Origin of the sequence: Thermococcus sp. (genome assembly GCF_027011145.1) — an archaeon.
Lineage (GTDB): Archaea > Methanobacteriota_B > Thermococci > Thermococcales > Thermococcaceae > Thermococcus.
Genome location: NZ_JALVAO010000015.1, coordinates 53,792 through 104,411, shown reverse-complemented (window position 1 = coordinate 104,411; position 50,620 = coordinate 53,792). Strand labels below are relative to the sequence as shown.

Sequence of the window (50,620 nt, the reverse complement as noted above, 5' to 3'; positions counted from 1 at the left end):
CCCGGTTCAGGTGCTCTTCCCGATTGGCCTTGCCGGAGGCCCAAGCAGGGACATAAAGAAGGCCGCGGAAGAGGGCAAAACGGCCAAAGTGGAGATAGCCTTCTTTAAGTGTCCTAACTGTGGCCATATCGGCCCGGAGCACCTCTGCCCCGTCTGTGGGGCGAGAAAGGAACTCCTCTGGCACTGTCCAAAGTGCAACGCCGACTATCCTGAGGGGGAAGCCAAGGAATTCAACTTCCGCTGTCCGCGTTGTGACGTTGAGCTGAGGCCTTATGCGGAGAGGAAGATAAAGCCCTCCGAACTGCTCAGACGTGCCATGGACAACGTGAAGGTTTACGGAATAGACAGGCTCAAGGGCGTCAAGGGAATGACTTCGGGCTATAAAATGGCGGAACCCCTTGAAAAGGGTCTTTTGAGGGTTAAGAACGACGTTTACGTCTTTAAAGATGGTACTATTCGTTTTGACGCCACGGATGCGCCCATAACCCACTTCAAGCCCAAAGAGATTGGCGTGAGCGTTGAGAAGTTGAGGGAGCTCGGCTATACCCACGACTTCGAGGGTAAGCCACTCGAGAGAGACGACCAGATAGTTGAACTTAAGGTTCAGGACGTTATACTCTCCTATGAAGCGGGAAAATACCTCCTGAAGGTCGCGCGCTTCATCGACGATCTCCTAGAGAAGTTCTACGGTTTACCGAGGTTCTACAACGCCGAGAAGATGGAGGATTTGATAGGGCACCTTGTCATAGGCCTCGCCCCCCACACATCGGCCGGAATCATTGGAAGAATTATAGGCTTCTCCGACGTTCTCGTCGGTTACGCTCATCCGTATTACCACGCCGCGAAGAGGAGGAACTGCGACGGCGACGAAGACGCTGTAATGCTCCTTCTTGATGCCCTGCTGAACTTCAGCAAGTATTACCTCCCGGAGAAGCGCGGTGGAAAGATGGACGCGCCACTGGTAGTTACGACCCGTCTAGACCCGAGGGAAGTGGACAGCGAGGTCCACAACATGGACGTGGTTAGGTACTACCCGCTGGAATTCTACAGGGCTACCTATGAGATGAAATCTCCTAAGGAAATCAAGTTCATCGAGCGCGTCGAGGATAGACTCGGCAAACCTGAGATGTACGAGGGCATAAAGTTCACCCACGACACCGACGATATTGGCCTTGGCCCGAAGATGAGCCTCTACAAACAGCTCGGCGACATGGTGGAGAAGGTTGAAAGACAGCTGGCTTTGGCCGAGAGGATTCGCGCGGTTGATGAACACCACGTCGCTGAGACAATACTTAACTCCCACCTGATTCCGGACTTGAGGGGCAACCTCAGGAGCTTCACCAGACAGGAGTTCCGCTGTGTGAAGTGCAACACCAAATACAGGAGGCCACCGCTGACAGGAAAGTGCCCCAAGTGTGGCGGGAAGATAGTCCTGACGGTAAGCAAAGGCGCGGTCGAGAAGTATTTGCCAACGGCGAAGATGCTGGTTACCAGATATAAGGTCAAAGACTACACGAGGCAGAGGATTTGCCTGACCGAGAAGGACATAAAGACGCTCTTCGAGAACGTTCTACCGGAAAAGCAGAGGACTTTACTCGGTTTTTCAGCGGATGTATGTGAAAAGATGATTAAGGAAAGAACCGGCCATTCAAACGGAAAGAACGGCTACCTGGAAAGCTTCAACGGAAATGGAAAGCGGGACAAAGGGAAACCCGTTGAGAAGAAGTCCAAAGTGGTCGAAAAATCGAAGGAACTTAAGGAGGAGGTCAAGAAGGAGAAACGCGCTAAGGCCAAGAAAAGGAAGAGCATAAGCCTCGACGAGTTCTTCGGGAGTTAGCTATTTATACTTTGACCGTCAATTTTCTTTGATGAACCAGTTCAAGCTCGTTCCCAGCGTTGCCTACCTGCGCGTCCAGAGGCAGGCCTTCATCGGCTACTCCATGCCCTTAGCTGGATGGTTAGGGGAGTATCTAATTGGCTATCAAAAGCTTCCCAGGCCAGGTTTTATAGCCCGGGCAATGAGGAAGCTCGGTTTTTCCTTTGCCGGGGAGGAGAGCGGTGACCAGTACGTTACGCAGTTCTTCACGAAGGGAGGCGTTTCACTAAGCGCGAGCTGGGACGTTGAGCGGGAGAGCCTGTTTCTCCAGCTGTTCCCCCTCCGTTCGAGGCTCTCGAGAGGATTAACAATCAGAGCTGAGAACATAGAGTTCTACAACCAGTACGTTGTTGCGATAGAACCGGCGGAGAGCCTTCCTCCCGGCGTTAGAGGAATCGGGATTAAGGCGCTTATCCTTGAAGACTTCTATCCAGTTGAGACACCTTACTGGGGGCTTCTCCACGAGGACTGGGAGAACGACTTAAACGTCCTCGTCATGAGGGACGATGTTTACGATTCCCTGAGGCGGGATGAATACCGCTGTCCGGTCTGTTTTGCTCCCCTTAGTGAGGAGAACGGCGTTTTGAAGTGCACCCGCTGTGGGTTTATCTACACCCCTGAGAGTGACTTTGACAGGGTTATGGACAGCTTTAGCGTCGAGGAGTTTGCGTTTTAGCAAACTTTGCTGAGCAAAGTTTGACCAAAGAATAAACTTCCATCAAAATTGCTTGGAATGAGTTTGCATGTCCTCTCAAAAATTGCAAGTTCGAGGCGGATTTAACTCAAAAATCTCGATGTTAAGGCCCGTTTTCCCTTCTTTTGACGTCCTTCGGGCGTTATTCTCGCAGTGAAACACCGCAAAACCTACGGGTGAAGGGGCAAATCCCCTTAAAACTGGGAATTTCCAAAAGCGACATGCGAATTTTGCTGAAACTTTTGCTTGGAAAAAGTTTCTATGGTAGCCCCGCCGGGATTCGAACCCGGGTCGCGGGATCCAAAGTCCCGCATGCTTGGCCGCTACACCACGGGGCTACCCGATAAAAATGCAAAAGATTGAACTTTATAAATCTTAAGCTCTCCTGGATGGACGAAGTTAAGCGGATTTAGATAATCAACGAGACCAAATCCCTTATGGCCTTCTCCGGGTCCTTGGCTTTGGTAACTCCGCTCGCGAGGAGAACGCCGACGCTTCCCAGCTCGAGGGCCTTCTTGACGTCTTCGCCCGTGCTTATGCCCGCCCCTGTAAGGACCTTGACCTCGGGGTTCACCTTCCTGACCAGTTCGACGGTGCTGGTTATGACCTCGGGCTTGGCCTTGCTGACAGGAATGCCAGTTCCTATGAGTTCTGGTGGCTCAACGGCCACGTAGTCCGGATTGAGGGCCGCAACTGCCGCCGAAACTGCCGGGTTGTTGGAGCAGACCATCGTCATCAGCCCAACTTCTTCTGCCCTCCTAATGCTCGCCTCGAGGTCCGCTAAGACCATTCTCCTCTCGGAGTGGTTGAGGAGCGTTCCGACTGCACCTGCCTCCTTAACTGCCTCGGGAAGAACGTGGCCCGTATGACTTCCCGGCTTTATCGGGTCTATGTGCTGGGCAAAGACCGGGATTTCAACGCTCTCCGCTATCATCCTGAGGTCCGCGAGCTGTGGTGCAACGACTATTGTTATTCCCGTCTCCTTCCAGACCTTCTCCGCGGCCTTGGCTATCTCCAGGGCCCTCTTCCCGGTTGCCTCTATGTAGGTCTTGAAGTTTATCGCTATAATCGGCTCCTTCAGCTTCGCCATAGGTATCACCGTTGGTGTTACGCTTTTCTCCCTTAAACGTCTTTCGGGGAGTTCCGTTTCCACTGGAGGGGTCTCCCAAACGGGTCAATTAGCCCGGCCCTTATGAGGGAGGAGCTTATTTTGGGCCCAACCTGGCTTTTTATTATCGGGATGACCACTATCTCGAGGGGTTTGAGGCCCCTCTCGGCTCTGGCTTTGTTGACCACGAGCGCCCCCTTGTAGGTTTCCTCGCTGACAACTATGGCCTCAAGGCTCTTCATCTCCCCGGCGAAGCCTATGGCGTTGTGGATTTTGATTATCCTGTAGTTGGAGTATCCGTTAACGTCGAGGAACTTGAGCAGATCTCTGAGCCTAACCTCGTAGGGGAGGATTTTCTCGGCGTAGGGCTTGTTTCTAATCATCTCGTCCGAGGTTAGGCCTATGTAGACATATTTGCCGACCTCAAAGGCCTTCCTCAGTAAGGCTTTGTGGCCGAGGTGGAGCCTGTCGAAGGTCCCGCCCACTACGACTTTCATGAACTTCTTTTCCATGCTGGGAACTTAGAAGGACAGACCAATAAGCTTTTTTATCGCCCCTTCTGAGTCCACTTGGGTGGTGGCATGAGGAAGCTTTCCGCTCTGCTCGCCGTCATGATTATCCTTTCTGCCGTTCCCGCGTGGGTTTCGGCTGAAGATACGAAGTCCATCAACCTATTTGATATCAACGTGTTCCTCAGGGTTTCCCAGATGAACGTTAACGGCTCACTGGTCTGGGCCGGCTCCTTCACGATTGAGGCAACCCTCGTCAACAGGACGTTCATCGACTACTACAATTCTCTAGCAAAGGAGAACGAAACAAACGCCACCAAGGAGTTTGCGAACCTCGTTTATGGCGTTGTTTATGGGAGCTTCAAGGACTTCATAAACGACAAGCTTCAGGGCTCCAACCTGAGTGCTGTCATATACGTTCCCCCCGGGGGGCCGGTTCAGGTCACCGGAAAGTGGCGTGCTGTCGTTCGCTTCACTCTGGCGCCGTTTCTTGTGAACGAAAATGGGAAATACCTGTCCTGTCCCTACTACGGCTCGATGACAATGAAATTTCTGGGGGTTGTCTATCCTTTCCAGTGGAAACGGTTCACGGTGGTTCTGCCGAGAAACTACGACATCTACACTCTCGTTCCCGCCCCCAAGGAGCTCGTTGATAACGTTGCCGTCTGGGAGGACGGGGACTACTTCCCCATGATAAAGCTATACAACCCGGTTTACAGGCTCGTTCAGTTCCTTAACTCTACAAAGAGATATCTCAACGTCTCTTTCGACCCGACGGAGGGGCTAGTTTACTTCAACGCGACATTCATCGGTGCCAACGCGACTCCCTCGGTCGAGAGCACCCTCCTTGAGTCGTTCAGGCAGACCATGCATCCATTGAGCATCTCGGCCTCGAAGATACCCAACGGCCTCAAGGTGATTGGGGTTGTCAAGCCCCAGGTTTCTGTAAAGAAGAGCTGGCGTTACACAAAATGGCTCGTTGTTCTCAAACTGCCCGGGAGGTTCGATAACATAACGGTAATCGGCGGAAGGTACCAGCTCGGTCCTGACAATACTCTCATCATGGAGTTCGAGGAGGAGAAAAACACCTACCTCTACGCCCTCGCTGGCCTTGGAGTGGTGCTCATCGCGGTTCTTGTATTCTTCCTCAGAAGGAGGTCCCGGGCTTCCGGTTCCGGAGAAAGTGATACCGGACTTAAAGAAACTGGAGGGGAAACCGAACCCTCCTCGGAGAGAGCAGACGAAATCCCTCAGGAGGGTGGCGAGAATGAACCTTGACTTCTTTTTCTATCCCCAAAGCGTAGCCGTTTTCGGGTCCTTCAAGAGGGGCGCGATAGCCTACGAAATCCTCAGGAACATCGTTGAGGGTGGCTTCGAGGGTAAGATAATCCCAGTAAATCCTAAGGGCGGAACCGTTGAAGTTACCGGGAGAACCTTCCAGATACGGGAGAAACTCGACGAGCCGGTGGACACGGCAATAATCGCTGTTCCCGCAAAAATCGTTCCGTCTTTGATAGATGAGATAGGCCCTCTCATCAAGGGTGCCGTCGTCATCTCGGCGGGCTTTTCAGAGGTCGGGAACGATGAACTGGAGAGAAAACTCGTCGAGAGGGCTAAAAAGCACGGCGTTAGAATCATAGGCCCCAACTGCGCCGGCATCTTCGGGGTCCACGGGAAGTTCTTCGGTTCCTTCGAGGTTCGCGTAAGACCCGGGGGTCTGGCTCTAATCAGCCAGAGCGGTGCCTTCGGTGGCGCGGCTTTAGCTATGGGGAATGAAGAGGGGATAGGATTTTCCGCTTTCGTTTCCTATGGAAATGCCGCTGACCTGAACGAGAGCGACTTTTTAGAATACTTCGCCGACGATGAAAATACAAAGGCCATAGCCCTCTACATCGAGGGAGTGAGAGACGGCAGGCGCTTCCTGAAGGCGCTCCGCTACGCGAGCGAGAAAAAGCCCGTGGTAATCCTCAAGGCCGGAAAGAGCGCGAGCGGTGCGAAAGCGGCCGCTTCCCACACGGGTTCTCTCGCGGGAAGCTATGAAATCTACCGCGCGGCCTTTAAACAGGCCGGGGCCATAGAGGTCGAGGAAATGGAGGAGCTCTTCGACGCAGCTAAAGCCTTCGAGATGTACTCCAAAGCAGGAAAGCGCGTGGCCGTAATCACGAACTCAGGTGGGCCGGGTGTTCTGGCAACGGATAAGCTCGAAAAACTGGGCCTTGAGATTGCAAAGCTGAGCGATGAAACAACTCAAAAACTCCGTTCCTTCCTTCCATCTCAATGCTCGGTGAAAAATCCAATAGACCTCATAGCCGACGCCGACTACGAGCGCTATAAGAGAACCATCGAGACGGTCTGCAGGGATGAGAACGTCGATTCTCTCTTAATCATCTGCGTTCCCCCGATATTCATCCCGAGCGAGGAGATAGCAAGAGCAATCATCGAGGCCGACTGCGACAAGCCGATTGTAGTCAACTTCATGGCCGGTGAGCTCGTTAAGGACGGCGTTAGACTTCTGGAAAAGGCTGGAATAAAGAACTTCCCCACCCCGGAGCGGGCGGCGAGGGCTTTGAAATGGCTCTCGGAAAGATTGTAGTGATTTTTCTCTCTTCCCTGCAATTCGGGTAACCTTTTTAATACCTCCACCAACAGTGGTGACGATGATAGCTTTAGGTATAGAGGGAACCGCACACACCCTTGGCATTGGAATCGTCACCGAGAAGGAAGTTCTGGCCAACGTATTTGATACTCTAACAACCGAGAAGGGCGGAATCCACCCCAAGGAAGCCGCCGAACACCATGCGAGGCTCCTCAAACCCCTTCTCAGGAAGGCCCTCCATGATGCAGGAATAACGATTGAGGACGTTGACATTATAGCGTTCTCCCAGGGGCCCGGCCTCGGGCCGGCCCTTCGCGTCGTTGCCACGGCCGCGCGGGCGCTGGCGATACGCTATGGAAAGCCGATAGTGGGGGTGAACCACTGCATAGCCCACGTGGAAATCACCAAAATGTTCGGCGTTAAGGACCCGGTCGGTCTGTACGTCAGCGGTGGCAACACGCAGGTTCTCGCCTTAGAGGGCGGTCGCTACCGTGTTTTCGGAGAGACCCTTGACATAGGCATAGGCAACGCCATAGACACCTTTGCTAGGGAGCTTGGCATAGGCTTTCCCGGAGGCCCGAAGATAGAGAGGCTCGCTCTGAAGGGGGAGAGATACATAGAGCTTCCCTACGCCGTAAAGGGCATGGATTTGAGTTTCTCCGGCGTTCTCACCGAGGCGGTCAGGAAATACCGTACTGGAAAGTACCGCGTTGAGGACCTGGCCTATTCCTTCCAGGAGACGGCCTTTTCAGCGCTGGTTGAGGTCACCGAGAGGGCTATAGCGCACACGGGCAAAGACGAGGTTGTGCTAGTTGGGGGCGTTGCCGCGAACAACAGGCTCCGGGAGATGCTCAGGATTATGGCCGAGGACAGGGGCGTTGAGTTCTTCGTCCCGCCCTACGACCTCTGCAGGGACAACGGCGCGATGATAGCTTACACAGGTCTGAGGATGTTCAAAGCGGGAATCAGGTTTTCCCTTGAGGAAACCGTCGTCAAGCAGAGGTTCAGAACCGACGAGGTCGAGGTGACATGGGACTGATTGTTCCGGTTTACGTGTTTGTGATTGACGTTATACTGCTTCTTGCAATAGGTTACGCCTTTGTTTTCATGCTCAGGAGAATGAACAAGTATGACCCGGATTTGAACACGATGGTGAAGTATTCGGTCATCTTTCTCGGACTGGCCGAACTCGGGAGGATTTTTGACCTCGTTGATGACTTCTGCTGTACCAACATTGCCACCAAGGCTGAAGTCGTTCTGTACTTTGTGTCAATCGTTGGCGTTGTTTATACGGTCGTTTACTACATCAAGCTCGTTGAGAACAAGTACATCCCATCTCCCCCAAAGGGTGTAAAAAAATCCCCCCTTGGTGCTCACGTTGTCTTCTCCAAGAACAGGTTTTTGGACGTTATAGAGCTCCTCAAGAATGCTGACTTTCCTGTTCTGGCCGTTACCCGGTCCCCATCGATGTATCAGGGTTTTGAAAACGTTTCAACGGTGTGGGTAACGCAGGTTGAGGGTGGGATAAAGCCAACCGCCCTCCACGTCCTCCACGACGTAATTCTCAGGTTCGTTAGAGACAGGCCCGGCTCGGTCGTTTTGATAGACTGCGTGGAGTATCTCCTCCTATACAACGACTTCAGAACGGTTTTCAAGTTCCTCGCGAACCTAAAGGACCACGTTGTACTTCAGAGTGGGTCCGGCCTCGTAATATTCATCGACGACTCGGTTCTAAGCGAGCAGGAGAAGGCCCTCCTCCTCAAGGAGTTCGAGCCACTCTAAAATCTTTTCTTGAGTTTCATCGTGTATTTTGGGTATATCTCCCTCGTGAAGCGGACAAACTTGGCCTTTCTCGGTGATTTCTCTATCCTTATTTCCGTTTCGGGGGGAAGATAGGTGTAGAACTGCCCGTCTATCGCCAGAACAATCTCCCTGGTCAGGGCCATGTTCCTCACGTCTATCCTGCTTTCAGCCGGAACCACCATCGGCCTGGAGCTCAGAGCTATCGGTGCCAGGGGGGCTATCACAGTAACGCTAAGCCTTGGGTCAACGAAGGGCCCGCCTGCGCTCATGGCGTAGCCGGTGGAACCGGTGGGAGTTGAAATTATCAGCCCGTCCGCGCGGATTTCATCTGCGAGTCCGCCGTCTATGTAATAGCGGAGGTGGATTATCTTGCCCGGTATTCCGGTCAGGATTGCAACCTCGTTGAGTGCATCGGGGACTTTCTCTTCTCCGTTCAGGTAGGCCCTCAGCTTTATGCGCTCGTCTATGTAGTATTCTCCTTCGATGAGCTTGCTTATCGCAAAAAACGTCTCGTGGGGTTCTACCTCGGTGAGAAAGCCAAGTGTCCCCATGTTAACTCCCAGGATAGGAATGTCCTTCTTCGTCTTGTGCTCCACCCTGAGAATGGTCCCGTCGCCACCTATGACGATGATGAAATCAACGTCGAACTCCTCCAGCGGGAGAACATCGCCTTCCTCGAACTCCTTCAGATACCTGTAGGTGTCCTCGTCAACAACAACATCGTACCCGCTAACCTTCAGGAAGTCGTACACCCTGTAGGCCAGCTTTAACGCCTCTGCCCTGTCCCTTCGCGCGACGACGCCGAACTTCATGGTAACCCATTGTTTACCTTTTTCCAATTAAACTTTTTCTTCTGAGCTTTGCACCGAAGTGGGTAGTTACAACCGCCCCAATTGCAGTCGGAGCCCAGTAGGAGATTAGCCTATCAAGGAGAGTCGCCGTTACGGCTATTTCTTTGTTTATTCCGAGGATAACGTAGATGCCTGAGTTGACCGTCTCTATTATCCCAGCACCGCCGGGAATTACGCTTATCATACCAATTACTATGCCCACCATCTGAACGACCATGACGTCTACCAGAGAAATCGGAAAGTTTATCGCCCTAAAAACGAAGTATGTCCTCAGCACGGTGAAAATCCAGGACGCCGTTGAATACACCAGCGCGAGCGCAAACGTGCCCTTGTGTTTGATGAGGAATCTAAAATCGTTCTGGAACCTTGGGACGTCTTCTTCAACAATTCTCTTGAACCTTTCCCGGTATTTGTCCGCCCTTCTGGGGGTAATCCTTTCAAACAGCCTGAAAAACCACCAGAGAGCGCCCTTGGTTTTTCTCTCGCTGAGCAGTATTCCTAGGGTGAAGAGTATAAGCCCAGCGAAGGCCATGTCAAGGAGAACGAGGATTAGGGTTAGCGAAAGCGAGCCGAGTTTGTAAACGTAGGCCGTTGAGATACCGAGCATAACTATAACCGGAACCAAATCAAGTATTCTGTCCATCATCACCGTTGCGAAGACCTGACCGTAGGGCTTCTCGGTCTCTTTCGCCAGAAAGTACATCCTTACTGGCTCTCCCCCGCCCCTCGCCCCAGGGGTTATGTTGTTCACGAAGATTCCCGCGAGTAGGGCCAGGAGTATCTTTGTGAAGCTGGCATCGACGTGGAGGGCCTTGAGCAGAACCCTCCAGCGCAGGCCCCACGTCACTAGACTCATGGAGTACATAATGACTGCGAGGATTAGATACTCTCCCCTTGCCTTCTTCAGTATCTCGGCTACCTCCCCTATCCCCGCCCACCAGAGCAGGAGCGCGATTATCGCTATTCCAAGGGCGAGGAGGGAATATTTTTTCTTCATGGTCACACCTTCCTGAGCTTGGCTATGAAGAAACCCTGTGTTAGATGCCTGTTAGGATAAAACCTCTGGACTTTTTCAAGCCCTATTCCGTTTGAACCTATGAAGAGACCCTGTTCCTCAAGTTTCAGGCCCTTCTCCAGCATGAACTTCACGTTGGCCTCGTTTTCTTCCAGCGAGATTGTGCACGTCGAGTAAACCAGAACCCCATCTTTCCTCAGGGACTTTATGGCCGCCCATATGAAGGCCCTCTGATACCTGGCCGTTGCCACTATATCCTTTGGGGTTCTGCTCTCCCATAGTTTTGGCCTTATCCCAAGCGCGGTGCAGGGGGCATCGAGGAGTATCTTGTCGGCCTTTATCCCGAGCTCCGGCAGTTTTCGGGAGTCCATTCTTATCATCTTCACGTTCTTTACGCCAAGCCTTTTTAGCTCTTCCTCCATCTTCCTCAGCCTGTTGCGCGATTTGTCAATCGCTATAATCTCGCCCCTGTTCTGCATGAGTTGGGCTATGTGAGAGGTTTTTCCGCCCGGAGCGGCCGCCATGTCGATTATTAAATCTTCCTCGCTCGGCTCAAGGACCCTCGCGGTTACCATGGAGGGAAGGCTCTGGGCGTAGAAAAGGCCCTCCTTAAAGCTCTCAAGTTCGCTCAGACTGGGAAGTTTGAACTTGGGCAACGTTACCTCAACGGCCAGGCCCCTCGTCGAGACGACCATCTCCTTCTCGCTCATTCTAGCAATGCCTATTCCAACGAGAAGCCCCCAGGGGTCCCTAATCTCCACCTCGTCGCCCGGCTTTATCCCCTTATCCGCCTGGAGGACGCCCGGGGCATAGAGGTTGGCACCCTGATAGACGCTCTCGCTCGCGAACTTGTTGGCTCTCACCACGGGTAAACCCGGCTCGTAATCATCTGGGAAGTTCGGCCCCTCCCTTTCGAAGTATATCCCCTCCTTGAGGTACGGGCTCCTCCGGGGCTTCAAACCTTCCCTCCTGAGGATTCGCATCAGCTTCTCCCTGCTGGTCTTCAGGGTGTTAACACGGATGTAGTATTTCTCCACAGGAGTCCTCAGGGAGGTCATTATCTCCTCCGCTTCCCCCCCGAAGAGTCTCCTGTAGTAGTCCCTCAGCTCCGCCGGAAAGGCCTCAAAGGTCGAAGATTTCCCACTCCCGTCCAAGGTCAATCAGCCTCGCAAGGCCTTTTTTAAGCGCTTCAACGCTTCCGAAGTTGGCCTCAAACTGGAGGACCTTCTCATCGCTTTCTTCAATCCTTTCAATGACTTCCCTCGGCGAAACCCTTCCGTCCCTTCTCCAGTTGTAGAAATCGCTCAGGAAGTTCTCGGAACCGTAGATGAAGCTCCTCGGAAAGAGCTCCAGAAAGAGGCCCAGAAAGCCCTCGCTCAGCCGTTCCTTTGGAATTGCAACGACGAAATAGTAGTTCTCCGGCGTTGCGCCGACCTCAATCTGGGGCTTTACCTCGAAGGCAGGATGTGGATAGTTCATGACCTCCCAGCTTCCGTCTATGAAGACGTAGGCCCCGAAGACCTCCTCGACGTCTTCAACCTTAAACCCCCTCTCGGGAAGCTCGCGCTTTAGCTCCTCGTTGAGCGTGAATATATCCCCCCACATCCTGTTCAGAAACTCGTGGATTTCTTTAACCTTCATCTCGCCCACCGTAGGAGAAAAGGAAAGGGACTTAAAAAGTTCATCTTCTCGTGATGTTCTCCAGTGCTTTGTTGATGTCCTCCATGATGTGGGTCTGCACCTCCACGCTCTCCGTTTTCAGTGGTATCTCTATGCTCCTTCCGGCGAGGTTCGCTGACAGCATTATCTCGACGTCAACTTTGCTCCTCTCTCCGTTCCTGACGTGGATTGCCCAGACCTTGGGCAGTTGGTTCTCGTCTATCACCACGATGGCGTCGAGCTTCGCATAACCGTTCGCCGGGATAATCTTGCCCTCTTTGAGGTAGCCGGTTCCTATTTTGATTCCGTTCGCGTAGAGGTTGAAGGTCAGGTTTGTTACCGGAATCGGGAACGAGTTCGGGTTGTATAGGAGCATCTCAACGTCCAGACGGCCTTTGTTCTTTTCTTCGCCGAGCCACCTAACCTTCGTTCCAAGGAGTGCTGGTGTTTCAGCCAGTCCGCCGAGGACCGGTTTGCTCTCGGCCGTGAAGTTTAGCTTGTCGAGGATGTCCATTGTGAAGTTTTCCTTCACCTTGAAGTTGAATGGTATAACGCTCAGGGCCTTTCCGGCTATGTCTATCTCAAAGTATCCCTTCTGTCCCCCGTTTAGATAATTGGCGAAGGCCCTAATCAGGTTTGGGTTGCTGAGGGCAATAACGAGGGTTACGTTTGTTTTAGTCGGGTTGTAGTCGAACTTCTCCAGCTCCGCTACCTTGACGCCGGTGAAGTACATCGTCAGGTTGTCAACCTTTGCCGGAACCAGAAGGGGCCTCTGAAACTTCCCTGTGATTACTATTTCCGTCTTTTCCTCGGTGACCTGACCCCAGCGGGCCTTGAAGACGGGCGGTGAAGTCGTAACTGAGTAGGCAACGTATACTCCCCAGAGGATTATAATCAGGATTATTATCCCGATGAGTTTCTTTATCATGGCAACCACCCTTTTCATAAAATAGCGCCCCAACCCTTATAAAAGGTTCCCGACTTCTCACTTTGGTGGTATAATGGGGCTGGAGTCGTTGTTCTGGGCCTTCTGGTACATCCTTCCCGCTTACTTTGCAAACGCTTCACCGGTTCTAGTTGGTGGTGGAAGGCCGATAGACGGCGGGAGAAAGTGGAGGGACGGAAGGAGGCTCCTCGGCGATGGAAAGACATGGAGGGGCTTTATAGGGGGCGTTACCATAGGGACCCTCGTTGGGGTAATCCAGTACTTCATAACGCCGGGCTTTTATGGGAGCCTCTCGACGGCGGTGAAGCTCGCTTTCCTGCTCTCCTTTGGAGCCCTCTTCGGTGACTTAGTTGGTAGTTTCTTCAAGAGGCGCGCTAACCTGCCGAGGGGTGCTCCGGCCATAGGCCTCGACCAGCTCGGCTTCTTGATAAGTGCACTTGCCTTCGCCTATCCGGTAAAAACCCTTTCCAGCGGTCAGATTATATTCCTACTCGTTGTCTCGCCCTTTATCCACTGGGGAGCTAACTACTTCGCCTACAAGATGGGCTGGAAGAGCGTCCCCTGGTGATTTACTTTTCGTCAGTTTTCCAATGTTGTTTTGTGATTTTGTACGAGTAATCAAAATTGCAAAAGAAAACTTTTTTAGTGCATTCTTTTTCCAATGCTCGGTGGTCATATGAGACGATGGTTTGGAGTGTTAATAATAGGAATGATGGTGGGTGCTCTGGTCTATGGGGCACTAATGTTGACACCGCTGGTTCTGGCAACCGAGGTTAGTGACAACAAAGTGTACGATGATTTCTGGAGAATCCTCAACAATGAGGCCTACCTTGTCGTTTCCTTCAACGAGAGCCTCTCCAGCGGAAATCCCAACGCAACCCTTGCCAGAAGGCTGATAGACAACTCCAGAGAGGGCGAGCTCAACTCCGCCAACATTTCCGCCCAAATCTGGCTTGCTCTGGAGGAGCTGAAGAAATCCGGTGTAAAACTCTACTACTCTGCCGATGAGCTGAGAAGGATGGCAGAGAACATCAGCAAAAATGGCCTTCCTGAGGAGACCGTAAACGAGTTGAAGGCCCAGGGTTGGACCGACGAGGAGATTAAGGCCCTTGAGGAGTACATAGCCAAAAACGCCGACAACATAACCGGCGGTTTCGACATGGGGAGTTTTCTCACGAACTTCTCCCGGGCATTTGTGCTCGTAGGTTTTAAATACGCTGACTACGAAACGTGGGCACTTGAAAAGTGGAAGTGGTCAAACCCCGGGAAGTCGGAATCCGACGCAATGAATACCTACAAGAACGCCAAAAAACAAGTCGTTCCTGACCTTGCAAACCAGTGGTCGAAGTTCTACCATGCCTACCTCTCCGGTGATGTGAACGGAATGTCCTTCTATCTTGATTCCCTTGTGAAGGGTATGGATTCCCTGCTCCTTGGTTCTCCCCTGACGACCGTGAGCGGTGGAGGCATTATTGTCCGTGATGTTGCCGAAAACGGAATCGTGAACAACCAACTTGCCCTCTACACAAAGGACTACTACTGGCCTAATGCTCTCGAAGCTTACAAGCAAGTCCGCAGGGTTTATGTCCTAGTTAATGCAATTAAACTTGGAAACAACAATCCAGAGGTCAAGGCGATGCTCAACAGGGAAGTTGCGGAGCTTAAGGATGCACTCGTTACCTATGTTAAGCAGAGTGCCTTCCCACAACCTTCTCCTTCACCGTCTCCTATACTTCCATGCCTTCCTGGTAAGTGTGACGTTGCCCTCTCCACTTCCGGGGAGACGCTTCCCTCACTCCAGTCCAGTACTTCCCAGCCGACTGATATGGCCCTAAATGTTAACAGCAACTACGGGTACATCGACGGCGTTCAAGTAACCCTTGAGAAGAGTCTCCGTCCGGACGGCCACGTGGAGTACAAGGTAAGAGTCGAGTTCTCGGTTGAGAGGAACCAGATTTCGGATGTGAGCATTGCTCTCACAACTCCGGATGGAACAGATTCTATCCACTACTCAACCCTAGCTACCGGCCAGCACCAGTGGGAGTCAAAAACTTTCATCAGTTCGGACACCATAACGGCCCCTGGGGACAGTGTTGTGATTAATGGAAACATTAAGATAACCTACGTTTCTACGGATTCTCCAACCCCTAACTCAGCTCCTGTTTCGCCCTCCTCAGCTTCAACTTCTCCAGTTCCAGCCTCCGGACCCAGAGAACAGGAGCTTTCAAAATCCTTCTACTTCAGGGTCACCTACGATGACTTCCTCCAAGCAAGCAACGTTCATGTCTATTTAACTCCTCAACCTTCCTCCGTTTCGGCTGGTGGTCATGTTACGTTTAAGCTCTCGGTTGAGAATAGTAATAATGTTGCCATTAGGGGTTACTGGAAGGCACACCTTGACCTCCCCGACGAGAACGGCGTGGTTTCAACGATGCACTACTCGGGCAATCTCACAGTTGGAGCTTCATCATCTTCAACGACCACTATAGCGACTGTTTCGTATCCTAAAGCTGGTGACTACAGGTATTCAGTGACTTTTTACTTTGGAAATAACTCTAAAACCGTTAGTGGAACAGTTCACGTAAGCGCAAGTTCTGGAAGTTCAAACGATTATAGGCTCTGGATAATCAACGCGACTCCCGAGAAGGATTATCCAAAGGAAGGGGATACGGTGGGCTTTAATGTCAAAATAGGCAACAGGTATCCAAGCACTCAGAGGGCTTTGGTTAAGCTTTATATCGATGGTAAGCTTAGGGATTCGAAGCCGGTTAACGTTAGCACTTCCGGTGCTTCCGTGACTCTTTACTGGGTTGCTCAGGCGGGAGAACACAATTACACTGTTAAGCTCTACAGGCTTGTGAATGGGCAGGAGCTATGGGAGGACTCGTGGAGTGGCAGTTTGAAAGTTGCTAGGGACCCTGATGGGTTGTATGCCTGGCTTGATGTTGCTCCCAATCCTGTTAATGTTGATGGGGCGGTGAGCGTGAAAATAAGGGTTGAGAACCATAATTCTAATGAGTGCTTTTATCAGGGAACTATCAAGGTAGTTGATGACCGTGGTCTAATCCTGTGGCCTAAAAAGGATTATTCTGTAGCAGGACCAATTACATATCCTTGCGAAATTTTTGAGCCTGACTATACTATTAATGGTAGAGTACTCACTATCGGGCACGACAGAACTATGGTTCAGAACTTTACCCTAGAGCACGTTTCAAAGAATATGACTCTACATCTTATAATTGGTGGTGTAGAGATGGCTAGTGCAAAGGTTAATGTTGTTCAGTCCGGGCCTGTTATCGTCACAATGGACTGTCCGGATACTGTGGCCATTGATGATGAAGCCCATTGTACTGTTCACTTGACCTTAGTAAAGCAAAAGAATATAACTCTACATCTGAAGGAGATTGACTTTGGGGGTAAGAAAGTGTGGCCGGTAAATCTAAGTAGTGTCTGGGTAGAGCAGGAGGAAATAAAGTTGATCCCCCACTATACTCACAGCTTGTCATTCTCAATAAAAATCGATGATGCTCTGGCAAACTACTACTTTGGAGAGAGACCGTGGGACCCAATCGACAGATGGGTTTTCAAGGAGAGCTTTAAGGACAGGTTTGCTGGGTACTACTATCTCGTAACCGTTAAGTTTGATAATGGAATATCGATTAGTGACACGTTTGAAATTGTTACGCCCTCAGATCTTAAAGAGCTAGCTAAAACTGCAAAGAGGGGCAAGGCTGTAGTCTCTGAGTTAATAAGAGGTAAAAAAGTCCCTAATGATATAAGAGATGTACTTGCTCTCCTCAAAACTCCAACAAAAATTACAACTAAAACAGGTGCAAAAACTCTTGGGAAAGCAATATGGGGTCCAATAAATCTCATTCTGGGCATTGCAGATTTTCATGATTGGTTCTTTGGGCCGAGACCGTCCGACAGTGATAGCAATAACATTATAGGGGGATGAGTTATGGAGATACCTAACAAACTACTTACCTTGGTTTCCTTCTTTGTTTCTCTTTATTTTTTCACCCGCGGGCTTAAATATGGCTCAAGGAATCTTCAAACACTTCTGTATATTTTTCCCGCATATTTCTGGGTGGCCTATTACTGGATATTCAAGAGAGAACTCATAAATAAGGCCCTTGCAAAAGAATTTGGGGAAGAGGAAATTGTGAGTTTGCATGTGTGGTTCGTCCTGTTGCTGTTCTCGGTGGGATACGCTATGCTCGCCGTTTCAACGTGGAAGGATTTGATTTTTGCCGTAGCCATGATTATTTTCTCGTTTTTCATTTATAGGCCTGTTTCGTGGACATACACTTTCCTCTCGAAAAGTAAGTTGCTGGGATATTTGATTGGATTCGGGCTGGGCGTTCTCGTGTTGGGGTTGCTTGGGCCGTCTTTGGGTCTTAACTATCTATTGCTTATGATGGGAATTTGGTCTGAAATGCGAGATTACCTGAAGGTAAGTTAGGTTTGAAAACACGGGACTTTTTGACGTGCTTTGGTTGGGAAAAGTTTATATTACTATGTTCAGTTGCATCGGTGGAAATGATATACACCGGGGAGAGGACGGATGAAAGATTTCACGTGGGATAACTTTATGTTCACCATCCTCCTTTTACTTCCGCTAGCGCTGTTGTTGTTTGAGGCTCTTTTAAACGCCTACTGCTGGAGCTATTGCGGGATTCTTAAGCCCTCCATATTCATCCAGGTCTCCCTGGCTCTGCTCTGGGGTGTGGAGGTTTGGTGGGTTCTTAGTACAAAGAAACTACCCACTCCTGTGCTGGTAAGTGGCTTTGTTGTATTTTATCTAGCATATGTCGTTGATAATCCTCCCAAGCTTAGCACTTATCTGAGTAATATTCTGTGGGCGGTGCTCTACGCTTACGTGCTCAAAAGAGAATACACACGTCTCGTGTTACGTGAATCTCAGTAATGTTCTGGAAAGATTGGGCCCTCTTTATTCTCTGTAGATTTACCGGGGAGTTAATGGCAATTGGAGGTTCCTTTCGCGCTTTCATCATCTTCCAACGCTTTGCTGAATGTAGCAAGAAAGAACTTTAAAAGCCAGGTTTAAATCCCCTCAATACAATTTGTTAGGGCATTGGAAGGGTCTAGAGGAAGGTGATTCACATGGTCTGGGAGTACCTGCTTTATATCCTTCTTTTCATTTCACTGGTCAATCTGAAGATAAGCAAGTCAATCCACAGGACGCTGACCCATCTTAATCTTTGGTGAGATATTTGTTTCTCTTTTGGCGGGATTCTCCCGTAATGGTGCCAGTCCCCTTTTGAGTGCCTTTGTGGTGGCCGTTTTCACGTCCATAACTGTGGTGTTCTTTGACGCCGATTATACCGGTTTGCGGGAGCGAAGCATTAAATCTCAGAGCGTTATGTTGCCACTGTTGGTCACATTAATGGCCATTGCATTGTTTTATAGGGTCGGGATAATAGTGTCAGTCCTGATTGGATATTTTGGTGTTTATCTGGCGTTTCTTTTTTATTTTGAGTCAAAGAAAATACCCGATGCGAAGTGCCGAAGATATTATTATCTACTTAAACTTCCCTACCCGTTGCTTGCGCCCTTGGCTCTGGTGGAGCAGTTTGGTTTTTTAGTATCTCTGGTGCCTCTCATAACCTTGCACTACATCCTAACGTTCCTCTGGCTAAAAATCGAACTGCCTCGGAAAGTACTCTCTCAGAGAATAACGTGAGCTCAAACTACTAACTTACCGCCAAACCCTTTTTAACTTCCCCTCCAACTTTTCCCGGTGGTTGGCATGAAAGTCACCGTCCGCTACTTCGCGCGCTACCGCTCCCTGGTTGGCAAAAGCGAGGAGGAACTTGAGGTTCCAGACGGGATAACTGTTAGGGAACTCATCGAGATTCTCAAGGAGAGGCATCCGGTTCTGAAAAACGAGGTCTTCGCCGAGGAGGACGATTTGGCCGACGTAAACGTCTCCAGAAACGGCCGTTACGTTCGCTTTGACGAGGTTCTCCGCGATGGTGACATTGTTGCAATATTCCCACCGGTGAGCGGTGGTTGAGATGCTGAGCGATAGGGAACTGGAAAGGTACGACAGGCAGATAATGGTCTTTGGGGTTGAGGGTCAGGAGAAGCTTAAACAAGCCAGGGTGGCCGTCGTCGGCGTCGGCGGTCTCGGTAGTCCCGTTGCCTATTACCTCGCCGCCGCTGGGGTGGGCACGCTCCTTTTGATAGACGAGCAGGAACCTGAACTCAGCAACCTGAACAGGCAGATACTCCACTGGGAGGAGGACGTAGGCAGGAATCCAAAGCCCCTCTCCGCCAAATGGAAGCTGGAGCGTTTCAACTCCGACATAAAAATAGAGACCTTCGTGGGAAGACTAACACGCGACAACATCGGGGAGGTTCTCAATGGCGTTGACGTCATAGTTGACTGCCTCGACAACTTTGAAACGCGCTTTCTCCTGGATGAATACTCCCAGAAAAAGGGAATCCCGCTCGTTCACGGTGCCGTCGAGGGGACTTTTGGTCAGGTTACGACAATCCTCCCCGGAAAAACCAAGAGCCTCCGCGAGATTTTCCCGAGTGTCAGGGAAAAGAAGGGGAAGTTCCCCATAATCGGCGCGACGGCCGGGGTTGTAGGTTCAATTCAGGCGATGGAGGTAATAAAGCTCCTGACGGGCCTTGGGGAGCCCCTGCTCAACAAGCTCCTCCTGGTTGATTTGGCCTACAACACCTTTGATGTAGTGGAGCTCAGGTAGACGGCGCCTTGACTTCCTTCTTTTCGTTTACGGAGGTTATTTCGATTTTGCCCCTCCACAGGCCCTTTTCCCTGACGCTGATTTCTCCTCCAAGGCCGGCCGTTGTGGTCGTTGCAACAATCTCATAGGTTAGCTTCATTCCGGTAAAGCCCTTTTCGGTGAAGTACAGCTCCGCGGTGGCGTCTGTAACCGTTGTGTTCATGTCCGGCGTCGTGAAGTAGAGCTCCGCGAGGGGGATTATCAGTTCTCCGGGGACGGAATACGTGAGAACCAGCGTGCCGTTCTCGGTGTAGTTGCCCACGGGTTTGAGCCTGAGGAGTTCCCTCGCCAGTGAAACCGGGTTAATTTTCCAGAATGAAGTGTCGTTCTCGACGGTGACGTTCCCGAAGTTCTCCACGTAGACCTTTTGGCCTATGATTACCCAGGTCGTGTTGAGGGTCACGTTGTCTGGCAGGGTCGTTGTTCTCGTCTCTATCCGGGCCCTTTTGTCCTCGAGATCCACGTATCCCCTTTCGTATACAACGAGACTTACGTTAGTCCTCTGGGTGATGTTCCCGGTTTTCATCTCTATGTTTAGCTCGGCCGTCGCGTTTTCCTCGTAGGTGTACTGTTTTATCGCCTCAAGGGCTTTAAGGGGATTTATTGAGGATTCCTTCTTTGGACTGGTAGTTGAAACCTGTGTTGAGCTGGTTTTCACTGGAGTTGTATTCCCGCCCACGGTCGTTGCGTTATTTGAGCCCCCGCCTATGCATCCGGCTGAGAGCACGACCAAAACTAAGAGCAGGGTTAAGAGCTTTCTCATCTTCCCACCCTTTTCCGCTCGGGGGATGAAAACTTTAAACCTTCCGGGTGATGTTTAGGTGGTGGTTTCGGTGAAGGTCAGACTTACTAAGGAAGCCTTCAGCGTTGATGAGGCCATAAAATTTCTCCGTGTCCCCGAGAGTGGCGCCTATGTGGTTTTCCTCGGCCAGGTCAGGAACGAGAGCCACGGAAAAAGGGTTCAAAAGCTCATCTACGAGGCCTATCCCGAGATGGCTGAAAAGGAGATGGAGCGCATCAGGGAAGAGGCCCTTAAGCGGTTTTCAATCCTCGACATGCTCATATGGCACCGCTACGGCGAGTTACCCGTTGGTGAGGACACTATTCTCATAGTTGCCAGCGCGAAGCACAGAAAGGAGGCCTTCGAGGCATGCTCGTGGGCTTTGGATGAGGTAAAGAAGAGGGTTCCGGTCTGGAAAAAGGAAGTTACCACCGAGGGGACCTTCTGGATAGAGGGTGACAAGCAGGTTCCGGTCTGAATTTTTCGTTTTTTGCATACTAAATACAGTGGTTAGCAAAATCCGAATAGAAAAAGTATAAATATGGCTTTTACGACCATTTCTACGGTGGGCAATGATGGAGAAGGCAGTTCACGTTGTTCCAACTCCCCAGGCCTTTCCGGGAAGGACGGTTGTAAGCGTTTCAAAACCGCCGTGGTCGGTAAAAATACACAACGGTAAACTTGAGCGCCTTATATTTCAGATTGGAAGTGGCAGGGGAAAGTTCTCGGAGGTCGAAGGAATACCCCGTTCGATAGGTTGCATCGGCAACAACAGGTTCATTCTCCGAAGGGAGCCGATGAGCATTGAGAGAATGAAGGAGGTAATCCTCGAGTTCAGGAAGCTCGGGGGTAAAGAACTCTGGCTGACAAACTACGACAACGTTGAGACACTCCTTGCACTCGCTGTGTTTGCGAGCGAGCTTGATTTTCCTGAGGTTTATGCGGTTGTTCTTATCGATGACCTCGATAAGATTACTCCTGTTGAGGGGGTCAAGTTCATAGCGGAGCTCAGCTATCCGGAGCACACTTTGGATGAACTCTCGGCCTATCCCTGGCTCCACGGTGCACTTCTAACGGTCAGGCATGAAGAGATGAACGAAGCCCTCCTCGGCAACTTTAACGGGGAAGTTTACGTTGATGTTCTCTTCCCTGGCTCTGTCAGAAAGCTGGACTTCAACGTCATTGAACTCCGCAGGATTTACAACCCGAGCACAGAGCGTTACCATGACTGTCTCTCCGGAACGGTTGCCGTTACGGTTGAGGGCTACGTCCTGCCATGTCCCCTCCTGAGGAACTACGTCGTTGGCGACCTCACCAAAATGACCCTTAAGGAGGCCATCAGAAAGAAACGGTTGAGGGCCTTCTGGAAGATGACAAAAGACAAGATACCGGCCTGTTCCACGTGCCCCTTCAAGTACATCTGCCACGACTGCAGGGCGCTTGAGTATCAGGCAACGGGCGAAATAGACGGAATGGAATACTGTCCTATGCTACCTTAGAACTCAAGGATTGAGCGGTATCCACTTCCATCTTTCTTTACCATCCTCTGAAAGGCCGTCCTCTTGTTTTTGTCGTTTAACTCCTTGAAAGTCGGCTCAAAGTACTCGATGAGCAGTTTCTCAACGTAGGCGCTGAACTCGAGAACCTTTTCTCCCATATCCTCTTTAGAGGAGAAAAACCATTCGAGGAGATACCCCCTGCCCGGAAGATAACCGGCGGAGATTTCGTGTTCCCTGAACTTCTCAAGGACTTCCTCTCTTAGCTCGCTCGTTATACCGATAACCCCTCTGTCGTGGATGTTCATATCAACGAGGGGGAAGAAGCCGACAAGGATTTTCTTTTCCCGGAGTCTGTTTATCATGTACCGTATCGTTGGTCTGGTTTTTCCCAAGCTCTCCGCTATCTTTTTCATCGGCGTTCTCGCGTCCCACTTGAGAATGTCCATAAGAATCGCGTAGTCGTAACTCAGTTCCCAGGAACCCCACTTCTTCGGCTTCTCAGGGGGCGGATATGCCCAGACCTCGTAGTATTCGAAGTCGTCGGAATATTTGGAGAGCATTTCGTCTATATCCTTCACCTGCTCCTTGGGGACGTAGAATATTATGGACAGGCCATTTTTAAAGCCAAAGGCCGGATTAACGTAACCGATGAAGGGGTTTTTTGTCATCCTGCTTGCAACCTCAAGGAGTCTATCCGCCGGAACGCTCAGGAAACCAACGAAGCTCTTCAGGCCGAGAAGCCTTACGTTGTAGGTTGCGCTCACCACGAGATACTTGCCATAATACTTGTCGTAAATTCTTTTCAACCTGTAATAATCCAACCCCTCAGCTGACGCTATCTTTCTGAGGCTTTCGAGGGGATACTTGCTTAGAATTTCAACGAGGAACTCAATTTCATCCTCCTTCACACCGCCCATTATCGGCACCACCGGAGCGGAAAAAGTTATATCGCTGGAGTATTAAAATTCTTCCGGTGATGGCAATGGTGAAGATTGAGGTAGTTGACATCGAAAAACCCGAGGGGGTTGAAGTCATAATCGGACAGGGTAACTTCTCGATATTCACGGTTGATGACCTGGCGAGGGCCCTTCTCACGGCTGTTCCGGGAATAAAGTTCGGTATAGCGATGAACGAGGCGAAACCCCAGCTGACCCGCTTTACGGGCAACGACAAGGAGCTTGAAGAGCTCGCGGCAAAGAACGCGGTTAAGATTGGTGCCGGTCACGTCTTCGTAATCCTCATGAAGAACGCCTTCCCGATTAACGTCCTCAACACCGTTAAGAACCACCCGGCCGTGGCGATGGTCTACGGCGCCAGCGAGAACCCATTCCAGGTCATAGTGGCCGAGACCGACCTCGGCAGGAGCGTCCTTGGAATCGTTGATGGTAAAGCTGCCAACAAGATTGAGACCGAGGAGCAGAGGAAAGAGAGGAGGGAGCTCGTCGAGAAAATCGGCTACACCATTGACTAAACTTTTAACCTTTCTTTTCCCCTCTTCTCAGGTGGTTGTATGAGGCTGGCGTTTGTGACTTCTAACCCGGGCAAGGTCGAAGAGGCCAGGAAGTATCTCGAACCCCTCGGGATTGAGGTCTACCAGCTCCGCTTTGAGTATCCAGAGATACAGGCGGATACGCTTGAGGAAGTTGCGGAATACGGAGTGATGTGGCTGGCGGAGAGAATTAAGGAGCCTTTCTTTCTCGACGATTCAGGCCTGTTCGTTGAGCCCCTTAACGGTTTCCCCGGTGTCTACTCGGCTTACGTCTACAGGACACTGGGTTATCAGGGGATTCTCAAGCTCCTTGAGGGAGAAACAAACAGAAGAGCCCACTTCAAGAGCGTCATAGCCTACTGGGATGGCGAACTACACCTCTTCACCGGAAGGGTTGAAGGGGAAATAACGACCGAGCCGAGGGGGAAGTTTGGTTTCGGCTTCGACCCAGTGTTCAAGCCTCATGGATTCGATAAGACCTTTGCCGAAATGACAACCGAGGAGAAGAACAGAATCTCCCACCGCGGAAGGGCCCTTGAGGCTTTTGCCCAATGGTTAAGGGAAAACCTTTAAATAAGCAATCCAATCAACCATATGCAAATACAGTTGAATAGATGACGAAGGGGGTCGCGATGGCGGGTAACCTCGATGCAATTGACATGAAGCTCTTGAAAGAGCTGAAGGAAAACGCGAGGGAGAACATAGCGAGCCTCAGCAAGAAGCTCGGCATTCCGAGGACGACTGTCCACTACAGGATTAAGCGTCTTCTCGAGGAAGGGATAATCGAGAAGTTCACGGTTAAGCCGAACTACAAGAAGCTTAACCTCGGAACGACGGCCTTCATACTGGCCAGATACGACCCTGATGCGGGGCTGAGCCAGAGAGAAGTTGCGGAAAGGATAGCGTCTCTCGAGGGTGTCTACGAGGTTCACATAATAGCCGGTGAGTGGGATTTGCTGATAAAAGTCCGCGCCCCCAGTTCAGAGGAAGTCGGTAAAATAGTCGTTGACAAGCTCAGGGAAATAAAGGGCATAGGACAGACGGTTACCATGGTGTCCTTCGTTACGGTCAAGGAGGAACTCTGAGGGCGATGATTGGCGTTCTCCTTTCTGATTTTATGATGACGCGAGGATGGATGAGCCCCTACATCACACAGCACTCGTAAATTATCTCAACGTCCCTGATTTTCTTTGCCCATTCTATAACTCTTCTCGGCGGGTTCGTCAGCCTGTCAACGCCCGTCAGAACAGCTCCCCTGTCGAATTCCAACCGCCACCTTCCGAGCGGGCGCATGCAACCTATGCTCAGCTCCCCGTCAAAGCGCCCGCGCGCGTATTCGACAACCTTCAGGCTTTCCTCCACTGAAGGTTTTAGAACGTTCTCCATCTCGGTTCCTTTCGTTGGAATAAGAACGTCCAGAACGAGGACGTCTATGGGGTATTCAACGAGCATGTCTATGGCTTTGTACTCCCAGTGGATTCTCCCGAAGTCGAGGCCTATCGTTATGTGTGGCGCTACCCTGATACCGTTTTCAGTGAGCATGTCGAGGATTTTGAGGTAATCCTCCACCGTCTTGTCTATCTTGTAAACGCGCCTTATCACTTCGTTATCGCCAACGAAGTCGAGGGAAACCACGTCAACCCACCTGAGCCACTCCAAATCGTTCTCGTCAATAAAACCAACGTGAGCGTTGAGCTTCAGATTTGTTCTCTCCTTTATCTCCTTTATCTCATCGGCATAGAAGTCGAGGGGCACCTTTAGGCGAGCGTCCATTCCCCCGCTCAGCAGACAGCCCACTCCTCCAGAGCGCTCAAGGTCGAGGCAGAAGTCAACGAGCCCCCCCTTTCTGGGCTTCCTCATGCCTTCCAGGTAATGCCTCCCGCAGTGGGCGCAGTTCAGGGCGCAGACGTTGCCCGTAGCTGAGATTGAGGGGAATTTTATGCCTGGGATGTAGATTTTGAGCTTTTTCATCCCTTCACCCGCTGGAAATTAGAAAAAGGGAATTAAAAACCCAACTGGACGGATTTGGAGAATCAGAGGAAGGGGTTGCGGAACTTCTTGCCCGGGTAGTGGGCGATTCCCTCAAGCTCCTCCTCAATCCTTATAAGCTGGTTGTACTTCGCGTTCCTGTCCATCCTGGCGGGAGCGCCGGTCTTTATCTGGCCCGTGTTGAGCGCAACGGCAAGGTCCGCTATGAAGGTGTCGTCGGTCTCTCCAGAGCGGTGGGAAACCACAACTCCATAGCCGGCCCTGAAGGCGGTGTAGGCGGCATCTATGGCCTCACTCAGCGTTCCAATCTGGTTGACCTTGAGCAGGAGAGCGTTGGCCGCTCCGAGCTCTATGCCCTTCCTTATCCTCTTCGGGTTCGTGACGAATATGTCATCGCCGACTATCTGTATTTTCTTTCCGAGCTCCCTGGTTATCTCGACGAAGCCCTCCCAGTCCTCTTCGTGGAACGGGTCTTCAATGGAAACTATCGGGTAGTTCGATACAAGCTCCCTGTAGAGCTCGAGGAGCTCTCCCCTGTCGTATTCTCTACCCGCAACAACGTACTTGCCGAGCTTTTCGTCAAAGAACTCGCTGGAAGCCGGGTCAAGGGCAAAGGCAATCTCGTCGCCGACCTTGTAGCCGGTCTCCTCTATGGCCTCCGTGAGCAAATCCAGAGCTTCGCTTGGCTCTTTGAGCGGTGGGGCAAAGCCACCCTCGTCGCCAACGTTGACGGCGTTCTTTCCGTATTTCTCAGCTATAACCTTCTTGAGGGTGTGGTAGGTCTCGCTCACCCACCTTATGCCCTCGCGGAAGCTCTTGGCTCCGACGGGCATTATCATGAATTCCTGGAAGTCGAGCTCGTTGCCCGCGTGAACACCACCGTTGATGACGTTGCTCATCGGAACCGGCATGATGTAGGCGTTGGTCCCTCCGATGTACTGGTAGAGTGGTAAACCCAAAGCGTTCGCTGCTGCCCTTGCGACCGCTAAGGAAACGCCTAGGATAGCGTTTGCTCCGAGGTTGCTCTTGTTCTCGGTTCCGTCGAGCTCTATCATGAGGGTATCAATGTCCCTCTGCCACGTGACGTCCATGCCTATAATCTCGGGGGCAATAATCTTGTTGACGTTTTCCACTGCCCTTCTAACGCCCTTTCCGTGGTAGCGCTTTCCACCGTCGCGGAGCTCCACCGCTTCGTGGGTTCCAGTTGAAGCTCCACTCGGAACCGCTGCTCGCCCCATGCTAACCGGCGTGTAGACCTCAACCTCAACGGTGGGGTTTCCCCTGCTGTCGAGGATTTCCCTAGCTATAACGGCTGTAATCTCGAACGGGTTCTCCATGCTAATCACCTCGGGTGATATTCTTTTTCCTCAAATATAAACTTGGCGATGGGCTTTTAAACTGCCAAGGGAAGGCCCTTCCATGGACTGGAAAAGGAAGCTCCGCGAGGAGGGTTACATCGAGCTGGACGGCCTGAGAATCGAACTGAGTCTCGACAACACGTTCCTTGACATAGACTACATCCCGAGGGTTCTCGTTTACGCGGAGGAAACCGGCAGGTGGCACGTGCTGAGGAATCCGATTCCGAAGGGGAAAACACTTGAAGAGGGCTGGGATAACGCGGTTGAGGTTCTTGACGCCATAGCGCGGGGAGAAGTTAAGCCCGATTTGGGCGAGCCTAGTGTTGAGATGCGTCTTGTGAACGTTCTTAGAAAGTTGAATGGGCGTCCTTGAGAGTTCTTCCCGTTCTCTGCTTCTTCTGGGGGAGAAAACGCTAAATATCTCTTCTTATCTATCTAGCGTTAGGTGGTTGTGATGAACGCCCGAGAGATTGCGCGCTACATTGATCACACAAACCTGAAGCCCTACGCCACAAAGGAGGACATAATCAAGCTCTGCGATGAGGCGATAAAGTATAACTTCTATGCCGTCTGTGTAAATCCCTATCGCGTCAAGCTCGCCAAAGACTACCTGCGCGAGAAAAAGGCCGACGTTAAGGTCGCCAGCGTCATAGGTTTCCCCCTTGGGGCAACGCCAACGGAAGTTAAAGTCTTTGAAGCCAAGAGGGCCCTTGAGGACGGTGCCGATGAACTCGACATGGTCATCAACATAGGTGCCCTTAAGGATAGGGACTATGACTACGTTAAGAGGGACATAGCGGAGGTTGTAAAGGTCGCCCACGAGAAGGGAGCGAAGGTCAAGGTTATCATCGAGACCTGCTATTTGACCGAGGAGGAGAAGGTCAAGGCCTGCGAGCTGGCTAAAGAAGCTGGAGCCGACTTCGTAAAGACATCAACTGGCTTCGGCACCGGCGGTGCAACTGTGGAGGACGTCAGGCTGATGAGGAAGGTCGTCGGTGAGGAGATGGGCGTCAAAGCCGCCGGGGGAATAAGGACCTATGAGCAGGCTCTGGCCATGATTGAGGCCGGTGCAACCAGGATTGGGACTTCCAGCGGTGTAAAGATTGTGGAAGGTGCCCCCAAATGAAAGAGGTTAGGGAGGTAATTCTCAGGGCCATAGAGGAGTTAAAGGGAGATGGAATGAACCCCGACATAATGCTCGCCGGCCCGGGGTTCATAGAGCATGCGAGAGACTTTATAGCCCAGCTCGGGCTTAAGATTTACCGCATTGAGGAACTTGGCTACGATGCTGTCATAGCGGATTCGACCTATCTGGGTCAGATGAAAAAGGCCTCCCGCAGAATCTCAGTAGAGCCCTTCCTCGAGGAAAAGAGTGTCTGGGAAGAAATAGAGAAATTGGAAATCTAGATGAGGTTTTCTATTCCTGGATACATCTTCTTTATGAGCTTCGCTAGTCCCGTTCCCACTATTATCCCCGTGACGGCCTGAACGAGGTTTCCCGGGAGTTCTGCATAGGCGTTCGTGAAACCGAAGGCGTAGTATTCAAAGAAGAAGTAGCCTGAGACCATTAAGATTCCACCTATGGTTCCGGCAACCACGAGACCCGGTGTTCCTTCGAGCCTTTTGGCGAGATAGCCGACGGTCAATCCTTCAATTCCCTTGACCACAAGGGTTATCGGCGCCCAGCTGGGGTGCCCGGAGATTACGTCTCCTAAGGCTGAACCTATCCCACCTGCAAACGCCCCAACGACTGGCCCGAAGAGCATAGAGACAAACATTACCATCGTATCGCCCAAGTTAAGATATCCACCCGTTGACGGAACGGGTGTTGTTATCGCTACTGTTGCTACTGCGACAAGGGCAGTTGAAATTCCAGTTACTGCAATAACATCGAGGATTCTGAGTTTTTTTCTGTTCTTCCAGAGATATGCCACAAAAATGATCAATGCAATCGCGATAGTATGAGGTACAAACCTTGAAAGTTCCGCGAGCATCGGTTTCATTCAACCACCGGAGTAAAAATGGGAGAAGGGGTTAAAAACCTCACTTGAGGGAAGCCTTGAGGGCCTCTTCGAATATCTCCATAGCGACGTCTATCTCTTCTTTCGTCACGATGAGTGGCGGTATAAAGCGTATACTGTTGTCTCCACATCCGAGGAGAACCAATCCGCGCTTGGCTGACTCCTTGATAATTCTATCCCTCAGTTCTGGATACTTCTCCTTGGTTTCCTTGCTCTTGACGATTTCAACGGCCTGGGCAAGTCCCAATCCGCGGGCATCGCCGATGACCTCGTACTTCTCCTTAAGCTCCTCAAGGTACTTGTGGAGGTAGTCCCCAACCTCTTGGACGTGCGGGAGGAGTTCCTTGACTATCTCGACGACCTCGATTCCAGCGGCTATGGCAACTGGGTTACCTCCGAAGGTCGTGGCGTGCCTTCCGGGCTTGTCGAAGGTTATGTCTTTCCTGTGGATAACTCCAGCCAAAGGAAGTCCACCGCCTATGGCCTTACCGAACTGTATGAGGTCCGGCTCAACGCCAAAGTGCTCGATGGCCCAGAACTTACCGGTTCTTCCGACACCCATCTGAACCTCGTCGTCCGCTAAAAGAATTCCATACTCATCGGCGAACTTCTTGAGGGCCTTGAAGAAGCCCTTCGGCGGGACAACGTAGCCACCTTCACCCTGTATCGGCTCGAAGAATATCGCGCCAATCTCGTGCGGTGGGACGTGCCTGAAGACGTACTCCTCGATGAAGTCCAGAACGCGGTTAGTCAGCTCGTCGGGTTCTTCATAACCGTCGATTCCCCAGGTGTTCCTGTAGGGGTTCGGATACGGGATGTGGGTAACTCCCGGCATCGTCGGGAAGAACCTGTCCTGCTGGACCCACTTGCTCGCTGTGAGGCTAAGCACCGCCTGTGTCCTTCCGTGGAAGGCGTGGTAAAACGCTAAAAACTGCTTTCTACCTGTTCCGTACTTGACGAGCTTCATAGCCGCTTCATTTGCCTCGGCACCGCTGTTGCTGTAGACCACTTTCCTCTCCATGTCTCCGGGGGCGAGCTCTATGAGCTTTTCGGCCAGAACGACAGCGTTCTCGTAGAAGAAGTCCGTCAGGGAGTAGTGGGTGAACTTCTCGGCCTGCTTCTTTATTGCCTCAACCACGCGCGGGTGGGAGTGTCCGACGTTTATAACACCGACACCGCTCGCGAAGTCATAAAAAACGTTCCCGTCAACGTCGTAGACCCTTATCCCTTCACCGCGCTCGATGACTATGGGCAGGTTCTCTGGGTCTTGGGTTGTGGTTGCTAGATACTTGAAGTTCCTCTCGATAATCTCCTTCGCCTTTGGTCCGGGAAGTTCCTTAACGTTTGGCCTTATCACCATGTGAATCACCGGCCGAAGCTCAACGTCCGACTATATAACCCTATGCTCAATAATGAACATCTTTGACCGAAAGTTTTTCGAGAATTTTCGGTGAAGGCTGAACCCTGAAGGTTCTGGGAAGATAGAAGGGGCAAGGTTAATAAACTCATATTAGTGCACTACTTCGGTGGTTGCGTGGTGAAAACCCGGAACGGCAAGGAGTTCGGCAAGACTTTCGCAGTAACGACCTTTGTGGGTCTGTTCTTTGGGACAGTTGTTGAGTCTCTCCTTGAGGAAGAAAGCCTTTTGGATGGCCTGTGGCTGTTTCTGAAGGTTTTGCCGTGGGGAATTCTGATGATTTTTCTGGTGTCCTTAACTCTGGACAAGAGCCTCCTGTTTGAGGACGATGAACATGATGGCGGAGACGTGCTGGAAGAGGAAACATTTCCTCTTTTTGATTGCTGTCCTGACAATTACACTAACAGGGAGTAATACCCTCGATTTAATCTAACATTCCTCAGGCATCTAATGGAATAACTCTGTTTCAATCAAACCCCGCGAGCCCTATGTACTCGGGGATTCCAGCAAAATCGTCCACCTAACGGAAGAAGAACTAAAGAAGAGGCTAAAGAAATACTAATCACTCCCCGTTCTTCTCCGCCCACTTTTCGAGGAACTCCTTGGCGGAGTTTGCAGCGATAGCTCCCTGGCCGACAGCCACAGCTATCTGCTTGAAGACGTTGGTTATGTCTCCGGCCGCAAATATTCCCGGAACCTTGGTGCGCATGTGCATGTCAACGGGGATGTAGCCGTAGTCGTCGGTTATGCCGAGGTGTTTGACGAAGTCCGTCTTCGGCTCGTAGCCGATGAAGATGAAGACGCCGTCAACTTTCATCTCCCACTCCTCGCCTGTCTTGACGTTCTTCAATTTGACGGCTTCAACCCTGTCCTTCCCGATTATCTCAGTAACCACCGTGTCGAGTATGGCCGGAATCCCGCTCTCCTTGAACCTGTCCTGGAGTATCTTGTCGGCCCTGAACTTCTGCCTCCTGTGAACGAGGGTCACATCGACCCCTATGCTCTTCAGATAGAGCGCCTCCTGAAGGGCGGTGTTACCTCCTCCAACGACGATGACCTTCTTGCCCTTGAAGAGCGGGCCGTCGCAGGTGGCACAGTATGAAACGCCCTTTCCGGTCAGCTCCTCCTCTCCGGGAACCTTGAGCTTCCTCGGTGAGGCCCCGACCGCTATGATAATCGTCTTCCCGCGGTACTCCTTGCCGTTCTTGGTTTTAACCGTGAACTTGCACGGGCCCTCGTAGTAGGCGCACTCGGCCGGGTCAATCCTCTCGACCTCGTCAAAGACTATATCCACGCCCAGCCTTTTCACGTGCTCGTGCATCCTGTTGGTCAGCTCCGAACCGCTGATTCCCTCGGGGAAGCCGGGGTAGTTCTCGATGAGGTCGGTTAACGCCATGTTTCCGCCCAGGTCCTTGCTGATAATCAGCGTTTCTAACCCGAAGCGCGCCGCGTATATCGCCGCAGTGAAGCCAGCCGGTCCTGCTCCAATGATGAGAACGTCCCAGAGTTTCTTTTCATACTCGCCACCGCGTGAAAATCCTCCGAGGCTGAACATTTCCCTCACCTCCAGGCTTTCCTAACGTTGCCTATTTAAAAGGCTTGTTCCACAAAAATGGGTAGAATTGGGCAGGTCATACGAGCTTGACCGAGCGGTCGAGGATTAGGTGGAGGGTATATCCAAGGAACGCGCTCAAACCTACGAAGAGGCCCTCGCCCGTGCTGAGCCTGAAACCGTACTCTACAAGGAGAAAGGCGAGCAGGCCGTAGATTCCCGCGAAGAGCAGTGAGTGAACAATCCCCCTGTGCCTCGGCATTATCGCGGTGAACAGGTACCAGGCGATTAGACCGGCTATTGCCCCCAGGGTCCACGAAACGACGGGATTGAGCCACGCCGGGTTCAGGTTTATGAGCTCCCTGCTCCAGAGGAAGACGGCGCTTCCGACCGCGACGCTTACTATGGGTTTCGTTCCCCTGTGTATCAGGGCATCTGGATGGTCCATGTCTGGTAAATCGCTCCCGAGGACATAAAAGGGATAACCTATGACGAGTGCCATCGCCGTTGGTTCGAGGGGTAGCTTGGCGTACACCCTGAGTAGCTCGCCTATGAGCACGGCCAGGGGATAGGTCACTATTCCGCTGAGCACATGAACATCGTAGTTCGGCAACTCACTCACCCTTCAGCTTCTCGGCTTCGCCTTCCTCTAAAAACTTCCTCACGTAGTCTGGAACCTTGTAGTTGCCCTTGGGGTCCCCGACGAGAAAGCCGAGCCTTATCAGCTCGTTTAAACTCTCGTAAACCTGCATTCCGGGCTTTTTGACGGCTTTGGCCACCTGAATGTAGCTCACGGGCCCGCCGTTGAACTCAAAAACGATGGCCTCAACCAAATCCTTGTACTCCTTTGGAATCCTTGTGAGGTACTCCTCAAGGCTCTTGGGCTCCTCAAGGATTGTCGTCACCACGTAGTCGTCAATGGGGTCGAACTTGTGTTTCGCCGACTCGCTCAGGACGTAGTGGAGCAAGCGAAGTATCTGCCTCGGGTTTCCCTTGCCGAGCTGGTGAATGAGCCTTATCGCTTCCTCAGTGAACGGATACAGCGGGTCGTCGGTGTCCCTTATGCGAACGCGGTTTAGCCTCTTCTTTACGAGCTCAAAGGTCTCATCTAAACTCATCGGCCTCAACTTGAACTCGTAGTGGAGGCGCATGAAGAAGGCCGGGAAAATCTTGGTGTATTCCTCATAGGCCTCGGGAATGCAGGCGAAGGCCACTATACAGCCCTTCGGCATCGTGCTTATGAAGTGCCTCAGCATCTCAAAGAACTGAATCTTCTCGTGCTCCCTCGCGCTCTGCATGTTCTCAAGCTCGTCAAGGAGAAGGGCGCAGTAGGGGTATTTGCTCATCTGCTCGACCAAAAGCTCCGCTATGTCCCTGCTCTTATACTCCTTGGTGTCGCTGAGCATTTTCTCAAGTCTGTCTATGAAGCCGAGTTTTCGCGAGAGGTTTTCGAGGAAGATGTTCGTCCTGCTCTTCGGGGGTTTCAGGGCATAGAAGATGTCCCTTGTGAGCTTGAGTATATCGTTCGTGTCGACCTTCACGTATATTGCCTTTCCCCGGTTCTCTTCGATGGCCTTTGCGAGGCTCTTGAGCCTCTGGGTTTTGCCCATCCCTAGGGGTCCGACTATGCTCAGCGCTATCGAGCTTTTGTTCCCGATTACCTCGGAAACTATCATCTGCAGGCGCATGTCAACTTCCTGATAGACGTGAATGCTCTCGACATCGCTTATTCCCTCGCTGGCGAGCTGTTCAAAGGGATTCGCGGACAGACCGTAAACCTCGTATGACTGGTAAAGCTTAAGACCCTCCATTTCACCCACCGAATTGTTTAAGGCCTTTTGATATAAAAACCTGTTCATCGGTGAGCGGAAATGATTCTCCTCGTGACAACACGACCTGGAAGAGAGGGGGACGCGATACTCGAACTTGAGTGGGCCCTGGAAAAGGTCCGCGTTAAGGGGACCGACTGGAGGGGAGTTCTCCTGGCCGAAACGCCCCTCTCAAAGGAGGAAGCCCTTGATAGACTTAGAAACTTTGAAACCCAGGCGATTCAGAGGGTGGTTCCCCTTGATGAACTCGTGCCCGCAAAGCCTGAGGAGATTGAAAAAGCCGTACTCGAGCTGGGCAAGAGAATAGACGGAACGTTCGCCGTCCGGGCAAAGGTTAGGGGAAACAGGGGGCTCTCACAGAGAAAACTTGAGGTCGAGCTCGGTTCGCTTTTGGTGGAGCGCTACGGCCTGAAGGTGAACCTCGGTGAGCCCGATTACCTGGTTCTAGTGGAGGTCCTTGGTAAAAGGGCTGGGATTGGAGTCCTGAGAAGAAACGAAGTTCTCAGGTTTGAGGTTGTTGATTAGCGAGGAAAGCTTAATTAGGTGAACCGGCAAACCGAATTGGGGGTTAATATGCTCGAAGTCGAGGAAATCATCGAGCAACTGAAGAGGCTGAACTACGAGGAGGCGTTGGCTTACTGGATAGCGAGCGAGCGGGAAGAGGCGGAATTCTACTGCCAGCTTGCCGAACGCGCCAGAAACCTTGGCCTTCCCGAGAGCCTTGTCGAAACCTTTGAGAAGCTTTCACGGGATTCTGAGAAGCATGCAAAAGAACTCACCAAGGAGTTTAGGACGTCCTTTGGGAGGGAACCGTCCACTGATATTCCCCCTCTTGAGGTTCTTCCTGTTTTGACGAAGCTTGAGAGGGCCGACCAGGTTAGAGAAGTTATTGAAACGGCCATGGAGAGCGAGCTTATAGCGATGAACGCTTACAAGGCACTCGCCGAGAAGGTTGAGGATGAAAGACTCAAGAAACTCTATCTCACGCTTGCCGACGTTGAAAGGGGCCATTACGAGGCCCTCAAGAGGGAATACGAAAAGCTGGGTGGTTGATATGGTGGTTGAGCTAATTGAACAAATTAGAAACCTTACCGAAAGGGAGCTTTTGAGTTACTGGATCAAGGGTGAATACGAGGAAGCTGAGACCTATTGGAGGCTTGCCGAGAGGGCCAAAGAACTCGGACTCCCCGAGGAGGTCGTCCAGACGTTCAGAAGGTTGGGTGATGAGTCCAAGAGGCACGGCGATGAGCTCTACGAAATATATCGTGAGCAGTACGGCGATGAGCTCGTTGATGTCAACGTCGCTAGCCTTGAGGCTACCCATGTCCTCGGAAAGTTCTGGAAAGTGGAGGATCTGCCCGACGTTCTGCAAAACGCGATGGAGGCCGAAAAACTCGCCGAGACTATCTATAGAAAACTTGCCGAGGAATGTAGCAGGGAAGAGGTTAAGGAAATCTATCTCCGCTTGGCAGACATCGAGAGGGGTCATTACGAAGCTCTGAGGAGACTCTTGGAGAAATAAACTCAAGAGCTGACTGTAGACCTTTAAATTTTCACCCTTCCAGAATTTGAAGAATAAACTAAATCCTCGGCGTTCTTATCTTTGGGTAGCCTTAAAGAACTCGTTTTTGATCTGTGAAAAATAAAAGTGGGACGTGGAGTAAATTCAAGATTTTGAAAAATCTTCCAGAAGTTTTAGTATGGCCTTAGCAAGTTCTTCAAACTCCCTAACGTCTTTGAGGATTTTTTCGTTTTTATTAGGGGTTTGCTCGAGTAGTTTTCTCAATGGAACCACATACTCCTTCAGTATCCTCTCCGGGAACATTAGGAGTCTGTTAAATGCGCTCCGTGCGTGGTAGAGCTTTTTCTTTCCAACCTTTGTTGAGTAAACGAGGCCATCGTGTTCGAGCAACCTTAAAGCAGTGGAAACCGTTGATTTTCCAAGTCCTGTTTCTCTCGCCAGCTCTGTTATCGTCTTCGGCTTTTCTGAAAAGAGCAACTGGGCATATATCCTGGCGGGGGCGGGAGGATAGCCAAAGCTTTCGAGGATCTTTTCAACGTAGAACTTTGGGCTTTCTTCACTCTCCATATTTCCAAATACTGTTCCAATCGTTTTAATCTTTTCGGTTGGACATATTGTTCAGTTTAAACTGAACAAACGATATTTACCAAAAAACTTAAATATTATGAACATTATATGAACATTGAAAAGATCGTGAGGAGGTGATTTCATGGCGAAACTCGTTGCAAACATGAACGTTGAAATAGCCGACGAGGTCCTCGGGAAGATGGCCGAGGCCTTTGGAGGCGGTGCAGGAAAAGGAGTTTCCGAGGTTGTAATGGAGATAAGGGACGTCGGCGGAAAGCTTATCATAAAGGCTACACCCGCGGAGGACAACGTCGTGGTCGGTGGAAGCGGGGGAGGAGAATGAGCTCCCTCTCCTTAACCCTTGTCCTTTTTATCGACGATGAGCTCGTGGCTGGAGAGCTTTTTAAATACGGTGAGTGTGTTATCGTTTTCACTCAAATCGGACGCAATAAAGTTGTGGCGTTCTCCGAAAGAACAGGCAAAATCCTTGGAAGGGGAACAATTAATTGGAATTAAAGTAAAGAGAAAATCTAAGACCCTTTTTTAGCTGTGTTTTTCTCAGCTTTGGCCTTCTCCTTGGCCTTCTTCTTTTCCTCGAGCTTCTTCCTTATCTCCTCGATTTTTTCCTCCTTCAGAGGGATGAACTTGTCGTCGTGGTTGTCGTAGCTCGCCAGGAGGAAGTCCCTGCTCATCTGGAGCGCTCCGGTCGGGCAGACGTCAACGCATTGCCCACAGTAAACGCATCTCGCCGTCCATAGGGCCACTTTCCTGATGTCCGGTAAATAGACGAAGACTCCAGCCGGACAGACGGTAACGCACATTCTACAACCGACGCACTTGTCAACGTTGTACTTCAACTGCCCCCTGAAGTTCTCTGGAACGGGCACAGGTTCTGTCTTTGGAAAGAGGTTGGTCGCGGGCTTCCTGACGAGGTTCCTGAGCACCGTTGGGACGAGGATTGGCGCCCTCACATTATCACCTCCATCGCTATGAGGAGTGACCCTATGAGGGAAGCGAGGAAGACGTTCTTCCAGAGGAAGTCCACAGCTTGAGTTATCTTCAGCCTTCCCGTCACCGCTCTAAAGACGCTCTCGACGACGAATAGGAGTACAAAGACCTTGAGCGTGTGGAATAGCAGGTTCACTATATCCGCCGAGAGGCCGGTGAGATTGAAATAGCCAGCTATCCCCCAAGGGAAGAATATCGCCACGACGAGGGAAGCGGCAATGTAGGCCTTTAGTGCTTTCGTCAGCTTGAGTAGAGCCAAGTACCTCCCGCTGTATTCAACCAAAAGCCCCTCGGCTATCTCTTCCTCGGCATCGGGTATGTTGAAGAACCCGACCTCAATCTCACTCGCCAGCCAGACGCAGAAGACGTAGAGCAGTATTATCGCCCCAACGAAGCTCATTGGAGTTCCAATCTCCCAGATGTTGTGGACGTAAAAGATTCCCATGCTGAAGGGCTTTGGAACGCCGAGCTTCCCGAGGCGCCACATTATGGCGAAGATTGCCAGCATCATAGCCGGCTCCCTAGACACCATTATCGTCGCTTCCCTGGCCGCTCCTATCTTCGCGTACGGATTGCCGGAGCTTATTGCTCCGACTATCTTGAAGAAGCTTATGAGTGCCAGAAGGTATATGAAGACTATAACGTCGCCCTTGCTCGCTAAAATAGGCGTAAAGCCCATCGGAGTGTAAGCTAAGAGCGCTATAGCCGTAGCTAGGGCCATAACGGGTGCAAGTCTAAACATGTAGTTGGCCGTGTTGGGTATTATTGTTTCCTTGCTGAGGAGCTTGAGGAAGTCGTAGAATGGCTGTATCAGCGGTGGACCAACGCGCCTCTGCATTCTGGCCACAAGCTTCCTGTCTATTCCCTCCCAGAGGAGCGATGCGAGTGAGACGAAGCCATAAAGCCCGAGCAAACCCGCGATTGGATAAACGATTTCTCCTACAACGTCCATATTCATCACCTCGAACAGCTCGCTCCTATTGGAGTGGGGTCGCCTTTGATATCGGGGTTTATCTCGCGCGTCTTCCTGATGGATTCCTTGAGGAGGTCCTTCTCGGTTAAGATTCTCTTCTTGCCGTTCTGTATCACCGCGACTCTGTCGGTACAGCTCAGGCAGGGGTCTATTGATGCCACAGCGACCACAAAATCAGCTACCTGGTCGCCTTTAACTCCTTCAGCCACCGCGAAGAGGTTGGGGAAGGTCGGCTCCCTTGGTTTCCAGCGAAGTGGCTTGTCGCTACCCTTCTTTCCGCGGACGTAGTGGACTAGCTCTCCCCTTGGGGCTTCATACCTGCCTATTCCCTCGCCATCAACGAGGAGCTTCAGCTTGGCAACGAGTATGTTGTCCTTGGGAAAGGTCTTTATCTTCCCGTCCGGCATAGCATCGAGGGCATTCTCGATGAGTTCTAAGCTCTGCCACAGCTCGCCTATCCTAACCGCCATTCTGTCGAACACATCGCCCCTCGGCCTCTCTCCTGTAACGTCCTGGGGCATAACCGGCTTTATTCCGAGGTCAGGATAAACGCCGAGCCTTTCACTCCATCTCGCGTCGTCCCTGATTCCGCTTCCCCTTCCCGTTGGACCCACTGCTCCTTGCTCTATCGCGACGCGCTTGCTTATTATTGCGGTATCCCTGAAACGTGCTTCTATCGTCGGGTCGTGGAGAAACGCATCCTCTATCTGTGGAAAGACTTCCTTGTAGTATTTTATCATGTCGAGGATTATTCTCTTCCGCTTCTCGTCTATGTCCCTCCTGACGCCCCCAATGGTCACCATCGAGTAGTTGACGCGGTTTCCTGCAACCGCTTCAAGCGTGTCCATTACCTTTTCTCTGGCCAGCCATGTAAGGTGGAGCAGTGTGTCGTAGCCTATGTCATGAGCCAGAACACCGAGGTTGAGGAGGTGCGAGTGGATTCTCTCCAGCTCGCCGATGATGACTCGAATATACTCGGCCCTCTCCGGGACCTCTATTCCTCCCGCCTCTTCAACGGCCCTCGTGTAGGTGTGGTTGTGCGAAAAACTGCAGATTCCACACATTCTCTCTGCCAGATACATTATCTGGACGTAGTTCCTCCTGAGAGCTATCCACTGGATTCCACGAAGGTTGTAACCGAGCTTGACGTCAACGTCAACTATCCTCTCGCCGTCAAGGGTGAGTATGAACTTCTCGGGCTCCTCCAAACCAGGGTGAATGGGACCGAAGGGTATCTTCACCCAGTACTCGACTTTGGTCATTTCTTCGCACCTCCCTTCAGATAGTAAGGGTGCCCCGCGTTGTGAACCATCTCCTCTGGAACACCCTTGTCGTCTAAGCGGAGAGGATAGATTCCCTCCGGGAAGTCGTCCGGTAAAAAGAGCCTCCTCTTGTCTGGAGCGTTTTCAAAGTCTATGCCGACCATCTCCATTCCTTCTCTCTCAAACTGGAGGGCTATCGGAAAGACCTCGCTGATGTCCGGAATTACCGGGTCGTCCTTCGGCGCATGTACATCAACGAGCAGGGAAACCGCCGGTGAATCGTCGTAGTAAATCACAACGTGACTGAGGAAGCCCAGCTCATCTCCCCAGTCCTGCTCGATGCCTATCGAGTAGTGGGCCTCGCCGTCGAGTTCTTTGATGAATCTCATCAGCTCGCGGTACTTTTCCCTGGGAATCCTCACCCAGACCCGCTGTCTTCCCCACTTGTTGGTCTTTACCTGAACTTCCGCCTCTGGAAAGCGCTCCGCTATGGCCCTCGCAACCTTTTCTGCCTTGGTGGGTTCTTTAACTCCACTTACCTCGTTAGCGGGATTATCATTCATTTCTCACTCACCTCCGGGGCATTGCCCTTCAGGATTTTAGCCAGCTTCTCCAGTGCCAAAACGACCCCGTGGAGTATCGCCTCTGGTCTCGGGGGACAGCCGGGGACGTAAACGTCAACCGGAATGACGTTATCAAGAGGTGCGTTGGTGAATGGACTTTCATAGAAGACGCTTCCACCGGTGGGACATGAGCCGACGGCTATGACTATCTTTGGCTCCGGTGTTTGCTCGTAGACCAGTTTAAGCCTCTCAAGGCTCTGGTTGGTTACCGGCCCGGTGACGAGGAGTATATCAGCGTGCCTCGGACTGCCAACGAGCTTTACACCGAAGCGCTCGGCATCGTAGCGGGGCGTTAAAGCCGCTATAATCTCTATATCACAGCCGTTGCACGAGCCGGTGTTAACGTGGAAAACCCAGGGGGATTTGCCTATGTAACGGCACAGCTGGGCGATTCTCTTCTCAAGCCTCTCGCGTTCCGATGAGTTTGAACTACTTTTAGCAGGAACTTTTATGCTCACTCTCTCACCCCCAGAGCCCTTTGCTCCGCAAGCGCCGTTCTCACTATCGTTCGAACGTCCTTGACGGATCGCGGAAAAGCATTTTCATACTTAAAACGGTCTTTTTTCCAGTTGGGGTAACCTCTACCGGCTCTGTTTTCACTGTTCGCGCGTTTAGTCCGCCCTTCGGGCGGGAAGTGAGAGCGAACCTCATAGGTCTGCTTCATCCATGTTCACCCCCAGATTAGGAGAACTCCCATGACGAAGGCCGTGACTATGACGAGGTAGCTCACGTAGTCTGTGAGGAGACCCGTATGGTCGGCCTTGAGTACCGTAAAGAAGCGCTTTAGGGCGTAAGTTAGGCCCCACATGACGTTCTTTCCTGTATAGTAGCCCTCAAGATGCTCAAAGCCCGGGATAACCTTTTCCGGGTCCTCACCGCTGATGAATATCTTTGTTCCATCTCCCGTTTCCCTGGTTCCCATTCCTCTCTTCCTCGCCCAAAGGTCGAGGAGGTAGGCAAGGATTAGGCCAACGATGAAAACGAGGACGAAGTAGAGGGCATCCCAATAGCCGAACATTTCACGCACCCCCCAGGAGAGTGCTCACGTAGGCCAGCTGGTTCTCCAAGGTCTTTACAGCCGGAATCATTATCTTGTCGCTTATCTGCCACGGGAAGAGGCCCATGACGATTATGGCGATTGTAAGTATTAGTATCGGCCAGAGCATCGTCCCCTCTGGGTCTTTGGCCTTCATAACCTTCTCACTCGGCCTTCCGAAGAAGGTGTAGAGAACCCTCACGTATGCTGCTGTACAGAAGGCCGTTCCGATTATTGCTATCGCGCCCAGGAGCGGGTTGAATATAGCTGAGCTCTCATAGATGAGCCACTTGCTTGCGAAGCCGTTGAGGGGGGGCATTCCTATTATCGCGGCCGCACCAATGAGGAAGGCAAAGGTTGTCTTGGGCATGGTTTTGGCCAATCCGCTCAGCTCGTTCAAGTTCCTCGTCCCGAGCTGGTGGATTACAACGCCTGCAATCAGGAAGAGCAAGGCTTTCATGAGGGCATGGTTGAAGGTGTGGTAGATTGCTCCAGCCAAAGCTATCTCCCCTGTCTGGCTTCCATAAGCTGTCAAGCCGATTCCAATCCCAAGGAGAATGTAGCCTATCTGCCCGACCGAGGAGTAAGCCAGGAGCCTCTTCATGTCCGTCTGGATTACGGCCATGGCGTTGCCGACTATCAGCGTTATACAGGCGAAGACGATGATGACCCAGCCCACCGTCTTCGTGCTAATGCTGGTTCCGTAGATGCTGAATAGAATCCTTGTTAGGGCGTAGATTCCTCCTATCTTGATGACCAGACCTGAAAGCATAGCCGAAATCGAGCTTGGAGCGGCGGGATGTGCATCGGCAAGCCACATGTGAACCGGGGAAGCACCGCTCTTGAAGAGAAGCCCCGCTATGAAGAGCGCCAGCGCAACCTTTCCAACGACCGTGGGATTCTGGGAGAGCTTTAAGGCCAGATATCCCATCGTCAGCGTTCCATACTGACCGTAGAGAAGGGCTATGCCGAGCAAAATCAGGGAACTCGCTATCGAGCCGACGAACATGTATTTGATGCCTGCCTCAATGCCCTCCCAGGTGTCGTTCCTGAAGGCAACCAGGGCGTAGCTGGCTATGCTCATTATCTCAAGGAAGACGTAGAAGTTGAAGAGGTCTCCGGTTATCGCTATGCCGAGCATTCCGAGCTCTAGGATTATGATGAGTGTGTAGTACTTGTCGAGGCCGGTATCGTGCTTCATGTAACCGAGGGAGTAAATCACCGCCATGAAAGATACGAAGGTCACCATAAGCACCATGAGGGCACCGAAGGTGTCGACCTCCCAGACTATCCTTATCGGGAAGTTAACGCCTTGGCCAAGTGGACTCTTCGCTCCAAGGGTGTAGAGGACTATTTTTCCGCTCTCCCAGACGTAGTAAAAGAGCGCCGAACCCAGTGCTAATGTAGCACCGCTTATAATAACGGCCCACGCTTCCCTTGCCTTCCTTCCAGCCAGGCTCACTATTGGCATCGAGAACGCTCCAAAGAGGGGAATGATTATGAGGTAGGGAAGTATTGCCTCGCCGTTCATCCCCTCAACCTCCTTAGAGCTCTCACGTCAAGGGTCCCGTAGTGGCGGTAGGCGTTTATCGTCAGGGCTATTGCGAGGGAAAGCACACAGACGCCGATGACTATGCTCGTTAGAACCAGGGCCTGGGGCAAAGGCCCGACCATCGGGCTCTTCAGCGTTTCATAACCCGTATAAATTGGAGCGGTTGGTACCTCGTTCAGCTCTATGCGGTAGCCGAGGCTGATTAGGAGGAGATGGATTCCGGAGTCTATTATGTCAAGCGCTAAAATTAGCTTGATTAGGTTCCTCTTTGCCAGAAAGGCGTAGATTCCGAGGACTATGAGCAGGAACGCGGTGATGAACTGGAACTGAATCATGACTTCCACCTCCGGTAGAGGGCTATCGCGGTGAGGGCGCTAATCAATCCCGTGAAAACCTTCAATCCTACCGCTAAGTTCATTATGGGCAGAAATCCGGCCGAGAGTAGCGTTCCCGGTTTTCCGTTGAAGAAGGGCCCGTTGTGCCAGAGGATGTTGTAGAAGAAGGCTACACCCATTCCCAGCATCGCCGCGCCGAGGAAGACAAGGCCTCCTATCCCTTCCAGAGCCGAGTAAAGGCTCTTGTTGTAGTGCTTCTTCATCTCGTCGAGGCCGAAGGAGACGAGGAAGAGTATCCCTGCTCCCGCTATGGTGGCACCACCCTGGAAGCCACCTCCCGGCGTTAGATGACCGTGCATGACTATGTAGGCTCCAAAGATGCCTATGAGGGGGATTATAGCCCTCGCAGAGGTCTTGACGATGAGCCCCATGTCGCTACCGCATCTTGGCCTGCACGTCATGACTCGTCCCCCCTCCAGGGCCTTAGAAGCGCTATGGCACCGGCTATGGCCGTGAAGAGAACCGTGGCTTCTCCAATCGTATCGTAACCCCTGTAATCAAATACTATGTCCGTGACGATGTTCATACCGCCTACCTCTTTTAGACCGTGGGTAATGTAGTAGTTGTCCGTATAGCGGAGCGAAAGCCACTCCTTCCCGCCGGGACCAAAGACGAGCCCGTAGTTGGGGTTCGCTATGTAGAGGAGAACTCCGAGAATGAAGAACAGTGAGAGGTAAGCGAGCGTTCTTTTCATGGTTCCACCTCCCACCTGTCCGTCTTGGCTATGCCGTAAACTATCACGGCGGTAACTACTCCGGCACCAACGGCCGCCTCTGCTATAGCCACGTCAGGTGCGTGGAGCATGTAGAACTCAAGGCTGAGGAGCAGGCTCATCGCGGCCGACATCAGCGCGGCGGCAAGTAAATCCTTGAAGCGAATAGTCAGATAAGCGGTTATTAGGACGCCGATGAGTATTATCGCCTGAATCGTCATGTCAATCGTTAGTGCCTTCATTCCGCCTCACCCCCGAGCTTCTCCTCATAGGCGTCAACAACCGCTTTAGCTGGCTTGTATCCGCTCAGATGTGCCGCTTTGGCTATTGCATGGGCACTGACAGGGTTCGTGAGGAGTAAAGCAACGAGTGCAACCAAACTGTGGAGGGCCATCTGGAGGTACTTCGGGTCGCCGGTAATCTGGAGCTGGTTGAGGGCGTGGGTAACAACGGCCAGAACGGCGAATATCGTTCCGAAGGTTGTGCACTTCGTAGCTCCGTGAAGGCGGGTGTAAACGTCGGGGAAACGGTGCAGGGCTATGCTCCCCAGAATGTTGAAGGTTATCGCTATCGAAAGGAAGGCGTAAATCAGGTACTCAATCATTGCAATCCCCCCTGCAGGTAGCGGGCTATGACAAGGGTTCCGATGTAGCTCAGCAGGGCGTAAACTATGGCTATGTCAATGTAAATCGTCCTGTCGTAGGCCGCTCCAAGAAGAACCATCGTCGCAACGACCAGTGTGTTCAGGGTGTCCACTCCGACGACCCTGTCCGGAATGCTCGGGCCCAGCATAATCCTCAGTATCGTTAGAAACGATGCTATCGAGACGAGCAGGGTTGCGTAGAAGAACACCGGGTCAATCATCTTCCCAGCCTCCTCGCCCATTTTTCAAAGGGTCCAGAAACCGGTTCCGAGTTTTCTGGCCTTTCTAAGCCGGGAGGAATGTCAATCCAGTGGACGTAGAGTGCCTTTTCGTCCGGACAGGCGTCTATTGTCAGCGTTCCCGGGGTTAGGGTAATGGAATTGGCGAGAATCGTGTACTGGGCATCGTTCTCAAGTTCCACCGGAACCCTGACGATTCCCGGCCTTATCTTTCCCGTTATGACGAGATAAGCAACGTGGAGGTTGGCCTTAACCATCCCCCAGAAGAGTACGGGTACGTAGGCAATCCATTCAATCCACTTCAGGGGGTTCAGGAAGCGGGCTGATTTATCCCCAACAACGTCTCTCGTGGCGTAGCCGACTATGAGCGCGAATATCAGGCCGGCTATAAGCTCCTGGGTGTCCCATAGTAGTCCCTTCGTCCCGGCAGTTAAAACGAGCCAGATGAGGTATGCAAAGACGAACGCGACTATGAACGGCAAGCTACCACCTCCGCATTAACGCTTTCCTTTACTCTCGATTTGAAACTTCTCTTTCTGACTTAAAACGCTTTTTTAAAGCTCAGTTTGGTAAAAAAAGGTAGGAAACACCTTGTTGTAAACCAAAGGTTTAGGAGCTTTCATGTTTTATTGTAAGCACTAACGAACTTTAACGGTTTTCGGTGGATATGTCTGGAAATTCAGAGGTTCCGTGCGATTATCTCTGCGACTTTTATCCTCTTCTCCTCCCCATCTCCGGGTCCGTAGTAGATAGCGTTAGCGGGACACATCTCGTGGCAGGCCGGCTTCAGTCCTTTGGCCCTTCTCTCGGCGCACATATCGCACTTGTAGACGACCTTAACGACGGGCTCGTAGCTTATCGCTCCAAAAGGGCACACTGAGAGGCACATGAGACATCCTATGCACGTCTCTTGGTTTATTATCACGGCCCCGTCTTTATCGCGGGTAATCGCGTTCACGGGACAGACGGCCATACAGGGCGCTTCCTCACAGTGGCGACAGTTAATCGGAACGCCAACACCGTTGCTCGCGAAGACGACCCTTATGTTAGGCCTTCCGTCGTGGATGAAGTCGCACACCGCTTCGCAGGTTTCGCAACCTATGCAGGCGTTGAAATCGACGAGGAGCTTCATGCTCTCACCCCCGTAAGCCAGAGATGAATATCGCGCGCCGCGTATAGGCCGTCCCTCGTTGCCCTACCAACAAGCGAAGGGCCGAGAACAACGTCCCCGGCCGCGAAGACACCTTCCCTGCTCGTCATGTGCCGGGAATCAACGACGATTCTGCCCTTTCTATCTGTCGCTATTCCGACGTTCTCCCCAAAGGGCGGTGTTGGAATCTGTCCCATGGCACAGACCACGTAGTCAACCTCAACCGTGAACTCGCTCCCCTCTATCGGTACTGGTCTTCTCCTTCCGGTCTCATCGGGCTCGCTGAGTTTTGTTCTGACGAGCTCAACGGCCTTCACCCTTCCGTTCTCTCCGAGGATTCTCTTCGGCATCGTCAGTTCGAGCCACTCAACGCCCTTTTCGCGGAGAAGGTTTATCTCGTAGCTTCCTGCAGGGGCTTCCCTTATCGTCCTGCGGTAGCTCATGTAGACCTTCTCTGCTCCAAGAAGAAGGCTCTCCATTGCAACGTCGCAGGCCGTATGCCCTGCCCCGACAACCATCACGCGCTTGCCTTTTATCTCCGGGACTTTGCTCCAGCCCATGTGGCCGAGTTTGGCGCTCTTTATTTTGAATAGGTACTCAAGGGCCTTGAAGACTCCCTCAAGCTCGATTCCGGGGATGTCTGCAACCCATGACTTCCATGTTCCCGTTGCAATGAGAACCGCGTCGAAGCTCTCTACAAGCTCCTCGAAATCAATCGTTTTCTCAACGAACTCGTCTCCCTCGTCCCTTCTTTCGCCCGAGATAACCTTGACACCCGTGTGGAACTTCACCCCCATTCGTTCCATCAAATCCCTGTAGCCGAGCCTGACTCTCTCAACAGAAATCCTGAACTCTGGAATGGCGAAGAGCATAAGTCCACCCGGTTCGGGCAGTTTGTCGTAAACGTGGACTTCATGTCCCTTGCAGGCCAGATAGCCGGCCGCGGAAAGTCCCGCGGGTCCTGACCCTATTATCGCGACCCTTTTTCCGCTCGGCTCCGGCCTCTCAAGGCAGTGAAAGGCGAAGTTTATGCCGTTCATTCAAATCCCTCCCCTATCCTCTTTGCCGATTCGACCCTTCTACATTCCGGACACAGGAAAACATCGAAAAGACCCCTCTCCTTCCCCCATTCGACCTCTTTAACCGTGAAATCTGTCAGTTTACCGCAGTTTTCACACCGGGCTAGGGGAAACGTTGCCGAGTCACCACTGGATTTGGGGGAGGGCTCTATCGCTCCAACCGGACAGACCTCGAGGCAGAGCAAATCACCGTCGCAGAGCCCGGGCTCAAAGGTTATCGTCCTGATTCCCTCTCTGTCGGTGTAGCTCAAAGCCCCGCCTCTGCAGGTTCTTACGCAGGCAATACAGCCTATGCATTTTTCCCAGTCAAAGTTGGGGAACATCATGGGCCCTCCTGAGGGCGATTCTCTCGGCGTAGGACTTTCTCCTCCTTACGGAGAACTCGTTGGGCTCTTCGTAGGTTAGCGCTCTCGTTGGACAGGTCTGGACGCAGAGGGGGAGCTTCCCCTCGGCCCTTCTTTCAGGACAGAGGTCGCACTTTACCATGATTTTTCCAGCCATTTCAGGTATTCCAAAGGGACACGCCAGGAGACACATATCGCACCCTATGCACTTCTTGACGTCTACCATCACAGCCCCGTCTTTATCCCTGAAAAGCGCTCCAGTTGGGCAGGCCTCTATGCACGGCGCCTTCTCGCAGTGGCGACAGTTGAGGGGTACTGCCGAGCCTTCGAACTCAAAGACCGTGATGAAGCTCCTCCCGTGTTCCCTCTCACAGGCAACTTCGCAGGCCCTGCATGCTATGCACTTGCCGGGGTCAATCAGGATTCCGGTCACGCTACCACCCCCTCGTTCCTGAGCTCCTCCAAAATACGCTTCGCCTCGGCATCGCTAATGGCCTTGACTCGAGAGGCGCATGCCTTGGTGTCCGGGATTTTTGAAACCGGGTCGAGGGCATCGTTCGTCAGGACGTTGGCCCCCCAGTGCCATGGAATAGCAACCACGCCGGGCTTCACCGCCTTCGTCACTTTCACCCTCGCCACGTACCTGCCACGTCTGGTCTCGATGAGCGCCCATTCCCCGTCTTTTAGCTCAAAGCGCTCCGCATCATTCGGGTGAACCTCGAGGAAAGGCTCCCTCCAGCGCTTCCTCAGGAGCTCGCTCCTCCCGGTCATGGTCAGCGTGTGGAAGTGCCCGACGTATCGCATCGTCGTCAGAATCAGCGGGTATTCTTCGTCAGGCGTTTCCGCGGGTGGTCTGTGCTCAACGGAAGCCAGATGGGCCTTCCCGTCGGGTGTTAAGAACCTCTCGGTGTAGAGAACCCTCGTTCCCGGGTGGTCTTCGCTCGGACACGGCCAGTGGATTCCGGCGAGGTTTTTCTTGAGTCTCTCGGGCGTTATCCCCCTGTACTGGGGAACGATTGCGTTTATCTCCCTCAGTATCTCCTCCGGGGAGGTGTAGTTGAAGCCCTTCGCTCCACTTTCCGTGAAGCCAACCGCCTTTCCTATCTCGCTCACTATCCACCAGTCTGGCCTCGCTTCCCCCGGCGGTTCTATGGCCTTGAAACTCCACTGCACGCGCCTCTCCGTGTTGGTGAGGGAACCCTCGTTTTCGAGCATCGAGGTTGCGGGCAGAACGATGTCCGCCAATCTCGTTGTCTCTGTGGGGAAGATGTCCTGCACGACGAGGAATTCGAGCTTTCTAAGGGCCCTGAGGACGTTCCTTGAGTTGGCCTCGCTTATGACGGGATTTTCACCCATTATGTAGTAGGCCCTAAGCCTGCCCCTCAGCGCTTCATGGGTCGCCTCGACCGTTGTAAGGCCCACATCACCGCTGAGCTGAACCCCCCAGAATTTTTCGAAGGCTTTCCTCTCTTCGGGGTCCGTTACCGGCCGGTAGCCGGGAAAGACGTTTGGAAGAACACCCAGGTCACAGGCACCCTGAACGTTGTTCTGGCCACGCATGGGTGATGCACCGTTTCCGGGCTTTCCTATGTGCCCGGTTATCGCTATGAGCGTCGCAACGGCCCTGACGTTGTCGTAGCCGTGAACCGACTGTGTTAATCCCATTGCCCACGTTATGACAGCGTTTTCGGCCCTGGCGAACGTTACCGCGGCTTCCTCTATCAGCTCTGCAGGGACGCTGGTTATCTCCTCCACCCTCTTGAGGGGGTACTTCTCTACGGTCTTCTTCAGCTCTGAGAAGCCAACGGTTCTTTTTTCAACGAAATCCTTGTCGTAGAGGCCGTGTTTTATTATAACGTGCATCATGCCGTTGGCGAGGGCTATGTCTGTTCCGGGATAAAGCTGGAGGAACATGTCCGAGAACCAGGCGGTTCTTGTATAGCGCGGGTCAACGACGATGACTTTTGCTCCCCTCTCCTTGGCCTTGAGGACGTAGCGGAAGCCGACCGGGTGGGTTTCAGCGTAGTTGTGACCCCAAATCACTATCACGTCCGCCATCTCGATGTCGCGGTAGGTGTTGGTCATGGCTCCGGCACCGAAGACGGCCTTCAGGCCCGCAACCGTCGAGGAGTGGCAGAGCCTCGCGCAGTGGTCGATGTTGTTGGTTCCGAGCATTCTGGCCAGCTTTTGAATCAGGTAGTTGGGCTCGTTGTATGTTTTGGCCGAGCCGAAGAACATGAGCTGGTTGGGGTCGTCTCTGGCTATTTCCCTTAGTCTCTCGGCGACCTCTTTAATAGCATCGCTCCAGCTTACCTCGACGAACTTTCCCTCTTCCTTTGCCTTGAGAGGTTTTTTCAGCCTGTCCTTTGAGAGCAAATCGAGAACGGCGTTCCCCTTCGGGCAGAGGCTTCCGTTCTCGTTCGGAATGCCCGGTATATCGTCAGCGTAATCCAGCCTGTAACCTTCGGGAGTTTTTTCGATGTAGAGCCTGCACCCAACCCCGCAGTACGGACAAACGACGGGGACCCTCAAGTTACCACCCCCGCTCCTGTGTTCGTTTTGAATTCTCCTCCCCACTTTAAATTTAGGAAAAGAATGTTTAAACGCTTTTTTGAGTTATCCGTTTCTAACGAAAGGTTTTAATCACGACGTTTTTGTTTCCCGGCGAAGAAACCCAAAGCTTTATATACTCTCGACCCGACCGCCCAGTGGGACTCTTCTCAGGGTGAGAGAGTTCCAGAAGTCTGTAGGTTGTGTTGTGTATGTACGGAGATAGATATGGATATGGAAGAAACTATGGAAACGAGGCCCCTGTTAAGGTTGGAGAGCGCTACACCGTTAAGATTGAGAGCCTTGGCAAGGGTGGAGATGGAATCGCCAAGATTCAGGGCTTCGTTGTGTTCGTCCCGAACACTCAGGTCGGGGACGAAGTCGAGATTGTGATTAACTCCGTCAAGAGGAAGTTCGCTTTCGCTTCAGTCATCGAGTGATGTCTCGGTGTGTTGGTACTCTTTTAGTTCATTTTCTTTTAAAATTCAAAGAAAAAAATCTTAAATAGTATGATGTCTCTTCTTGATATTGGTGGTCTAAGATGACCTCAAAATACATATTTGTTGGTTTTGTTTTTTTGTAGTGCTAAGCAGTGGCTTTGCCATGGCTAATACCCAAAGTATTGCAAATGTACACTCGTGGGCCAAGTGGACTAAAGATGCAAGTATTCTTTCAGCTTCTACAACAGTTATCTGGAGGGCTAGTGCTACAATATACATTAAAGGAATTTTCAGGAAAACTGTTTATTTCTCTTCAAACGCTGAATCTAGGACTGATAAAGGCAATCCTTTTAATATTGATCACATAGGTCTTGAGAGTACTGTAAAAGCCTATTATGACTTAGAATGGCATATTGTTCATCGGGGCAGGCATGATGAATGGAATGGCTGGTATGCAAGTGATGTTTGGAGTGATAGGGCACATTACGAAAGGTATCTTGCAACGACTAATTACTGGTTTGAAGATGCCAGATTTCAGAACTGGTATCCTGAGTTAACCGTAAGCGTCTCGAGGTGAGTTTTATGAAACGTGCCCTTTTTGTTACTATTTTTTTTGAGTATATTGATATGTAGCTTAATTGTCTACAATTTGTATTACGAAAAAACTAGTACCCTTCCAGAGAAGGGCTCTAAAGCTTCCTCTTTTAATATGGTCTCATCACAGTCTTCCTTAAGTGAGAACCTTACTGTGGGC

General features: G+C 51.8%; 66 protein-coding genes and 1 tRNA gene (1 of these 67 only partly in view). 30 read left to right on the top strand and 37 right to left on the bottom strand.

What is annotated here, in order from left to right; genetic code table 11:
• Together polC and MVG27_RS01670 are read left to right on the top strand one after the other, a co-directional pair.
• Positions 1–1,837: DNA polymerase II large subunit (gene polC / locus MVG27_RS01675; protein ID WP_297555996.1), on the top strand; the 1,837-nt coding region annotated here is incomplete at its 5' end.
• 28 nt (positions 1,838–1,865) lie between these two features.
• Positions 1,866–2,552 (top strand): hypothetical protein, encoded by a 687-nt coding sequence (locus MVG27_RS01670; RefSeq protein WP_297550355.1) that lies wholly within the window; start codon positions 1,866–1,868, stop codon positions 2,550–2,552.
• A gap of 280 nt (positions 2,553–2,832) precedes the next feature.
• Here MVG27_RS01670 and MVG27_RS01665 read toward each other — a convergent pair.
• The 3 genes from MVG27_RS01665 to coaD all read right to left on the bottom strand — a co-directional run bounded on the left by MVG27_RS01665 (position 2,833) and on the right by coaD (position 4,190).
• Positions 2,833–2,908: transfer RNA gene (locus MVG27_RS01665), tRNA-Gln, on the bottom strand.
• A gap of 71 nt (positions 2,909–2,979) precedes the next feature.
• Positions 2,980–3,660, bottom strand: coding sequence for a triose-phosphate isomerase (gene tpiA / locus MVG27_RS01660; RefSeq protein ID WP_297555994.1), 681 nt, complete (start codon positions 3,658–3,660; stop codon positions 2,980–2,982).
• A 32-nt stretch (positions 3,661–3,692) separates the two neighbouring features.
• A complete protein-coding gene (gene coaD, locus MVG27_RS01655; RefSeq protein WP_297547953.1) occupies positions 3,693–4,190 on the bottom strand; it encodes a phosphopantetheine adenylyltransferase in 498 nt (165 codons plus the stop codon).
• Positions 4,191–4,259: 69 nt separating this feature from the next.
• Between coaD and MVG27_RS01650 the strand changes: the two genes are divergently transcribed.
• The 4 genes from MVG27_RS01650 (at position 4,260) to MVG27_RS01635 (ending at position 8,565) form a co-directional block, all read left to right on the top strand.
• The gene (locus MVG27_RS01650) at positions 4,260–5,465 is read left to right on the top strand and encodes an LPXTG cell wall anchor domain-containing protein (protein ID WP_297547951.1); all 1,206 of its coding nucleotides are present in this window, start codon (positions 4,260–4,262) and stop codon (positions 5,463–5,465) included.
• Positions 5,455–6,780, top strand: coding sequence for a CoA-binding protein (locus MVG27_RS01645; protein ID WP_297547949.1), 1,326 nt, complete (start codon positions 5,455–5,457; stop codon positions 6,778–6,780). Before MVG27_RS01650 ends, MVG27_RS01645 begins: the two co-directional genes overlap by 11 nt.
• 64 nt (positions 6,781–6,844) lie before the next feature.
• Positions 6,845–7,822, top strand: coding sequence for a bifunctional N(6)-L-threonylcarbamoyladenine synthase/serine/threonine protein kinase (locus MVG27_RS01640; RefSeq protein WP_297547947.1), 978 nt, complete (start codon positions 6,845–6,847; stop codon positions 7,820–7,822).
• A complete protein-coding gene (locus tag MVG27_RS01635) occupies positions 7,813–8,565 on the top strand; it encodes a DUF835 domain-containing protein (protein WP_297547945.1) in 753 nt (250 codons plus the stop codon). The genes MVG27_RS01640 and MVG27_RS01635 overlap by 10 nt, the downstream gene beginning before the upstream one ends.
• On the opposite strand, the gene MVG27_RS01630 is transcribed toward MVG27_RS01635, so the two are convergent.
• From MVG27_RS01630 to MVG27_RS01610, 5 genes are read right to left on the bottom strand one after another with little or no spacing between them, the layout of a single operon-like run.
• Positions 8,562–9,398 carry an NAD(+) kinase gene (locus tag MVG27_RS01630; protein WP_297470868.1) on the bottom strand — a complete coding sequence of 279 codons (837 nt, stop codon included), beginning with the start codon at positions 9,396–9,398 and terminating at the stop codon, positions 8,562–8,564. The two genes, MVG27_RS01635 and MVG27_RS01630, sit on opposite strands and share 4 nt — an antisense overlap.
• 13 nt (positions 9,399–9,411) lie before the next feature.
• Positions 9,412–10,434 carry a lysylphosphatidylglycerol synthase transmembrane domain-containing protein gene (locus tag MVG27_RS01625; RefSeq protein ID WP_297547943.1) on the bottom strand — a complete coding sequence of 341 codons (1,023 nt, stop codon included), beginning with the start codon at positions 10,432–10,434 and terminating at the stop codon, positions 9,412–9,414.
• Positions 10,435–10,436: 2 nt separating this feature from the next.
• Positions 10,437–11,606, bottom strand: coding sequence for an RsmB/NOP family class I SAM-dependent RNA methyltransferase (locus MVG27_RS01620; RefSeq protein ID WP_297547941.1), 1,170 nt, complete (start codon positions 11,604–11,606; stop codon positions 10,437–10,439).
• Positions 11,575–12,093, bottom strand: coding sequence for a DUF3201 domain-containing protein (locus MVG27_RS01615; protein ID WP_297547959.1), 519 nt, complete (start codon positions 12,091–12,093; stop codon positions 11,575–11,577). The genes MVG27_RS01620 and MVG27_RS01615 overlap by 32 nt, the downstream gene beginning before the upstream one ends.
• Positions 12,094–12,133: 40 nt before the next feature.
• Positions 12,134–13,057, bottom strand: a complete 924-nt coding sequence (locus MVG27_RS01610) for an LEA type 2 family protein (protein ID WP_297547939.1) — start codon at positions 13,055–13,057, stop codon at positions 12,134–12,136.
• A gap of 55 nt (positions 13,058–13,112) precedes the next feature.
• Between MVG27_RS01610 and MVG27_RS01605 the strand changes: the two genes are divergently transcribed.
• From MVG27_RS01605 to MVG27_RS01575, 7 genes are all read left to right on the top strand, one after another.
• Entirely contained in the window at positions 13,113–13,625 is a 513-nt protein-coding gene (locus MVG27_RS01605) for a CDP-2,3-bis-(O-geranylgeranyl)-sn-glycerol synthase (RefSeq protein ID WP_297547936.1), read from the top strand.
• Between the two features lie 108 nt (positions 13,626–13,733).
• Positions 13,734–17,015, top strand: coding sequence for a hypothetical protein (locus MVG27_RS01600; RefSeq protein WP_297547934.1), 3,282 nt, complete (start codon positions 13,734–13,736; stop codon positions 17,013–17,015).
• Between the two features lie 3 nt (positions 17,016–17,018).
• Positions 17,019–17,522 carry a hypothetical protein gene (locus MVG27_RS01595; protein WP_297547932.1) on the top strand — a complete coding sequence of 168 codons (504 nt, stop codon included), beginning with the start codon at positions 17,019–17,021 and terminating at the stop codon, positions 17,520–17,522.
• Between the two features lie 102 nt (positions 17,523–17,624).
• Entirely contained in the window at positions 17,625–17,987 is a 363-nt protein-coding gene (locus MVG27_RS01590) for a hypothetical protein (RefSeq protein ID WP_297547930.1), read from the top strand.
• A 366-nt stretch (positions 17,988–18,353) separates the two neighbouring features.
• Positions 18,354–18,764 (top strand): hypothetical protein, encoded by a 411-nt coding sequence (locus tag MVG27_RS01585; protein ID WP_297555991.1) that lies wholly within the window; start codon positions 18,354–18,356, stop codon positions 18,762–18,764.
• A gap of 66 nt (positions 18,765–18,830) precedes the next feature.
• Positions 18,831–19,097, top strand: coding sequence for a ubiquitin-like small modifier protein 1 (locus MVG27_RS01580; RefSeq protein WP_297464727.1), 267 nt, complete (start codon positions 18,831–18,833; stop codon positions 19,095–19,097).
• Between the two features lies 1 nt (position 19,098).
• Complete coding sequence (locus MVG27_RS01575; RefSeq protein WP_297547926.1) at positions 19,099–19,797, top strand: ThiF family adenylyltransferase; 699 nt, start codon at positions 19,099–19,101, stop codon at positions 19,795–19,797.
• Here the strand turns inward: MVG27_RS01575 and MVG27_RS01570 are convergent.
• Positions 19,790–20,599: a hypothetical protein gene (locus MVG27_RS01570; protein ID WP_297547924.1), complete on the bottom strand. Its 810-nt coding sequence runs from the start codon at positions 20,597–20,599 to the stop codon at positions 19,790–19,792. The genes MVG27_RS01575 and MVG27_RS01570 overlap by 8 nt on opposite strands.
• Before the next feature lie 70 nt (positions 20,600–20,669).
• Between MVG27_RS01570 and MVG27_RS01565 the strand changes: the two genes are divergently transcribed.
• Together MVG27_RS01565 and MVG27_RS01560 are read left to right on the top strand one after the other, a co-directional pair.
• On the top strand, positions 20,670–21,095 hold the full coding sequence (locus tag MVG27_RS01565) for a molybdenum cofactor biosynthesis protein MoaE (RefSeq protein WP_297547957.1): 426 nt from the start codon (positions 20,670–20,672) through the stop codon (positions 21,093–21,095).
• A 97-nt stretch (positions 21,096–21,192) separates the two neighbouring features.
• Positions 21,193–22,116: an SPASM domain-containing protein gene (locus MVG27_RS01560; protein WP_297555989.1), complete on the top strand. Its 924-nt coding sequence runs from the start codon at positions 21,193–21,195 to the stop codon at positions 22,114–22,116.
• On the opposite strand, the gene MVG27_RS01555 is transcribed toward MVG27_RS01560, so the two are convergent.
• Positions 22,113–23,033 carry an Lrp/AsnC family transcriptional regulator gene (locus tag MVG27_RS01555; protein ID WP_297548172.1) on the bottom strand — a complete coding sequence of 307 codons (921 nt, stop codon included), beginning with the start codon at positions 23,031–23,033 and terminating at the stop codon, positions 22,113–22,115. The two genes, MVG27_RS01560 and MVG27_RS01555, sit on opposite strands and share 4 nt — an antisense overlap.
• 65 nt (positions 23,034–23,098) lie before the next feature.
• On the opposite strand from MVG27_RS01555, the gene MVG27_RS01550 reads away from it, so the two are divergent.
• Genes MVG27_RS01550 through MVG27_RS01540 form a run of 3 tightly spaced genes read left to right on the top strand, consistent with a single transcriptional unit; the run spans position 23,099 to position 24,690 of the window.
• Positions 23,099–23,587 (top strand): adenosine-specific kinase, encoded by a 489-nt coding sequence (locus MVG27_RS01550; protein WP_297062205.1) that lies wholly within the window; start codon positions 23,099–23,101, stop codon positions 23,585–23,587.
• A gap of 39 nt (positions 23,588–23,626) precedes the next feature.
• Positions 23,627–24,178 carry an XTP/dITP diphosphatase gene (locus MVG27_RS01545; RefSeq protein ID WP_297548142.1) on the top strand — a complete coding sequence of 184 codons (552 nt, stop codon included), beginning with the start codon at positions 23,627–23,629 and terminating at the stop codon, positions 24,176–24,178.
• Between the two features lie 59 nt (positions 24,179–24,237).
• Positions 24,238–24,690 (top strand): Lrp/AsnC family transcriptional regulator, encoded by a 453-nt coding sequence (locus tag MVG27_RS01540; RefSeq protein ID WP_297548174.1) that lies wholly within the window; start codon positions 24,238–24,240, stop codon positions 24,688–24,690.
• A 58-nt stretch (positions 24,691–24,748) separates the two neighbouring features.
• On the opposite strand, the gene MVG27_RS01535 is transcribed toward MVG27_RS01540, so the two are convergent.
• Entirely contained in the window at positions 24,749–25,576 is an 828-nt protein-coding gene (locus tag MVG27_RS01535; protein WP_297555986.1) for a radical SAM protein, read from the bottom strand.
• 62 nt (positions 25,577–25,638) lie between these two features.
• A complete protein-coding gene (gene eno / locus MVG27_RS01530) occupies positions 25,639–26,931 on the bottom strand; it encodes a phosphopyruvate hydratase (RefSeq protein ID WP_297548144.1) in 1,293 nt (430 codons plus the stop codon).
• 82 nt (positions 26,932–27,013) lie between these two features.
• Here eno and MVG27_RS01525 point away from each other — a divergent pair, with 82 nt between their 5' ends.
• The 3 genes from MVG27_RS01525 (at position 27,014) to MVG27_RS01515 (ending at position 28,359) form a co-directional block, all read left to right on the top strand.
• The gene (locus MVG27_RS01525) at positions 27,014–27,325 is read left to right on the top strand and encodes a hypothetical protein (RefSeq protein ID WP_297548145.1); all 312 of its coding nucleotides are present in this window, start codon (positions 27,014–27,016) and stop codon (positions 27,323–27,325) included.
• 81 nt (positions 27,326–27,406) lie between these two features.
• Positions 27,407–28,078 carry a deoxyribose-phosphate aldolase gene (gene deoC, locus MVG27_RS01520; protein ID WP_297548146.1) on the top strand — a complete coding sequence of 224 codons (672 nt, stop codon included), beginning with the start codon at positions 27,407–27,409 and terminating at the stop codon, positions 28,076–28,078.
• On the top strand, positions 28,075–28,359 hold the full coding sequence (locus MVG27_RS01515) for a family 4B encapsulin nanocompartment shell protein (RefSeq protein ID WP_297548147.1): 285 nt from the start codon (positions 28,075–28,077) through the stop codon (positions 28,357–28,359). Before deoC ends, MVG27_RS01515 begins: the two co-directional genes overlap by 4 nt.
• Here the strand turns inward: MVG27_RS01515 and MVG27_RS01510 are convergent.
• Both MVG27_RS01510 and MVG27_RS01505 read right to left on the bottom strand, forming a co-directional pair.
• Complete coding sequence (locus MVG27_RS01510) at positions 28,356–28,955, bottom strand: ECF transporter S component (RefSeq protein WP_297548148.1); 600 nt, start codon at positions 28,953–28,955, stop codon at positions 28,356–28,358. The genes MVG27_RS01515 and MVG27_RS01510 overlap by 4 nt on opposite strands.
• A gap of 40 nt (positions 28,956–28,995) precedes the next feature.
• Positions 28,996–30,333, bottom strand: coding sequence for an ornithine aminotransferase (locus MVG27_RS01505; protein WP_297548175.1), 1,338 nt, complete (start codon positions 30,331–30,333; stop codon positions 28,996–28,998).
• Positions 30,334–30,507: 174 nt separating this feature from the next.
• Here MVG27_RS01505 and MVG27_RS01500 point away from each other — a divergent pair, with 174 nt between their 5' ends.
• Positions 30,508–30,804, top strand: coding sequence for a hypothetical protein (locus MVG27_RS01500; RefSeq protein ID WP_297548149.1), 297 nt, complete (start codon positions 30,508–30,510; stop codon positions 30,802–30,804).
• A 148-nt stretch (positions 30,805–30,952) separates the two neighbouring features.
• Here the strand turns inward: MVG27_RS01500 and trxB are convergent, their stop codons facing one another.
• The 3 genes from trxB to MVG27_RS01485 all read right to left on the bottom strand — a co-directional run bounded on the left by trxB (position 30,953) and on the right by MVG27_RS01485 (position 33,753).
• Positions 30,953–31,945 carry a thioredoxin-disulfide reductase gene (trxB, locus tag MVG27_RS01495; RefSeq protein WP_297548177.1) on the bottom strand — a complete coding sequence of 331 codons (993 nt, stop codon included), beginning with the start codon at positions 31,943–31,945 and terminating at the stop codon, positions 30,953–30,955.
• Between the two features lie 76 nt (positions 31,946–32,021).
• Positions 32,022–32,555 (bottom strand): metal-dependent hydrolase, encoded by a 534-nt coding sequence (locus tag MVG27_RS01490; RefSeq protein WP_297548150.1) that lies wholly within the window; start codon positions 32,553–32,555, stop codon positions 32,022–32,024.
• Between the two features lies 1 nt (position 32,556).
• Positions 32,557–33,753: an ATP-binding protein gene (locus MVG27_RS01485; protein WP_297548179.1), complete on the bottom strand. Its 1,197-nt coding sequence runs from the start codon at positions 33,751–33,753 to the stop codon at positions 32,557–32,559.
• Between the two features lie 60 nt (positions 33,754–33,813).
• Between MVG27_RS01485 and MVG27_RS01480 the strand changes: the two genes are divergently transcribed.
• Genes MVG27_RS01480 through MVG27_RS01470 form a run of 3 tightly spaced genes read left to right on the top strand, consistent with a single transcriptional unit; the run spans position 33,814 to position 35,293 of the window.
• Positions 33,814–34,296 carry a THUMP domain-containing protein gene (locus tag MVG27_RS01480; RefSeq protein WP_297548151.1) on the top strand — a complete coding sequence of 161 codons (483 nt, stop codon included), beginning with the start codon at positions 33,814–33,816 and terminating at the stop codon, positions 34,294–34,296.
• A 48-nt stretch (positions 34,297–34,344) separates the two neighbouring features.
• Positions 34,345–34,824 carry a ferritin family protein gene (locus tag MVG27_RS01475; RefSeq protein WP_297548153.1) on the top strand — a complete coding sequence of 160 codons (480 nt, stop codon included), beginning with the start codon at positions 34,345–34,347 and terminating at the stop codon, positions 34,822–34,824.
• A gap of 1 nt (position 34,825) precedes the next feature.
• The gene (locus MVG27_RS01470; protein ID WP_297548155.1) at positions 34,826–35,293 is read left to right on the top strand and encodes a ferritin family protein; all 468 of its coding nucleotides are present in this window, start codon (positions 34,826–34,828) and stop codon (positions 35,291–35,293) included.
• A 144-nt stretch (positions 35,294–35,437) separates the two neighbouring features.
• On the opposite strand, the gene MVG27_RS01465 is transcribed toward MVG27_RS01470, so the two are convergent.
• Positions 35,438–35,860, bottom strand: coding sequence for a helix-turn-helix domain-containing protein (locus MVG27_RS01465; RefSeq protein WP_297548157.1), 423 nt, complete (start codon positions 35,858–35,860; stop codon positions 35,438–35,440).
• A gap of 142 nt (positions 35,861–36,002) precedes the next feature.
• On the opposite strand from MVG27_RS01465, the gene MVG27_RS01460 reads away from it, so the two are divergent.
• Positions 36,003–36,203, top strand: a complete 201-nt coding sequence (locus MVG27_RS01460; RefSeq protein ID WP_297548159.1) for a hypothetical protein — start codon at positions 36,003–36,005, stop codon at positions 36,201–36,203.
• Entirely contained in the window at positions 36,200–36,376 is a 177-nt protein-coding gene (locus MVG27_RS01455; RefSeq protein ID WP_297548161.1) for a hypothetical protein, read from the top strand. The genes MVG27_RS01460 and MVG27_RS01455 overlap by 4 nt, the downstream gene beginning before the upstream one ends.
• 14 nt (positions 36,377–36,390) lie before the next feature.
• Here the strand turns inward: MVG27_RS01455 and MVG27_RS01450 are convergent, their stop codons facing one another.
• The 19 genes from MVG27_RS01450 to fdhF all read right to left on the bottom strand — a co-directional run bounded on the left by MVG27_RS01450 (position 36,391) and on the right by fdhF (position 49,408).
• Positions 36,391–36,831 (bottom strand): 4Fe-4S dicluster domain-containing protein, encoded by a 441-nt coding sequence (locus MVG27_RS01450; protein ID WP_297548163.1) that lies wholly within the window; start codon positions 36,829–36,831, stop codon positions 36,391–36,393.
• The gene (locus tag MVG27_RS01445; protein WP_297548165.1) at positions 36,828–37,820 is read right to left on the bottom strand and encodes a respiratory chain complex I subunit 1 family protein; all 993 of its coding nucleotides are present in this window, start codon (positions 37,818–37,820) and stop codon (positions 36,828–36,830) included. Before MVG27_RS01445 ends, MVG27_RS01450 begins: the two co-directional genes overlap by 4 nt.
• Before the next feature lie 5 nt (positions 37,821–37,825).
• Positions 37,826–39,103: a nickel-dependent hydrogenase large subunit gene (locus tag MVG27_RS01440; RefSeq protein ID WP_297548168.1), complete on the bottom strand. Its 1,278-nt coding sequence runs from the start codon at positions 39,101–39,103 to the stop codon at positions 37,826–37,828.
• Positions 39,100–39,666: an NADH-quinone oxidoreductase subunit C gene (locus MVG27_RS01435; protein WP_297548170.1), complete on the bottom strand. Its 567-nt coding sequence runs from the start codon at positions 39,664–39,666 to the stop codon at positions 39,100–39,102. Before MVG27_RS01435 ends, MVG27_RS01440 begins: the two co-directional genes overlap by 4 nt.
• Positions 39,663–40,184 carry an NADH-quinone oxidoreductase subunit B family protein gene (locus MVG27_RS01430; RefSeq protein WP_297555983.1) on the bottom strand — a complete coding sequence of 174 codons (522 nt, stop codon included), beginning with the start codon at positions 40,182–40,184 and terminating at the stop codon, positions 39,663–39,665. Before MVG27_RS01430 ends, MVG27_RS01435 begins: the two co-directional genes overlap by 4 nt.
• 212 nt (positions 40,185–40,396) lie before the next feature.
• Positions 40,397–40,744 (bottom strand): hydrogenase, encoded by a 348-nt coding sequence (locus tag MVG27_RS01425; RefSeq protein ID WP_297467287.1) that lies wholly within the window; start codon positions 40,742–40,744, stop codon positions 40,397–40,399.
• Position 40,745: 1 nt separating this feature from the next.
• Positions 40,746–42,293 (bottom strand): proton-conducting transporter membrane subunit, encoded by a 1,548-nt coding sequence (locus MVG27_RS01420; protein ID WP_297555981.1) that lies wholly within the window; start codon positions 42,291–42,293, stop codon positions 40,746–40,748.
• Positions 42,290–42,649: an NADH-quinone oxidoreductase subunit K gene (locus MVG27_RS01415; protein WP_297074301.1), complete on the bottom strand. Its 360-nt coding sequence runs from the start codon at positions 42,647–42,649 to the stop codon at positions 42,290–42,292. The genes MVG27_RS01420 and MVG27_RS01415 overlap by 4 nt, the downstream gene beginning before the upstream one ends.
• Positions 42,646–43,110, bottom strand: coding sequence for a Na(+)/H(+) antiporter subunit B (locus tag MVG27_RS01410; protein ID WP_297469789.1), 465 nt, complete (start codon positions 43,108–43,110; stop codon positions 42,646–42,648). The genes MVG27_RS01415 and MVG27_RS01410 overlap by 4 nt, the downstream gene beginning before the upstream one ends.
• The gene (gene mbhE / locus MVG27_RS01405; protein WP_297469791.1) at positions 43,107–43,403 is read right to left on the bottom strand and encodes a hydrogen gas-evolving membrane-bound hydrogenase subunit E; all 297 of its coding nucleotides are present in this window, start codon (positions 43,401–43,403) and stop codon (positions 43,107–43,109) included. Before mbhE ends, MVG27_RS01410 begins: the two co-directional genes overlap by 4 nt.
• Positions 43,400–43,663 (bottom strand): DUF4040 domain-containing protein, encoded by a 264-nt coding sequence (locus tag MVG27_RS01400; protein ID WP_297469794.1) that lies wholly within the window; start codon positions 43,661–43,663, stop codon positions 43,400–43,402. The genes mbhE and MVG27_RS01400 overlap by 4 nt, the downstream gene beginning before the upstream one ends.
• Positions 43,660–44,025 (bottom strand): monovalent cation/H(+) antiporter subunit G, encoded by a 366-nt coding sequence (gene mnhG / locus MVG27_RS01395; RefSeq protein WP_297555978.1) that lies wholly within the window; start codon positions 44,023–44,025, stop codon positions 43,660–43,662. Before mnhG ends, MVG27_RS01400 begins: the two co-directional genes overlap by 4 nt.
• Positions 44,022–44,285: a cation:proton antiporter gene (locus MVG27_RS01390; protein ID WP_297469797.1), complete on the bottom strand. Its 264-nt coding sequence runs from the start codon at positions 44,283–44,285 to the stop codon at positions 44,022–44,024. Before MVG27_RS01390 ends, mnhG begins: the two co-directional genes overlap by 4 nt.
• The gene (locus MVG27_RS01385; protein ID WP_297555976.1) at positions 44,282–44,785 is read right to left on the bottom strand and encodes a monovalent cation/H+ antiporter subunit E; all 504 of its coding nucleotides are present in this window, start codon (positions 44,783–44,785) and stop codon (positions 44,282–44,284) included. Before MVG27_RS01385 ends, MVG27_RS01390 begins: the two co-directional genes overlap by 4 nt.
• A gap of 197 nt (positions 44,786–44,982) precedes the next feature.
• A complete protein-coding gene (locus MVG27_RS01380) occupies positions 44,983–45,435 on the bottom strand; it encodes a 4Fe-4S dicluster domain-containing protein (protein WP_297555973.1) in 453 nt (150 codons plus the stop codon).
• Entirely contained in the window at positions 45,432–46,493 is a 1,062-nt protein-coding gene (locus tag MVG27_RS01375) for an FAD-dependent oxidoreductase (RefSeq protein WP_297555971.1), read from the bottom strand. The genes MVG27_RS01380 and MVG27_RS01375 overlap by 4 nt, the downstream gene beginning before the upstream one ends.
• Positions 46,490–46,858 (bottom strand): 4Fe-4S dicluster domain-containing protein, encoded by a 369-nt coding sequence (locus MVG27_RS01370; protein ID WP_297555969.1) that lies wholly within the window; start codon positions 46,856–46,858, stop codon positions 46,490–46,492. The genes MVG27_RS01375 and MVG27_RS01370 overlap by 4 nt, the downstream gene beginning before the upstream one ends.
• Positions 46,839–47,309: a 4Fe-4S dicluster domain-containing protein gene (locus MVG27_RS01365; RefSeq protein ID WP_297555967.1), complete on the bottom strand. Its 471-nt coding sequence runs from the start codon at positions 47,307–47,309 to the stop codon at positions 46,839–46,841. Before MVG27_RS01365 ends, MVG27_RS01370 begins: the two co-directional genes overlap by 20 nt.
• The gene (gene fdhF, locus MVG27_RS01360) at positions 47,306–49,408 is read right to left on the bottom strand and encodes a formate dehydrogenase subunit alpha (protein ID WP_297550002.1); all 2,103 of its coding nucleotides are present in this window, start codon (positions 49,406–49,408) and stop codon (positions 47,306–47,308) included. Before fdhF ends, MVG27_RS01365 begins: the two co-directional genes overlap by 4 nt.
• Before the next feature lie 230 nt (positions 49,409–49,638).
• Between fdhF and MVG27_RS01355 the strand changes: the two genes are divergently transcribed.
• From MVG27_RS01355 to MVG27_RS01345, 3 genes are all read left to right on the top strand, one after another.
• On the top strand, positions 49,639–49,866 hold the full coding sequence (locus MVG27_RS01355; RefSeq protein WP_297469801.1) for a TRAM domain-containing protein: 228 nt from the start codon (positions 49,639–49,641) through the stop codon (positions 49,864–49,866).
• Positions 49,867–50,008: 142 nt separating this feature from the next.
• Entirely contained in the window at positions 50,009–50,443 is a 435-nt protein-coding gene (locus tag MVG27_RS01350) for a hypothetical protein (protein ID WP_297550004.1), read from the top strand.
• 72 nt (positions 50,444–50,515) lie between these two features.
• Positions 50,516–50,620 carry the beginning of a hypothetical protein gene (locus tag MVG27_RS01345; RefSeq protein WP_297555965.1) on the top strand. Its footprint extends 852 nt past the window's final position, so 105 of the gene's 957 nt are visible here — the first part of the coding sequence; the start codon lies at positions 50,516–50,518; its stop codon lies beyond the right edge, outside the window.

Bases quoted from the DNA above. Each gene is read 5' to 3' on its own strand.
- MVG27_RS01515 (WP_297548147.1), top strand. From the start codon at position 28,075: ATGAAAGAGGTTAGGGAGGTAATTCTCAGGGCCATAGAGGAGTTAAAG.
- MVG27_RS01420 (WP_297555981.1), bottom strand. From the start codon at position 42,293: ATGAACGGCGAGGCAATACTTCCCTACCTCATAATCATTCCCCTCTTT.
- MVG27_RS01535 (WP_297555986.1), bottom strand. From the start codon at position 25,576: ATGAAAAAGCTCAAAATCTACATCCCAGGCATAAAATTCCCCTCAATC.
- MVG27_RS01650 (WP_297547951.1), top strand. From the start codon at position 4,260: ATGAGGAAGCTTTCCGCTCTGCTCGCCGTCATGATTATCCTTTCTGCC.
- MVG27_RS01380 (WP_297555973.1), bottom strand. From the start codon at position 45,435: ATGAAGCTCCTCGTCGATTTCAACGCCTGCATAGGTTGCGAAACCTGC.
- eno (WP_297548144.1), bottom strand. From the start codon at position 26,931: ATGGAGAACCCGTTCGAGATTACAGCCGTTATAGCTAGGGAAATCCTC.
- MVG27_RS01470 (WP_297548155.1), top strand. From the start codon at position 34,826: ATGGTGGTTGAGCTAATTGAACAAATTAGAAACCTTACCGAAAGGGAG.
- MVG27_RS01595 (WP_297547932.1), top strand. From the start codon at position 17,019: ATGGAGATACCTAACAAACTACTTACCTTGGTTTCCTTCTTTGTTTCT.
- MVG27_RS01425 (WP_297467287.1), bottom strand. From the start codon at position 40,744: ATGTTCGGCTATTGGGATGCCCTCTACTTCGTCCTCGTTTTCATCGTT.
- MVG27_RS01375 (WP_297555971.1), bottom strand. From the start codon at position 46,493: ATGAACGGCATAAACTTCGCCTTTCACTGCCTTGAGAGGCCGGAGCCG.
- MVG27_RS01625 (WP_297547943.1), bottom strand. From the start codon at position 10,434: ATGAAGAAAAAATATTCCCTCCTCGCCCTTGGAATAGCGATAATCGCG.
- MVG27_RS01590 (WP_297547930.1), top strand. From the start codon at position 17,625: ATGAAAGATTTCACGTGGGATAACTTTATGTTCACCATCCTCCTTTTA.
- MVG27_RS01485 (WP_297548179.1), bottom strand. From the start codon at position 33,753: ATGGAGGGTCTTAAGCTTTACCAGTCATACGAGGTTTACGGTCTGTCC.
- MVG27_RS01605 (WP_297547936.1), top strand. From the start codon at position 13,113: ATGGGGCTGGAGTCGTTGTTCTGGGCCTTCTGGTACATCCTTCCCGCT.
- MVG27_RS01390 (WP_297469797.1), bottom strand. From the start codon at position 44,285: ATGATTGACCCGGTGTTCTTCTACGCAACCCTGCTCGTCTCGATAGCA.
- MVG27_RS01525 (WP_297548145.1), top strand. From the start codon at position 27,014: ATGGACTGGAAAAGGAAGCTCCGCGAGGAGGGTTACATCGAGCTGGAC.
- MVG27_RS01545 (WP_297548142.1), top strand. From the start codon at position 23,627: ATGAGGCTGGCGTTTGTGACTTCTAACCCGGGCAAGGTCGAAGAGGCC.
- MVG27_RS01465 (WP_297548157.1), bottom strand. From the start codon at position 35,860: ATGGAGAGTGAAGAAAGCCCAAAGTTCTACGTTGAAAAGATCCTCGAA.
- MVG27_RS01415 (WP_297074301.1), bottom strand. From the start codon at position 42,649: ATGATTCAGTTCCAGTTCATCACCGCGTTCCTGCTCATAGTCCTCGGA.
- MVG27_RS01635 (WP_297547945.1), top strand. From the start codon at position 7,813: ATGGGACTGATTGTTCCGGTTTACGTGTTTGTGATTGACGTTATACTG.
- MVG27_RS01435 (WP_297548170.1), bottom strand. From the start codon at position 39,666: ATGAATGATAATCCCGCTAACGAGGTAAGTGGAGTTAAAGAACCCACC.
- MVG27_RS01575 (WP_297547926.1), top strand. From the start codon at position 19,099: ATGCTGAGCGATAGGGAACTGGAAAGGTACGACAGGCAGATAATGGTC.
- MVG27_RS01475 (WP_297548153.1), top strand. From the start codon at position 34,345: ATGCTCGAAGTCGAGGAAATCATCGAGCAACTGAAGAGGCTGAACTAC.
- MVG27_RS01560 (WP_297555989.1), top strand. From the start codon at position 21,193: ATGGAGAAGGCAGTTCACGTTGTTCCAACTCCCCAGGCCTTTCCGGGA.
- MVG27_RS01615 (WP_297547959.1), bottom strand. From the start codon at position 12,093: ATGAAGGTTAAAGAAATCCACGAGTTTCTGAACAGGATGTGGGGGGAT.
- MVG27_RS01440 (WP_297548168.1), bottom strand. From the start codon at position 39,103: ATGACCAAAGTCGAGTACTGGGTGAAGATACCCTTCGGTCCCATTCAC.
- MVG27_RS01645 (WP_297547949.1), top strand. From the start codon at position 5,455: ATGAACCTTGACTTCTTTTTCTATCCCCAAAGCGTAGCCGTTTTCGGG.
- MVG27_RS01455 (WP_297548161.1), top strand. From the start codon at position 36,200: ATGAGCTCCCTCTCCTTAACCCTTGTCCTTTTTATCGACGATGAGCTC.
- MVG27_RS01505 (WP_297548175.1), bottom strand. From the start codon at position 30,333: ATGGTGATAAGGCCAAACGTTAAGGAACTTCCCGGACCAAAGGCGAAG.
- MVG27_RS01400 (WP_297469794.1), bottom strand. From the start codon at position 43,663: ATGAAGGCACTAACGATTGACATGACGATTCAGGCGATAATACTCATC.
- MVG27_RS01480 (WP_297548151.1), top strand. From the start codon at position 33,814: ATGATTCTCCTCGTGACAACACGACCTGGAAGAGAGGGGGACGCGATA.
- MVG27_RS01460 (WP_297548159.1), top strand. From the start codon at position 36,003: ATGGCGAAACTCGTTGCAAACATGAACGTTGAAATAGCCGACGAGGTC.
- MVG27_RS01410 (WP_297469789.1), bottom strand. From the start codon at position 43,110: ATGACGTGCAGGCCAAGATGCGGTAGCGACATGGGGCTCATCGTCAAG.
- MVG27_RS01445 (WP_297548165.1), bottom strand. From the start codon at position 37,820: ATGGACGTTGTAGGAGAAATCGTTTATCCAATCGCGGGTTTGCTCGGG.
- tpiA (WP_297555994.1), bottom strand. From the start codon at position 3,660: ATGGCGAAGCTGAAGGAGCCGATTATAGCGATAAACTTCAAGACCTAC.
- deoC (WP_297548146.1), top strand. From the start codon at position 27,407: ATGAACGCCCGAGAGATTGCGCGCTACATTGATCACACAAACCTGAAG.
- MVG27_RS01630 (WP_297470868.1), bottom strand. From the start codon at position 9,398: ATGAAGTTCGGCGTCGTCGCGCGAAGGGACAGGGCAGAGGCGTTAAAG.
- MVG27_RS01355 (WP_297469801.1), top strand. From the start codon at position 49,639: ATGTACGGAGATAGATATGGATATGGAAGAAACTATGGAAACGAGGCC.
- MVG27_RS01550 (WP_297062205.1), top strand. From the start codon at position 23,099: ATGGTGAAGATTGAGGTAGTTGACATCGAAAAACCCGAGGGGGTTGAA.
- mbhE (WP_297469791.1), bottom strand. From the start codon at position 43,403: ATGAAAAGAACGCTCGCTTACCTCTCACTGTTCTTCATTCTCGGAGTT.
- trxB (WP_297548177.1), bottom strand. From the start codon at position 31,945: ATGTTCAGCCTCGGAGGATTTTCACGCGGTGGCGAGTATGAAAAGAAA.
- MVG27_RS01510 (WP_297548148.1), bottom strand. From the start codon at position 28,955: ATGAAACCGATGCTCGCGGAACTTTCAAGGTTTGTACCTCATACTATC.
- MVG27_RS01370 (WP_297555969.1), bottom strand. From the start codon at position 46,858: ATGATGTTCCCCAACTTTGACTGGGAAAAATGCATAGGCTGTATTGCC.
- MVG27_RS01610 (WP_297547939.1), bottom strand. From the start codon at position 13,057: ATGAAAAGGGTGGTTGCCATGATAAAGAAACTCATCGGGATAATAATC.
- MVG27_RS01570 (WP_297547924.1), bottom strand. From the start codon at position 20,599: ATGAGAAAGCTCTTAACCCTGCTCTTAGTTTTGGTCGTGCTCTCAGCC.
- coaD (WP_297547953.1), bottom strand. From the start codon at position 4,190: ATGGAAAAGAAGTTCATGAAAGTCGTAGTGGGCGGGACCTTCGACAGG.
- MVG27_RS01640 (WP_297547947.1), top strand. From the start codon at position 6,845: ATGATAGCTTTAGGTATAGAGGGAACCGCACACACCCTTGGCATTGGA.
- MVG27_RS01600 (WP_297547934.1), top strand. From the start codon at position 13,734: ATGAGACGATGGTTTGGAGTGTTAATAATAGGAATGATGGTGGGTGCT.
- MVG27_RS01540 (WP_297548174.1), top strand. From the start codon at position 24,238: ATGGCGGGTAACCTCGATGCAATTGACATGAAGCTCTTGAAAGAGCTG.
- MVG27_RS01555 (WP_297548172.1), bottom strand. From the start codon at position 23,033: ATGGGCGGTGTGAAGGAGGATGAAATTGAGTTCCTCGTTGAAATTCTA.
- MVG27_RS01580 (WP_297464727.1), top strand. From the start codon at position 18,831: ATGAAAGTCACCGTCCGCTACTTCGCGCGCTACCGCTCCCTGGTTGGC.
- mnhG (WP_297555978.1), bottom strand. From the start codon at position 44,025: ATGATTGAGTACCTGATTTACGCCTTCCTTTCGATAGCGATAACCTTC.